Annotated in this window: 54 protein-coding genes and 8 tRNA genes (2 of these 62 cut by a window edge); 44 read left to right on the top strand and 18 right to left on the bottom strand. The window is 62.7% G+C overall.

Features of this window, described 5'->3' with window-relative positions; genetic code table 11:
• Positions 1-332: the 5' portion of a hypothetical protein gene (locus Hrr1229_RS01365; protein ID WP_217920701.1), read on the bottom strand. It extends 70 nt beyond the left edge of the window; the window shows 332 of its 402 coding nt (coding positions 1-332); it begins with the start codon at positions 330-332; the stop codon falls past the left edge of the window.
• 180 nt (positions 333-512) lie between these two features.
• On the bottom strand, positions 513-704 hold the full coding sequence (locus tag Hrr1229_RS01370; protein WP_255212547.1) for a hypothetical protein: 192 nt from the start codon (positions 702-704) through the stop codon (positions 513-515).
• A 44-nt stretch (positions 705-748) separates the two neighbouring features.
• Between Hrr1229_RS01370 and Hrr1229_RS01375 the strand changes: the two genes are divergently transcribed.
• The 4 genes from Hrr1229_RS01375 (at position 749) to Hrr1229_RS01390 (ending at position 5,725) form a co-directional block, all read left to right on the top strand.
• Positions 749-997, top strand: coding sequence for a UPF0175 family protein (locus Hrr1229_RS01375; RefSeq protein WP_123114549.1), 249 nt, complete (start codon positions 749-751; stop codon positions 995-997).
• A 1,061-nt stretch (positions 998-2,058) separates the two neighbouring features.
• Entirely contained in the window at positions 2,059-3,357 is a 1,299-nt protein-coding gene (locus tag Hrr1229_RS01380; protein ID WP_123114548.1) for an RNA-guided endonuclease TnpB family protein, read from the top strand.
• 188 nt (positions 3,358-3,545) lie between these two features.
• Positions 3,546-4,871 (top strand): hypothetical protein, encoded by a 1,326-nt coding sequence (locus Hrr1229_RS01385; RefSeq protein WP_123114547.1) that lies wholly within the window; start codon positions 3,546-3,548, stop codon positions 4,869-4,871.
• A gap of 263 nt (positions 4,872-5,134) precedes the next feature.
• Entirely contained in the window at positions 5,135-5,725 is a 591-nt protein-coding gene (locus Hrr1229_RS01390; RefSeq protein ID WP_123114546.1) for an Rrf2 family transcriptional regulator, read from the top strand.
• 141 nt (positions 5,726-5,866) lie between these two features.
• Here Hrr1229_RS01390 and Hrr1229_RS01395 read toward each other — a convergent pair whose 3' ends face one another.
• The gene (locus Hrr1229_RS01395) at positions 5,867-6,166 is read right to left on the bottom strand and encodes a hypothetical protein (RefSeq protein ID WP_158606085.1); all 300 of its coding nucleotides are present in this window, start codon (positions 6,164-6,166) and stop codon (positions 5,867-5,869) included.
• A gap of 108 nt (positions 6,167-6,274) precedes the next feature.
• Positions 6,275-9,796, bottom strand: coding sequence for a hypothetical protein (locus Hrr1229_RS01400; RefSeq protein ID WP_123114544.1), 3,522 nt, complete (start codon positions 9,794-9,796; stop codon positions 6,275-6,277).
• A gap of 185 nt (positions 9,797-9,981) precedes the next feature.
• Here Hrr1229_RS01400 and Hrr1229_RS01405 point away from each other — a divergent pair, with 185 nt between their 5' ends.
• The 4 genes from Hrr1229_RS01405 (at position 9,982) to Hrr1229_RS01420 (ending at position 13,157) form a co-directional block, all read left to right on the top strand.
• A complete protein-coding gene (locus Hrr1229_RS01405; protein WP_123114543.1) occupies positions 9,982-10,923 on the top strand; it encodes a DUF955 domain-containing protein in 942 nt (313 codons plus the stop codon).
• Positions 10,924-10,980: 57 nt separating this feature from the next.
• Complete coding sequence (locus Hrr1229_RS01410; protein ID WP_123114542.1) at positions 10,981-11,268, top strand: DUF433 domain-containing protein; 288 nt, start codon at positions 10,981-10,983, stop codon at positions 11,266-11,268.
• The gene (locus Hrr1229_RS01415; protein WP_123114541.1) at positions 11,265-11,606 is read left to right on the top strand and encodes a DUF5615 family PIN-like protein; all 342 of its coding nucleotides are present in this window, start codon (positions 11,265-11,267) and stop codon (positions 11,604-11,606) included. The genes Hrr1229_RS01410 and Hrr1229_RS01415 overlap by 4 nt, the downstream gene beginning before the upstream one ends.
• A 294-nt stretch (positions 11,607-11,900) precedes the next feature.
• A complete protein-coding gene (locus Hrr1229_RS01420; RefSeq protein WP_123114540.1) occupies positions 11,901-13,157 on the top strand; it encodes an RNA-guided endonuclease TnpB family protein in 1,257 nt (418 codons plus the stop codon).
• A gap of 311 nt (positions 13,158-13,468) precedes the next feature.
• Here Hrr1229_RS01420 and Hrr1229_RS01425 read toward each other — a convergent pair whose 3' ends face one another.
• Both Hrr1229_RS01425 and Hrr1229_RS01430 read right to left on the bottom strand, forming a co-directional pair.
• Positions 13,469-13,966: a serine hydrolase domain-containing protein gene (locus tag Hrr1229_RS01425; RefSeq protein WP_255212548.1), complete on the bottom strand. Its 498-nt coding sequence runs from the start codon at positions 13,964-13,966 to the stop codon at positions 13,469-13,471.
• Positions 13,967-14,065: 99 nt separating this feature from the next.
• The gene (locus tag Hrr1229_RS01430; RefSeq protein ID WP_123114953.1) at positions 14,066-15,322 is read right to left on the bottom strand and encodes an RNA-guided endonuclease TnpB family protein; all 1,257 of its coding nucleotides are present in this window, start codon (positions 15,320-15,322) and stop codon (positions 14,066-14,068) included.
• A 252-nt stretch (positions 15,323-15,574) separates the two neighbouring features.
• On the opposite strand from Hrr1229_RS01430, the gene Hrr1229_RS01435 reads away from it, so the two are divergent.
• Both Hrr1229_RS01435 and Hrr1229_RS01440 read left to right on the top strand, forming a co-directional pair.
• The gene (locus Hrr1229_RS01435) at positions 15,575-15,913 is read left to right on the top strand and encodes a DUF6516 family protein (protein ID WP_176329317.1); all 339 of its coding nucleotides are present in this window, start codon (positions 15,575-15,577) and stop codon (positions 15,911-15,913) included.
• A gap of 24 nt (positions 15,914-15,937) precedes the next feature.
• The gene (locus Hrr1229_RS01440) at positions 15,938-16,387 is read left to right on the top strand and encodes a hypothetical protein (protein WP_176329318.1); all 450 of its coding nucleotides are present in this window, start codon (positions 15,938-15,940) and stop codon (positions 16,385-16,387) included.
• A gap of 66 nt (positions 16,388-16,453) precedes the next feature.
• Here the strand turns inward: Hrr1229_RS01440 and Hrr1229_RS01445 are convergent, their stop codons facing one another.
• Positions 16,454-16,702 carry a hypothetical protein gene (locus tag Hrr1229_RS01445; protein WP_123114536.1) on the bottom strand — a complete coding sequence of 83 codons (249 nt, stop codon included), beginning with the start codon at positions 16,700-16,702 and terminating at the stop codon, positions 16,454-16,456.
• A 246-nt stretch (positions 16,703-16,948) separates the two neighbouring features.
• On the opposite strand from Hrr1229_RS01445, the gene Hrr1229_RS01450 reads away from it, so the two are divergent.
• The 11 genes from Hrr1229_RS01450 (at position 16,949) to Hrr1229_RS01500 (ending at position 26,103) form a co-directional block, all read left to right on the top strand.
• Positions 16,949-18,553, top strand: a complete 1,605-nt coding sequence (locus Hrr1229_RS01450; protein ID WP_123114952.1) for an ATP-binding protein — start codon at positions 16,949-16,951, stop codon at positions 18,551-18,553.
• A 1,221-nt stretch (positions 18,554-19,774) separates the two neighbouring features.
• The gene (locus Hrr1229_RS01455; RefSeq protein ID WP_123114535.1) at positions 19,775-20,077 is read left to right on the top strand and encodes a hypothetical protein; all 303 of its coding nucleotides are present in this window, start codon (positions 19,775-19,777) and stop codon (positions 20,075-20,077) included.
• 83 nt (positions 20,078-20,160) lie between these two features.
• Positions 20,161-20,559, top strand: coding sequence for a type II toxin-antitoxin system death-on-curing family toxin (locus Hrr1229_RS01460; RefSeq protein WP_123114534.1), 399 nt, complete (start codon positions 20,161-20,163; stop codon positions 20,557-20,559).
• A gap of 33 nt (positions 20,560-20,592) precedes the next feature.
• Positions 20,593-20,763: a hypothetical protein gene (locus Hrr1229_RS01465; protein WP_176329320.1), complete on the top strand. Its 171-nt coding sequence runs from the start codon at positions 20,593-20,595 to the stop codon at positions 20,761-20,763.
• Between the two features lie 550 nt (positions 20,764-21,313).
• Positions 21,314-21,673, top strand: coding sequence for a helix-turn-helix domain-containing protein (locus Hrr1229_RS01470; protein WP_123114532.1), 360 nt, complete (start codon positions 21,314-21,316; stop codon positions 21,671-21,673).
• Positions 21,670-22,011: a PemK-like protein gene (locus tag Hrr1229_RS01475; RefSeq protein WP_123114531.1), complete on the top strand. Its 342-nt coding sequence runs from the start codon at positions 21,670-21,672 to the stop codon at positions 22,009-22,011. The genes Hrr1229_RS01470 and Hrr1229_RS01475 overlap by 4 nt, the downstream gene beginning before the upstream one ends.
• Before the next feature lie 94 nt (positions 22,012-22,105).
• Positions 22,106-22,678: a hypothetical protein gene (locus tag Hrr1229_RS01480; RefSeq protein ID WP_123114530.1), complete on the top strand. Its 573-nt coding sequence runs from the start codon at positions 22,106-22,108 to the stop codon at positions 22,676-22,678.
• Positions 22,679-22,838: 160 nt separating this feature from the next.
• Positions 22,839-23,417, top strand: a complete 579-nt coding sequence (locus Hrr1229_RS01485) for a helix-turn-helix domain-containing protein (RefSeq protein ID WP_123114529.1) — start codon at positions 22,839-22,841, stop codon at positions 23,415-23,417.
• A 69-nt stretch (positions 23,418-23,486) separates the two neighbouring features.
• Positions 23,487-24,098 carry a hypothetical protein gene (locus Hrr1229_RS01490; RefSeq protein ID WP_123114528.1) on the top strand — a complete coding sequence of 204 codons (612 nt, stop codon included), beginning with the start codon at positions 23,487-23,489 and terminating at the stop codon, positions 24,096-24,098.
• A gap of 204 nt (positions 24,099-24,302) precedes the next feature.
• Positions 24,303-24,530, top strand: a complete 228-nt coding sequence (locus Hrr1229_RS01495; RefSeq protein ID WP_123114527.1) for a hypothetical protein — start codon at positions 24,303-24,305, stop codon at positions 24,528-24,530.
• A gap of 721 nt (positions 24,531-25,251) precedes the next feature.
• The gene (locus tag Hrr1229_RS01500; RefSeq protein ID WP_123114526.1) at positions 25,252-26,103 is read left to right on the top strand and encodes a DNA-binding protein; all 852 of its coding nucleotides are present in this window, start codon (positions 25,252-25,254) and stop codon (positions 26,101-26,103) included.
• Positions 26,104-26,347: 244 nt separating this feature from the next.
• Here Hrr1229_RS01500 and Hrr1229_RS01505 read toward each other — a convergent pair whose 3' ends face one another.
• Positions 26,348-27,346, bottom strand: coding sequence for an ABC transporter substrate-binding protein (locus Hrr1229_RS01505; protein WP_123114525.1), 999 nt, complete (start codon positions 27,344-27,346; stop codon positions 26,348-26,350).
• Positions 27,347-27,572: 226 nt separating this feature from the next.
• Here Hrr1229_RS01505 and Hrr1229_RS01510 point away from each other — a divergent pair, with 226 nt between their 5' ends.
• Positions 27,573-28,724 (top strand): ABC transporter ATP-binding protein, encoded by a 1,152-nt coding sequence (locus Hrr1229_RS01510; protein WP_123114524.1) that lies wholly within the window; start codon positions 27,573-27,575, stop codon positions 28,722-28,724.
• 38 nt (positions 28,725-28,762) lie between these two features.
• Here the strand turns inward: Hrr1229_RS01510 and Hrr1229_RS01515 are convergent, their stop codons facing one another.
• Together Hrr1229_RS01515 and Hrr1229_RS01520 are read right to left on the bottom strand one after the other, a co-directional pair.
• Complete coding sequence (locus Hrr1229_RS01515) at positions 28,763-30,457, bottom strand: iron ABC transporter permease (RefSeq protein WP_123114523.1); 1,695 nt, start codon at positions 30,455-30,457, stop codon at positions 28,763-28,765.
• 30 nt (positions 30,458-30,487) lie between these two features.
• Positions 30,488-31,657, bottom strand: a complete 1,170-nt coding sequence (locus Hrr1229_RS01520; RefSeq protein ID WP_123114522.1) for an extracellular solute-binding protein — start codon at positions 31,655-31,657, stop codon at positions 30,488-30,490.
• 246 nt (positions 31,658-31,903) lie between these two features.
• On the opposite strand from Hrr1229_RS01520, the gene Hrr1229_RS01525 reads away from it, so the two are divergent.
• The 13 genes from Hrr1229_RS01525 to Hrr1229_RS01585 all read left to right on the top strand — a co-directional run bounded on the left by Hrr1229_RS01525 (position 31,904) and on the right by Hrr1229_RS01585 (position 37,076).
• Positions 31,904-32,092: a hypothetical protein gene (locus Hrr1229_RS01525; RefSeq protein WP_123114521.1), complete on the top strand. Its 189-nt coding sequence runs from the start codon at positions 31,904-31,906 to the stop codon at positions 32,090-32,092.
• A gap of 503 nt (positions 32,093-32,595) precedes the next feature.
• Positions 32,596-32,671 (top strand) — tRNA-Gln (locus tag Hrr1229_RS01530).
• A 3-nt stretch (positions 32,672-32,674) separates the two neighbouring features.
• Positions 32,675-32,748: transfer RNA gene (locus tag Hrr1229_RS01535), tRNA-Asp, on the top strand.
• 251 nt (positions 32,749-32,999) lie between these two features.
• Positions 33,000-33,067 (top strand) — tRNA-Pro (locus Hrr1229_RS01540).
• Positions 33,068-33,150: 83 nt separating this feature from the next.
• Positions 33,151-33,277 (top strand) — tRNA-Thr (locus Hrr1229_RS01545).
• A gap of 34 nt (positions 33,278-33,311) precedes the next feature.
• A tRNA-Glu gene (locus tag Hrr1229_RS01550) sits at positions 33,312-33,384 on the top strand.
• 102 nt (positions 33,385-33,486) lie between these two features.
• Positions 33,487-33,557: transfer RNA gene (locus Hrr1229_RS01555), tRNA-Met, on the top strand.
• A gap of 12 nt (positions 33,558-33,569) precedes the next feature.
• Positions 33,570-33,974, top strand: a complete 405-nt coding sequence (locus tag Hrr1229_RS01560; RefSeq protein ID WP_123114520.1) for a hypothetical protein — start codon at positions 33,570-33,572, stop codon at positions 33,972-33,974.
• A 44-nt stretch (positions 33,975-34,018) separates the two neighbouring features.
• Positions 34,019-34,094: transfer RNA gene (locus tag Hrr1229_RS01565), tRNA-Glu, on the top strand.
• A 420-nt stretch (positions 34,095-34,514) separates the two neighbouring features.
• Positions 34,515-34,590: transfer RNA gene (locus Hrr1229_RS01570), tRNA-Arg, on the top strand.
• A 113-nt stretch (positions 34,591-34,703) separates the two neighbouring features.
• Positions 34,704-36,233 (top strand): TROVE domain-containing protein, encoded by a 1,530-nt coding sequence (locus tag Hrr1229_RS01575; RefSeq protein WP_123114519.1) that lies wholly within the window; start codon positions 34,704-34,706, stop codon positions 36,231-36,233.
• Between the two features lie 120 nt (positions 36,234-36,353).
• On the top strand, positions 36,354-36,641 hold the full coding sequence (locus Hrr1229_RS01580; RefSeq protein ID WP_123114518.1) for a hypothetical protein: 288 nt from the start codon (positions 36,354-36,356) through the stop codon (positions 36,639-36,641).
• A complete protein-coding gene (locus tag Hrr1229_RS01585; RefSeq protein WP_148041769.1) occupies positions 36,642-37,076 on the top strand; it encodes a hypothetical protein in 435 nt (144 codons plus the stop codon).
• Positions 37,077-37,521: 445 nt separating this feature from the next.
• Here Hrr1229_RS01585 and Hrr1229_RS01590 read toward each other — a convergent pair whose 3' ends face one another.
• Positions 37,522-39,219 carry a sugar-transfer associated ATP-grasp domain-containing protein gene (locus Hrr1229_RS01590; protein WP_123114516.1) on the bottom strand — a complete coding sequence of 566 codons (1,698 nt, stop codon included), beginning with the start codon at positions 39,217-39,219 and terminating at the stop codon, positions 37,522-37,524.
• A 398-nt stretch (positions 39,220-39,617) separates the two neighbouring features.
• Between Hrr1229_RS01590 and Hrr1229_RS01595 the strand changes: the two genes are divergently transcribed.
• Positions 39,618-40,439: an SWIM zinc finger family protein gene (locus tag Hrr1229_RS01595; protein ID WP_123114515.1), complete on the top strand. Its 822-nt coding sequence runs from the start codon at positions 39,618-39,620 to the stop codon at positions 40,437-40,439.
• Between the two features lie 53 nt (positions 40,440-40,492).
• Here Hrr1229_RS01595 and glmS read toward each other — a convergent pair whose 3' ends face one another.
• The 3 genes from glmS to glmU all read right to left on the bottom strand — a co-directional run bounded on the left by glmS (position 40,493) and on the right by glmU (position 44,876).
• Positions 40,493-42,352 carry a glutamine--fructose-6-phosphate transaminase (isomerizing) gene (glmS, locus tag Hrr1229_RS01600; protein WP_123114514.1) on the bottom strand — a complete coding sequence of 620 codons (1,860 nt, stop codon included), beginning with the start codon at positions 42,350-42,352 and terminating at the stop codon, positions 40,493-40,495.
• Positions 42,353-42,354: 2 nt separating this feature from the next.
• Complete coding sequence (locus Hrr1229_RS01605; protein ID WP_123114513.1) at positions 42,355-43,533, bottom strand: sugar phosphate nucleotidyltransferase; 1,179 nt, start codon at positions 43,531-43,533, stop codon at positions 42,355-42,357.
• A 134-nt stretch (positions 43,534-43,667) separates the two neighbouring features.
• A complete protein-coding gene (gene glmU / locus Hrr1229_RS01610) occupies positions 43,668-44,876 on the bottom strand; it encodes a bifunctional sugar-1-phosphate nucleotidylyltransferase/acetyltransferase (protein ID WP_123114512.1) in 1,209 nt (402 codons plus the stop codon).
• A gap of 228 nt (positions 44,877-45,104) precedes the next feature.
• Here glmU and Hrr1229_RS01615 point away from each other — a divergent pair, with 228 nt between their 5' ends.
• Entirely contained in the window at positions 45,105-45,572 is a 468-nt protein-coding gene (locus Hrr1229_RS01615) for a hypothetical protein (protein ID WP_255212549.1), read from the top strand.
• Between the two features lie 464 nt (positions 45,573-46,036).
• Here the strand turns inward: Hrr1229_RS01615 and glmM are convergent, their stop codons facing one another.
• Positions 46,037-47,359, bottom strand: a complete 1,323-nt coding sequence (gene glmM, locus Hrr1229_RS01625) for a phosphoglucosamine mutase (RefSeq protein ID WP_123114509.1) — start codon at positions 47,357-47,359, stop codon at positions 46,037-46,039.
• Positions 47,360-47,559: 200 nt separating this feature from the next.
• Positions 47,560-48,015 (bottom strand): NUDIX domain-containing protein, encoded by a 456-nt coding sequence (locus tag Hrr1229_RS01630; RefSeq protein WP_123114508.1) that lies wholly within the window; start codon positions 48,013-48,015, stop codon positions 47,560-47,562.
• Positions 48,016-48,153: 138 nt separating this feature from the next.
• Here Hrr1229_RS01630 and Hrr1229_RS01635 point away from each other — a divergent pair, with 138 nt between their 5' ends.
• From Hrr1229_RS01635 to Hrr1229_RS01645, 3 genes are all read left to right on the top strand, one after another.
• Positions 48,154-48,429: a hypothetical protein gene (locus tag Hrr1229_RS01635; RefSeq protein WP_123114507.1), complete on the top strand. Its 276-nt coding sequence runs from the start codon at positions 48,154-48,156 to the stop codon at positions 48,427-48,429.
• 192 nt (positions 48,430-48,621) lie between these two features.
• On the top strand, positions 48,622-49,533 hold the full coding sequence (locus Hrr1229_RS01640) for an NAD-dependent epimerase/dehydratase family protein (protein WP_123114506.1): 912 nt from the start codon (positions 48,622-48,624) through the stop codon (positions 49,531-49,533).
• 61 nt (positions 49,534-49,594) lie between these two features.
• Positions 49,595-49,942 (top strand): hypothetical protein, encoded by a 348-nt coding sequence (locus Hrr1229_RS01645; protein ID WP_123114951.1) that lies wholly within the window; start codon positions 49,595-49,597, stop codon positions 49,940-49,942.
• A 34-nt stretch (positions 49,943-49,976) separates the two neighbouring features.
• Here Hrr1229_RS01645 and Hrr1229_RS01650 read toward each other — a convergent pair whose 3' ends face one another.
• Positions 49,977-52,070: a hypothetical protein gene (locus tag Hrr1229_RS01650; RefSeq protein ID WP_123114505.1), complete on the bottom strand. Its 2,094-nt coding sequence runs from the start codon at positions 52,068-52,070 to the stop codon at positions 49,977-49,979.
• A gap of 612 nt (positions 52,071-52,682) precedes the next feature.
• Between Hrr1229_RS01650 and Hrr1229_RS01655 the strand changes: the two genes are divergently transcribed.
• Genes Hrr1229_RS01655 through Hrr1229_RS01665 form a run of 3 tightly spaced genes read left to right on the top strand, consistent with a single transcriptional unit; the run spans position 52,683 to position 54,416 of the window.
• A complete protein-coding gene (locus tag Hrr1229_RS01655) occupies positions 52,683-53,237 on the top strand; it encodes a hypothetical protein (RefSeq protein ID WP_158606084.1) in 555 nt (184 codons plus the stop codon).
• A 42-nt stretch (positions 53,238-53,279) separates the two neighbouring features.
• Positions 53,280-53,858, top strand: coding sequence for a DUF4382 domain-containing protein (locus Hrr1229_RS01660; RefSeq protein WP_123114504.1), 579 nt, complete (start codon positions 53,280-53,282; stop codon positions 53,856-53,858).
• 21 nt (positions 53,859-53,879) lie between these two features.
• Positions 53,880-54,416, top strand: a complete 537-nt coding sequence (locus Hrr1229_RS01665; protein ID WP_123114503.1) for a hypothetical protein — start codon at positions 53,880-53,882, stop codon at positions 54,414-54,416.
• A 100-nt stretch (positions 54,417-54,516) separates the two neighbouring features.
• On the opposite strand, the gene Hrr1229_RS01670 is transcribed toward Hrr1229_RS01665, so the two are convergent.
• The gene (locus Hrr1229_RS01670; protein ID WP_123114502.1) at positions 54,517-55,488 is read right to left on the bottom strand and encodes a phosphoadenosine phosphosulfate reductase family protein; all 972 of its coding nucleotides are present in this window, start codon (positions 55,486-55,488) and stop codon (positions 54,517-54,519) included.
• Between the two features lie 157 nt (positions 55,489-55,645).
• Between Hrr1229_RS01670 and Hrr1229_RS01675 the strand changes: the two genes are divergently transcribed.
• Positions 55,646-56,921, top strand: partial view of an alkaline phosphatase family protein gene (locus Hrr1229_RS01675; protein ID WP_123114501.1) — the 5' portion only. It continues 71 nt past the right edge of the window; only the first 1,276 of its 1,347 coding nucleotides appear in the window; it begins with the start codon at positions 55,646-55,648; the stop codon falls past the right edge of the window.

Consider the following 56,921-nt stretch of genomic DNA (forward strand, 5'->3'; position numbering starts at 1 on the left):
GGCCCGAGCACGACCAAAATCACCGTCGACCGCAGCGCGGTCCGCTTGTGGCGTTTGAGCCCCTCCCGCTGTTCGGGCCGAAACGTGAACAGCTCGATCAACGAGTCGGCCTGCCACACAATCACCAAGCCGAGCAGCCCGACCGCGGTGGTCAGCTGGAAGAACCCAGAGATCATGCCTGGCAGGCGATCGACCTCACAGACGGCGCTGTCTTGGGCGGCCGCTGGCTCGACGGCAACCAGCAGGAGGACCAGACCGCCGACTGCGACGCGGCGACAGGCCGCGCGGACCGAGACACGGACGGGACGTGACGGCGGGGCACGGGTGTCCATGAGTGGAGGGGGCGAACGTTGATTGTGGTGTGGTATCGTGGGACATGACTTCTATTGTGACTCTCAATAATAAAATTTGTCCAGCGCTGACAAAATGGTTACCAGACTGACTTGTGAAACGGCGGTGTTAACCAACAACGCGGGCGACTGGCGGCCGGTGTTGGTTAAGACTGAGCACTCTTACGCGGATTCACCGTCTCGATAGGCTGTTTCTGCTTGCTCGGCAATTGCGTCCCAGTCGTATTGCCGGGCGTTGGCGACGGGCGATGTCGGTGGGCGGGCACCACCCAGCGCGGCGTCGATCCGCTCCGTGAGCGCGTCGACCGTGGACTCGACGAGGAAGCCGGCGTCAGCGAAACTGGACGGATACATACCCAAACGGCGCTACTAAGTAGCATGATGCCGAATCAGTTTGTATGAGTAGTATCGATCTCCCATCCGACGTGCTAGATGCGATTGCGGCACCGCCGGAGGATCGAGAACCGATCGTCCGGCAGGAGCTCGCAGTGTCACTGTACCGGGAAGGATATCTCTCGTTCGGGAAGGCACGAGAGCTAGCCGGTCTCTCGAAGGCGGCGTTCCACCGGCTGCTCGATGACCGCAAGATCCAGCGCCACTACACGGAGGCGGACTTCGCACTCGACGTTGAGTACGCGCAGGAATGACCCCGAGCGTGGCGTTGTGGTCGGCGGCGACCGCGTCGAACGCCTCCAAGAGCACGTCGACGTTCTTGTGCTCTATCAGCCGGCCCGCGAAGAGCACGTCGTAACCCCCATCGCCGTCGTCGCCGGGCAGCGGGCGCGCTGCAAGCCTCGTGGGTGGCGACAGCTCAGTGAGAACCGTCTCGCCCCCAGCGAAGGCTTTGAACAAGCGCCGTCGAGCTGCGAGCGGGGGTCGGTTGCAGGGAGCTCCCCGCCGCAATCCCCAATCGGTGAACTAGCTGAAAGCGAGACGCGCGGCCGTCGCTTCCCACACAGCACAACGCCACACACAGGTACGGGAGCCACCGAGAGCGGTCGCACCACAGCCTGACGCCGCACCAGCGCGGCGGCCGTCACTGAGCGCGATAGCGAGCCACTGCGCACACGACCACGAATACCGCTGTCCGAGAGCTGATAGGCGATCGCCGTACTCCCGGATCACCCCCGCGACCATGGGGGTGGTGACGGCGATCTCGCCTTTCGGCGATCTGAGATATCGTGAGGGGGTCACGCACGCAACGCGCTGGCCCGACCGGCGCCTGCAGGCGCGCCACCCGGCCGCTGTCCGGCAGTTTGTGAGTCGCTGGCGCCGCGTGTGCGTGGGGCCACCCTGCGATCGGGTGCGAGGGGATGACAACGACCATCTCGCGCGAACAGTTGCACCCGTTGCACCCAGGGTGATTGCGGAGGACCCAGCCCCTGGGGAGCCGCGATGTTCGCGGGCGAGCGCCCATGCTGCGGGACCATTCACTGCGGAGCGGTGACACGTAGCGAGCGGAAGCCCACCCCTTCAGGGGTGGGTCCGAGCGACAGCACACCGTAGCAAACCACGCGCTACGACTCGTTTGGATGTTCCACCGCTTCGAGACCTGTTTTAATAATCTCTCGGTAGGCTTCATCAAGAGCCATATCCTGCTGTTTGGCGTAGTCTTTCACTCGACCATTAAGGGTGTGTGAGATGTCGATGTTCGGGCGCATCTGTGTCCAAAAGACATTTTGACAGATAGCCACAAACATCTGTTGTCGTGAGGCGAACCAACACGTTCGCAGTACGCCCGCTGTCAGATGATGATAAGCAGCTTCTGTTGGACCTGTTGGACGCCTCTGCGAGTCTGTGGAACGAGTTGAACTACGAGCGCCGCCAGCAATTTTTTGACGGCGAATCAGTGTGGGATACCGACGACTACCGGAAACAGTACGTCGATGTTCTCGGCTCTGCCACCGCACAGCAAATCATTCGGAAGAACAAGTCAGCGTGGCAGTCGTTTTTCGCCGTCCACCAGAACGGCGAGGATACTGCCCCGCCGGGCTACTGGGGCAACGAGGATGATGGCCGCGAGCTACGCACGTACATCCGTAACGACCAATACACGCTGGAAACTGGCGAACGGTCACGAGTTGAGATACCAGTCGGCCACGCCCTGAAAGACGAGTATGGTTTGGGCTATCACGACCGCCTGCGCCTCGAAGTGTGTGGCGCTCCCAAATGGGACGGCGAACAGGGCCGCTTGGAGATACAGTACGATGAGACAGACGACACGTTCAGGGCTTTCCAGCCTGTCACTATACCCAATTCTCGACAGGATTCACTATTGGCTTCGGAAGAAGCCGCGCTGGACGTAGGCGCGAACAATCTCGTCGCCTGTACCACCACGACCGGCCAGCAGTACCTCTACGAAGGGCGCGACCTGTTCGACCGCTTCCGCGAGACGACCGCGGAAATCGCCCGTCTCCAGTCCAAACTCCGCGAGGGGCGGAACAGCAGTCAGCGGATTCGGCGGCTGTATCGCACACGGACGCGACGGCGCGACCATGCACAGGACGCGCTGGTTCGAGACCTGATGGAACGGCTCTACGCCGAAGGAGTCGCCACGGTGTATGTGGGCGACCTCACGGACGTTCTTTCGACGCATTGGTGTGCCGATGTGAACGCAAAGACTCACCAATTCTGGGCGTTCCGGGCGTTCATCAAGCGGCTGTCGCACACCGCCGAGGAATACGGTATCACCGTCGAGGTACGGTCAGAAGCCGACACAACCCGAACCTGCCCGGCGTGTGGCGAGCAGGACGATACCGACCGCGACGGCGACGTGTTCCGGTGTCCGTGCGGTCACGAAGGTCACGCCGATCTGTGCGCGTCTCGCACGTTCCTCGAACGACAGGCTGGCGAACCCGTTGGGTCGATGGCTCGGCCCGTGCGTCTCAAGTGGGACGACCACAACTGGTCGGAGATACCACACTCTCCCGAGAGGGCAAGTCCCAACGAGAAGCGCACAAACCAGAGTACCGGCGACGGGAAACTTGCCTCCGTGGGTGCGGAATAGCCAACATCCCCACCGGAGGAATCCCACGGCTTCAGCCGTGGGAGGAAGTCAAACCAGATCGGTGGCCTGCCGCCCAAGGCGCGCTCGATGGCATCCCACCAGCCGACGTCCGTCCGTGTGAGCCTCCGTGCGCTGCTGGCAGCGATACTTATTTGCGTGTGCTGTGTGATCAGGCCACACGATCAGCGATGGGCGAGGTACCCACGGCTGACGCCCTCCCGGCGGCGCTCACCGACCGTGACCAGTGGGTGTGTTGGCGCACCCACGAACGGAACGGAACCCCCACCAAGGTCCCGATTGTCCCCGAGACAACCCAGTTTGCGTCGACGACCGACCCGGACACGTGGCGACGCTTTCAGACGGCGCGCGAGGCGGTGTCCGCAACAGGGATGGCTGGAGTCGGCTTTGTGTTCACCGCCGACGATCCGCTGATCGGGATCGATCTGGATGACTGTCGGGATCCCGAGACGGGCAAGCCCACCGACTGGGCCGAGACCATCATCGATCAGCTCGACTCGTATACGGAGGTGAGCCCCTCGGGGACGGGATATCATATTCTGATTGCCGGGACGCTTCCAGATGGCCGAAACCGGGCCGGCAACCTCGAGTTGTACGACCGCTCGCGCTTTTTTACGGTGACCGGCGACCACGTCGCTGACACGCCGCCTGACGTCCACGAGCGAACTGACGCTATTGAGACGGTCCACGACACCGAACTGCTGGACGCACATTCGGGGTCGAAACCAAACGCAGAGACGACACCGGCTGATTCAGAGGGCGCGACGAGCGACCAGCCCTCAGCACCCCCAGACGCCACCGCTCCCGATGCCGCGGCCGTGTCGGACGAGGAGCTTCTCGAGCGGGCCCAAACCGCCGCGAACGGCGAGAAGTTCACGCGGCTGTGGAACGGCACCACGAGCGGCTACGAGAGCCACTCAGAAGCGGATCTGGCGCTGTGTCGCCTGCTCGCCTTTTGGACGGATGGTGACCCCCAGCGTGTGGATCGGCTGTTTCGCCGCTCGGGACTCATGCGTGACAAGTGGGATGACGTCCACTACGCCGACGGAAGCACCTACGGCGCAAAGACCGTCGAGCGCGCGATCGCCCACACCGACGAGGGGTACACCCCGCCCGAGGCGACCACGGCATCGACTGGGGATGGCTCCCCGGCGGAGTCGGCCCCCGCAGACACCAACGCCGCTGCTGGGGAGGCGACAGCCACAGCCGACGCCGCCACACACGACGCGATGTCAGCACCAGCCACCGCATCTCTCGATTCGGACGGTGACGGCACAGCGAGCACAGCCCTGGCTGGGGATCCCGATCTGCCAGCCGCCCACCCGCAGCGTGTCCAGGCACGGCGTGCTCGTATTGAGGAGCTCACGGAGCAGGTGGAGTCACTGTTAGCAGAGAACGAACGCCTGCGAGAGGAACTGCATGACGAGCGTGAACGGCGACAAGCGCTCGAGGCGGCACGTGAGGAGTCAGCAGCGAGCTGGTGGCCACTGTGGTGACAGTCCGTCCGTAGCGCGGTTCCGGTCGGTTCCGTCCGAGTGGGCGGGTAAGAACTTCGACAACCCTGATCTTGTCTGTTTTTTCGACGTCACCGAACAGCGCGCGAGCCGCGTCTTCACTCGAAGAGTCGGTTAGCTGGCCGCGGACGAACCCCTCACAATTCTGCTTCTATCACGACTGGCAGCGCCTCCCGTCTACACCCTTTTGAAGTCAAATGGGACTGATCCGAAGGACTATATTACTCTACATCGTGTGTTCGGATATGAGCGCTGACGACCCGCCCGAGACGTTTGCCGACGTTAATGAGGCCGTCGGCGAGGAGTGGGAAGCGGACACAACCCCCTACGAGCGCATTCGACACGTGATTGCGCATACGTACACGCCCGTCTCAGTTGCTGCCGTCGCCGACGATGCACGCACGGCTCCGAAGACGGCTCGCAAACACTTGAACACACTCGCTGATGAGGGATTCGTCGAGACGACACCTGGCGAGCACGGAGCGACGCTGTATCAGCGGTCATCGAAATCGCTTGTTGTCGAGCAGGCCGCTGATATCCTCGCACAGGTCTCGACCGATGAACTGGTGACACGAATTGGGGAGTTACGCGAGCAACTGGCTGCGTATCAGTCCACGTACGGCGTTGACTCCCCCGAAGAACTGACCGTCTCAGAGACGAATCAGACGCTCTCGGAGTCCAGGGCCCCACAACAGGAGATCGACCCAGAGACGCTCCGTGACTGGCAAACCCTCCGCCGGAACCTTGCGTTCGCCAACGCGGCCCTCGCAGTCGGTCACGCCGAGCAGTTCGTCGACGACGACCGTCGCACCACGGATGAGAGCCTTCCTGCGTGAGCGATGTCGGAGCCATCGACACACACAGAAGCACATCTCCTTCGTGGCGCGACAGATCGCCCTGCGCTGCTCACCATCCGAGATGTGATTGAGCGGATGGAGCCGCTTGCGACACCCAGTCTTGACGACTATCTCAACCCCTCAGTACTCGAGGTGACGCTCGCAGATGGCCTCTGTGAGGCCGACGAGGCCCGGATCGACGTTCAGTGGACGACACACAACGACTACAAATTCCACTATACGGATACCGCAGACGTAGATTTTCGCTGGGGGAACCATCCACATGACGGAGATTATATCCACGTTGCTGGCACAGCGCACTACCACCCGCCCCCTGATGCGAGTTCGGCGCCTGCCGATGTTGTAGAGTCGTGTATCGAGCAGTCTCCTGTCGCGTTGGTTACGCGTGCCGTCCTCAAACTGTGGCGAGTCGCCTATCATACAAACTCATACGCACGACTAAACGCTGGCAGCAACCCACCCTAAGGGAGCGTCCATCTCGAGAGGGACGGCGATACCCACAACGACCTGAATCCAGATGGACAACCGTCAGGCATCGTCCAGATACGTATCCCGCACAGACTGGAACGTGTGGACATCGGTGAGGCCGGGTTGGTTGATGGTGAACGCGGCGGGGCGCGTCTGTTCGCCGTAGGATTTCTGCACGCGTGGCTCGCCGTCTGGGGGTGTGTTAAGCGCCTCAACAACCTCGTGGGCGGCGGCCCGATTTTTGACGATCCAGATGGCTGCTGCTGGCGCTTGGGCGGCCAGCTTGTCGTAATCCTCGGGGACGGCCCGGGTGACGTCGTGGTTGATGCGTTCGGCCTCAAGCGCGGCCACAACGTCGCCCGTCTCGTCGACGGCCGCCGCATCGAGCCGGCCCTCGGCCACCGCATAGTACTGTTCGACCCGAACCGCCGCGGAGTCCGGATCGGCGACGTACTCAGCCTCGAGCAGCGCTGTGCCCACCTCCACCATCGCCACGTGTAGACTCGACTCGCTCAGATCGCCTTTTCCAGCGCCGTGGGCAACCCCCTCCCGGTGGCGCACGCCGATCGCATCCCGGCCGTCTGGGGTGACCGTGTACAGCGTGTGTGGGTAGCGACAATCACGGGTGAGGAGGCCCGCCTCCCGCAGTTCCTCGATTTCGTCGACGTCGATCCCCACGTACTCGGCGAGCCGACGCATGCTGTCGCGGGTGATGTCGTACTCAAGGTCCGGGTCGTACTGGCCTTGGTGGGCGGAGTAGACGGCCTGCAGAAAGCGGAGGCCAGCGTCGCTCACGGGGCTTTCCTGGCGTTCGGCGTATGACAGCTTCAGCGGCAACGCACAGATCGGACAGTCGTCGCGGTCAACCGCATCGGCATCGTGACAACAGGTGATGGCCGCCCGCAATCCGTCTGGCGTGGGATCATACCACGTCTCACACCCCGTACAGCCGAGTGCGTGGCGCTGGTCGTCGTACACCACGGGGTCGGGGAGCCGCTGGGTGTACGGCAGCGCCGAATCGATGCGTGCCGGGGCGGCCGTGTCGGCGTCGGATGAGTCGCCGTCCGACTCAGCGTCGCTCGGGCCGGTCGTCGCTTGGGTGGAGCGGACATCAAGCCCGTACTGCTCCCGGGTGCGGTCGCGACACGCATCGATCCGAGCGGCAGCCGCGGTCTCGCGGGCCGGCCGGAACCCCTCGCTGTCTGGATGCCCCCGTGGGAGCGGCGCGCTCGCGAGCAGAAACGGGGCCGGTGGCGTCTCACTGAACGGCGCCGGGAGCCGCACCAGCCACTCGCCGCGGCCGAGCGCGCGCAGCCGATTCCCGATCGCCGCGGGATCCTGATCGGCGGTTGCGAGCCGTTTGGTCAGCGGCGCATCCACCGGGACGCTCCCGGTGACGACGGTGGCGACGTTGTTGAGGAGCTCCACGTACGCCGCCTCATCCCGCACCCGCAGCTGGCCGGGGAACTGCGTGGCCAGGGTGACACTACAGCCAAATGAGCGGCCCTGCGCGAGCAGCTCGTCGATGACCCCCGAGGTGACAAGCTGGGCCGCCTCCTCGAGATACAGATTGACGAGGCGGCGGTCGTCCGACCCGGTGGTCTGGGCGCGCCGCTGGAGGGCGGTCCACAGCTTCGAGAGCATCGTCCGGGTGAGCGCCTGCTGGCTCGCCGTGCGTAGCGCCCCCGTATCGATGATGACGACCGCATCCTCGTCGATCACCGCGCGCAGATCGAAGTGGGGATCGCCCGCCTGGGGGACGTGATCAAAGAGCTGGCCGACGCGTTCGTCGAGTGGGATCTTCTCGATGCGGTTGTGGACGCCCTGCAGGAGCTCGTCAAACGACTGTTGGCTGTTGGCGGCGACGTTGTACAGCATCGATTGGAGCTCATCATCCACGACAGCTGGGGGTTCACCCGTTTCATGAAAGCGGGCGGCCGCCTGTTGGAGCTCGCGATGCGCGAACGCGTCGCTGCCGTGGACGGGATCGAACAGCGCTTTCACCAGCTGGCGGATGATGTCGGGCGAGCGCACGGCTTGGTAGAACCGCTCGTCGCCCATGATCCCGGCCAGAATCTCGATATAATGGTCGGTGATATCTTCGACGGCGGTTGCCCGGTCAATCCCGGCCGCGAGCTGCGGGCGAATATCAAAGAAAGAGAGCGCTGGGAGTGTCTCGGCACAGTCGAAGTAGTAGACGTCGTCGAGCGAGCCGTACTCGGCATAATGGGCCCGCACGTAGGCCTCGGCCATCGCGTCGCCTTTCGGCGTGATAAGAATCTCGGCGCCGTCCGTGGCCGCGTGATTCGCGAGCAGCCCCGTGATCAGACTCGTTGATTTGCCCGAGCCCGTTTTGCCGAACCACGCCACGTGCAGCGACTGGAGGTCCGGAGGGACCGCAATCGGGTCGGCGACGGGCTCACCATCCTGATCGAGCGGCTGTCCGAGTGTGAGCCCGGGCGTCTGATACCGGGCGAGCTGGTCATCGGGTGGTGGTGGAAGGGCAGTCCGGTCGGCTGTGGGCGGCGCCACAGCACGACTCCCGCTTGCGGTGAGCGCCGTCCCATCAACGAGGCCAAATGCGGGCGCACTCGCCGCATCAGCGATAATCCCGCGGCTGCGATTCTGTGTCCACGGGAGTTTGGTGGTGAGCGTGTCATAGGCGGGCTCGTGGACCGTTCGCTCGCGGATCGCCGTTGCTACCGGCTCCGGATCCTCTGTCTCAACGTGGGCCGCAATTGTGTAGTAGCGGCCAGAGAGGTCGGTAAGCGTGCCGGCAAGCCGCTCGGCGATCGCGGGCGCGTCGTCACCCCACAGGAGACACCGGGCGTTCACAACGAAGGCGTGTTGCGGGTCGGTGTCGGCCAGCGCGTCGATGCGCCCAGCGGCCGGATCGGCGGTCGCGCTCGTGGTCGTCGTCTCCCCTTCGATGTCGCCAACAACATCATCGAGCACGCGGCTCGCTGGCGTATCCCGGCCGTCCTCCAGCTGTTGGCGGCGGTGGCGAACATCCCCTCGGTAGTCGCGAAACGGCCGACACACTGCTTGATAGGTGGCTGCCGTAGGGGTCTCGGCGAGCGTTTCTGCGATCGCGGCCAGCGGGAGGCGGGCGTCATCGCTGTCCGTAAACGCGTCGAGCGGCGTCAGGCGGGTCTGCCAGTCGTCGCGACGCTCCGCGTCACCCACCCACTCGACGGCGGCGACGGCCGCATCCGTGGGCTCACCCTCGCCATCGAGTTCGGGGACTGCAGGCGGTGTCGCTGGCGTGAGTTCGTACTCGTTCGGACAGGCCGTCCGCACTGCCTCACGAAGCGTCTCAGTCGGCGCCTGCGTGACGTCGACGTACAGCTCGAGCGTCCCAGTGGTCTCGCTCGGACTGTGGAGTCGCCACTCGATCGTTGGCTGTGTCGCGGATCCAAGGAGGCGATCCCGCCAGTTGGCTGTGGTGTGAGTGGTGAGCCCGTGGAGGCGTCGAAACCCCTGCTCGACGGTCGCGGCTGTCAGGGGGGTGTCTGTCGGCCGAATCCGAAGGTGGGTGTGATCTGTGGACTCAGCAGGTGGGGATTCAGCAGTGCGCCCCATAGTGTGTTTTGTGTTCACATGTGTCAGTAAGAAAGTTACGGCGCACACAACCTGAATCAAAGCTGTGTGGTGGCCAGTGTGCGGGGTGATGGCGGTTCCAGGCTGGCTTCCACAAGTCTGTGCGGACGGGGGTCCGGGTGTGTGCGTCTGCCAGTTTGTGGCGCTCCCGAGGGGTGGGAGCGCACATGGCCGAATCCCACTCTCCGAGCGGGCGCGTCACGTTTGGTGACGCTGACGCCCGCGCCGACCAGATGGATCAGGCGATTGATCAGTGGCTCAGCGAGCTCGTCGACGCCGTCGACGAGGCGCGTGCCAGCGAGCAGTTCCAGCGGTGGCTCGACGTCCAGAGCCGATTCCATGACTACTCGCACCGAAACACGCTGCTCATCACCTTGCAGTGCCCTGAGGCGACGAAGGTAGCGGGGTACCGGACGTGGCAAGACGAGTTCGATCGGCAGGTGCAGGACGGCGAATCGGCGATCTGGATCTGGGCACCGCTCATCTCACCGCAGTGTCCCGACTGTGGAAACAGTCCCTCGTACCACGACGACAGCGACTGCGCGTACGATGAGACGCCACCCGACGAGTGGCGTGAGGGCGTGGTCGGGTTCAAACCGGTTCCCGTCTTCGACATCTCGCAAACGGAGGGCGAGCCGCTGCCCGAACTGGAGACGGACGCGACGGGTGAGGCTGATGAGCTGTTAGCTGGACTGCTCGCGGCGGCCGACGAGCTCGGTGTGACCGTCGACGTGGTGCGTACTAATGCGTGGTCGCACGGCGACGCCGACGGCGTCTGTCGCCACGTCGACGACACGCCCCACATTCAGGTGCAGGAGGCAGATCCTGCAGCCGTCGCGGGCACACTCCTCCATGAGTACGCCCACGCGCTGTTGCATGACCCAGCGGATACCGCCGATCGCGAGGCGCGCGAACTGGAAGCGGAAGCAGTCGCGTACGTCGTCGGCCACCATTTCGGGGTGGAGATGGATGGATCGGCGCTGTATCTTGCCGCGTGGAGCGAAGACGACGCAGATCGGCTTCTCAGGCGGTGTGAGCGGATTCGAACGACAAGTACGACATTGATCGACGGGATCGCTGCACAGCGCGACCCGATTGATCATGAGTAGACGGTGTTTGGGGAGTTCAGGCCCGCCTTTTTATTGTCGGCACACCTACGATCTCGCATGGCAGTGACGACGTACCGGATCGTCTCCGCAGACGAGTCGAGCATCCACGACGAGCCCCATCTCGAAAGGAGTCGGGTGACGGTTCGACAGCTCCACGCTGTCGTTGAGAAGGCGGGTCAGCGTCCCGATCGGGTCGCAGATCGCCATGGACTCGACGTTGGTGAGGTGTACGAAGCGCTTGCGTACTACCATCGGAACCCCGAAGAGATGCAGCGAGTTGAGGCCCGTCACACCCGCGCCGCTACAGAAGCAGCACGACAGTCTTCCGTGACGCCTGAGGAATGAGCTATCGACTCCTTCTCGATGAGAACATTGAATATCGGATTGTCCACAAACTTCGAAATTATGGACATGATGCCGAACATGTTTCTGATCTGAGCACCTTTGGAAAAGGTTCAACCGACAAAGAACTCGGCCAGTATTCGAACTCAGACGACCGGCTGATCCTCACTTACGACGACGATTTTGTTCTGGAATTAGATAGCTCAGCATATCGAGCAGTGCTGTACGTAAACGACGTGACGATACCATCCAGAAAGATTGCTGATGCGGTTCATCGGATGTCGAAACAGTATCCTCACGATGAAGTCACTGGTGTAGTCTATGTTGATGAGTGGATCTGAGAACGCAGTCCATCCTACACCCTCTTTGAGGTAACGCTTAGTGTGTCGCGGCACGTGACGTGGGTACATCGACTCGATGTCGACGCCGAATATGAACGACTCAGAGATGCCTGATCAGCTCGATGCGAAACACGAGCGCAATTGTGAGCACCGCATCGCGGCGATCAACTAAATCGGTAGCGCGGAGTCCCCTTCCTCAAGGAGCGACCGGAGGGAGCAAGTAGGGAGGGGAGGAGCGCGTTCGTGTCAGTTACAAACATTATTTATAAGTAGCCTTCTAGTCACACTGAACGTGTGGCGGACGACTACGTGCGTCGGACGGCAATTACTCGTCTCGAAGTCACAGACGAGCAACGCGACCTGCTCGAAGAGACTATCTCTGAGTGGAAGCGTGGATGCCAACTCGCCACGGACATGGCGTGGGGCAAATGCAACGCGAAAAGCGACGTACAGCCCCTCGCTTACGACGACGTGCGAGAACATACCGACCTCGGGAGTCAACACGCGGTTCTCGCCACCCACCAAGCAGCCCAAGCCATCACCGGCTGTCTCGAACGCCGCTCGAAAGGGAAGAACGTCAGCAAGCCCACCTTCACCGCTCCGACGGTGACGTACGACACGCGGACGCTGACGCTGTTCGATGACGAGACGGTGTCGCTCTCCACCACGGAGAGTCGGGTCCGATGTGAACTTGCTCTGCCTGATGCCGACGATGGCTATCAACGGCAGTATCTTGACTCGGACACATGGAGCGTCACGGAAAGTACACTCACCGCCCGTAACGGTGACTACTTTTTACATCTCGGCTTCCGCCGACCAAAGACCGATATGGAGCGGAACACCGCCGAGGACGGAACGGTCCTCGGGGTTGACCTCGGTATCGAAAACCTTGCTGTCACCAGCACTGCCTCCTTTGTCAGCGGGCGAGAGCTTACTCACAACCTCCGAGAGTTCGAGAAGGTGCGCGCCGGACTCCAACAGACCGGGACGCGAAGCGCCCACCGAACGCTCGAACAGTCGAGTAGGCGAGAACTTCGCTACATCCGCGACGTGCTACACAAAGCGTCGAACGCCATAGTCGCGGAAGCGCTCCGGTACGAGTGCGACGTGATCGCGTTCGAGGACTTAACTGACATCCGCGACCGCACGGGAGCGTCGTGGGGGCACAAGTGGGCGTTCCGAACGCTCTATGAACAAGTGGAATACAAAGCCGAAGCTGAAGGTATCACGGTGAAGCAAGTGGGGTCGGCGTACACGTCGCAACGATGCGCCGAGTGTGGATTCACAGCAGACGAGAACCGTCCGGCCCGCACCGAGTTCTCTTGTCAGAAGTGTGAGTCGGAAGCGAATGCGGATTACAATGCGGCGAAGAATATCGGGATGCGGTATGTCCGTCGAGGCCAACAGTCGTCTCGGCGGACGGGCAACAGTCAGCTCGCCCTGAAGTCTGGAACGGTGACGCCGAGTGGCGGATTCACCGCCCACCCGGACGGGTTCGAGGCCGAGCTCACGGACAAGCCCCTCCCTCAACGAGCGAAGTCGGTAGACTGAGCGAAGTAGGGTGGGGTAGTTGACACGCTGGGTATCGTACATTCAGTCAGAGCCACCCGAGGTGTGGGGGCCACAACAGAACGCGGTAGTCAACGGTCAACTCACTGCCGCCCAACACGAGGCAACCTCGGCGGCACATCAGCAACATGTGGCCGATGTTGCTCAAGAGATACTTGATATCCAAGACGATGCCAGCGACGCGGCGGGGTCGCGAGACCGTCGCTAGTCTCCCTGTTTCAGCGTTGCCGGCGACTACAGCTGGGTTTCATCTCCGGCCGCTCCGAGTGTCCCGACTGGAACAGCTGGCCTAGTCACTCACACAGTGCCAACCGCACCGCGTCCGACAGCCCACTCACGCGGGCAGCATGCTCCCAGGATTCTTCGCGAATGCCGTTGGTGACGTACGCAAAGCCGACATTTCGCTCTGGATCACCCCACCCGAAAATGCTCCCCAGTCCTGCATGGCCGAACATCCGCTCGCGACTCATCGAGCCAAACATATCGTTCGCGAGCCCACCGGTCCAAAAGCCAAGGCCGTATCGGGCCGGTCGCGAGAGCGTTCCGTCCGACTCGGTCTCTGCATGGGTCTGGGTTGTGTGGGCGACGGTCTCTGCGTCAAGCAGTCGTGTCCCGTTGAAGGCGCCACCGTTCGCCATACAGGCGTAAAATCGTGCCATCTCACGTGCCGTGCTAATCCCGTTTGCGGCCGGGATCACCGCGCGGCGGACGGCTTCGTCGTTGAACGCCGCTGCTGACTCGGCGGCTGGGATTCCGAGGCCTTCACCGGGATCGCGACACCGGTCGTACATTTCGAAGCCGGATAGAGTGGCGACTTGACCTCCTCCTCCGCGTGAACGCGGAGGAATCCCACCACGGGATTTCAGGCCGAACGAAGCGGCCTGTTGGTTTCAAGACGCATGCGTTCCACGCCTCCTTTGCTGGGTGTCAGCATCGGCGTGGCTGTCTTGTGGCCCGGTCAACGAGGCCCCATCCGTAGTCGAGTCATCGGCACCAGCCTTCTGCCGGGAGTTCCGATCGCTTTGGCGGTGACTCTCTCCACTACGGTAGCGGTCTGCAATATTTATCGCCCCGTTCACGTCGGCTTGATACTCACCGACCCAACAGTCGTCGGTCGAGCAGCGAAACATCGCCTGTCGTGGCCGGGAGCCGTGTTCACCGCACGCGTGACACGCCTTCGACGTGTTTCGAGGATTCACCGTCTCGACGGGAATCCCCTGCTCGGCGGCTTTGTAGCGAATCTGTGCGTGGAGTTTGGCAAACCCCCACCCGTGTAACCGCCGGTTCATGTATTCGCCGTAGTCCATGTTCTCGCGGATGTCCGTCAAGTCTTCCAGCACCAGTACTGGGTTCTCGACGGACTCAGCGTACTCAACGACCTCGCGGGTCACGCGGTGAAACACATCGTCAATCTGGTTCCATACTGTATCACCGTAGGATGCTGCGATGCGCTCACTGCCTCGTTTCTGCAGCCGCTGCTTGGCAGTGAAGTAGGTTTTGCGGAGCCGACGAACGGCCTTGCCGTCGTCAGCCCACAGTTCGGGGCGAACAGGAGAACCACGCTTGTCGCGGTGACACACCGTGACAAGACTCGCTTCTCCAATATCCACACCAATCGGCGTCCGCTCGTCGGCGGACACTGCGGAGTGTTTTTCTACCTCTCGAGTGGCGGTGACGTGAAGATACCACGTTCCGTCCCGCTCGAACAGCCGACTCTCACCCATCGTCGCATCGTCTGCGTGCAACGCTTCGAGCCACTCCCGCTGGTCGGGATTGGCGCGTACCGGAATCCAGAGGCTGTAATCCTCGTGGTGCGGGATTTTGACGTACCACTCGATGGCGTTCTGTGGCTTGTGATCGAGGCGGATACCTTCGTTGGTGAACTTCACCGAGTGGTCCTCGGAGATCTCGTCGGCGTCGTAGCTGGTGTGGAGTTGCGGGACGAACTGTTTGAGCGCGTTTTTCGCATAGCCGCTTAAATCGTACTCGACGACAACGTCGTTGGCAGCTGACTGGGTCGGACAGTGTGCGTCGAACGCGGCCTGAAGTGCCTGCTGATAGGCCACTCGCGTCTCTCGAAGTTTCCGCCGCTTATTGGTGGTTGGATCGACAAGCTGGAGTTCCAGCGTTTTTGTCACAGCAGGCATCAGACTGTACCGGATATAATAACTGATGGCACAATAAGGGTCAGCCATCCGGAGTGAAAGTACTCCTCCAACTATCGGAAATCCGCTCTCGCCATCGCCCGTGGCTTTTCAGGAGCTCGTCCACTTGACCTCCGCCTGAAGACGGAGGTATGCGCTCGTAACCCTATCATCTGAATATTGGGAGTGCGACGACTGCTATTGTTCTTCAAACCAATAGACTTATGCTATTGGTCTGCATACCAATAGATGAGGATGGCCTCACTGACCGACGACGATCTCGATGGCGTGAGTGAGGGGCGAAAGTACCCTGACGGGACCGTCGTCCGCGTGTTTTGCATGCGGACGGACCGTGACGCGTACCCGTCTGGGTGGGCCTACAAGCTCCACTACGGCGCGACGGAGCCGGACCCGCCCCGCACGCTTGACGATGGGACGATTCGTCGGTACGACAACTCGCACGAGGACACAAAAGGGCACGAACTGCACGTTGCACCGGATCCCGACCCAGACAGCATCACGTTCCCCGGGATGGTCGAACTCTGGGAACGGTTCTGGAGCGAGATTCCGAAATCCGAGTTCGAGGTCACGTGAGGCCATCACACCACGGTGATACCCATGAACGATACCACGCCGCCGCTGCATCCGATGGAGCGCGAACAGCTTCGGGCCGAATCAACCCTCGTCGTGACCGTGAAGTCGTCCAGTGAGTTCCACGACGGTGTCGCCGACGGGATCGAGGCGCTTGAACGAGGCGACGCGGTGGATTCCACGCCGACGCTCTCATTCACCAGCTACGACGATCTGATGGAGACGCTGACGCCGCGCGTCCTCGATCTCATCGAAGCCATCCGCCGGGAAGCGCCAGCCAGCATCAACGAGACCGCACGGGTCGTTGACCGGGACGTGAAGAACGTCCACGAGGAACTCACCCGCCTCGCCCAGCTGGGCATCATCTTCTTCGAGGAAGACGGCCAGAGTAAGCGCCCGGTCGTCTGGTTCGACGAACTCCTCATCGACCTCCCCTTCGATCCAGAGGCTGGCGACACGGCAGCCGGTGCACCTTGACATCCTCCCTGCGCTGAAGCGCGAGGATTCCAACAGCACCGTACCGCTGGGTTGAGATATTGTGGTTTACTTGGTGTTGTTGTTGGCGTCAAAAGCAGCTTGGGCAGCGTTCAAACGGTCGCGGTCACGTCCGCGCAGATCTGCCACCGCCTCTTTGGCTGCGTCGGCCTCCTCTTCAGTCAGGAGTCCAGCGACATCATCCGGGTGCGGACCACGCGTCATGCGACGCAGCGTTTCTTCCATCGTTTCGTCATCCTCCTTGTGTGCAGTCAGCCACTCGTGGAATTCCTCCGATACTCGAATAGTTTTGACCATGTGATATATTGAGATATCTGCGTTTAAGAAGGTTTGACACAGATTGCACCTATTACAATTTGAAATATATTTGAGTCTCCAACAACACCACCGTTTTATCACCAGATTGGTGCCGCCGAGTCTGCTGGCTTGCTTGGTCGCAAGTGTCGGTTTGTGGGGTGCCCTGAAGGGGTGGACACCATGTCCAAGCAGTCATCGTCCCCGGATCAGTCCGGGATCGAGACGCGGCGTACCGAGACGGTCGAAATGACCACGGCCGATCAGGTCGCACAGTATCTAATCGAAGATCAGATGGCGGATCTCACGGATGCAATTCGTGAGGCCGTCCAGAATGGGGTTGACAGTCCCGGCTCCACACGCGTCTTGGTGAGCGTCACGCCCGAACAGACCGTCGTCTGTGATGACGGGGCGGGCGTTGATTTGGGGAGTGACGAGGGAACGCGGGATCTCTCCGTGCTTGGCGCCGGGACGAAAGCCCGGGCGGACGACACCACGCTCGGCGAGTGGGGGATTGGGACGGGTGCGATCATCGCGAAGGGCGCGGTGCGCATCTGGAGCGGCGGGCACGCGCTGTGTTTCGACTATCAGGATCAGCGGACGACTGGGCCGTTCGCAGACGTGGCTGGCCGTGAGGGGGTCGTCATCGAGACCGAGCACGCGTTCGACGGCGTCTGCGTGAGCATCGACCATTACGCGGGTGAGGTGCCCGATCCCGAGAGCTACCGGTGGCGCCGGATCGTCGAGCGGCTCCGCGAGCGGTTCGCGTATCTCACCTTTCGGACGGATGTTGCGGTGGTCGTCAACGGCGCGCCCGTGGATCGCGGGCATCCGTTCGAAGCGGTCGCCGACAGCCGGGCGCACGTAACGCGTGAGACCGAGGACGCGTATCTAGCCCTTGAGCAGGCGCCCGAGGACGGACTGGCTGTGTACAGCAACGGCCTGTTCGTCACCACGGATCACGACGTCGGCGTGGGGGGCGTCGTTGTCTCAAAGGGGAATCTGACGCTCAATTTTGGCCGGACGGCGATTCAATCGGGATGTGACCGCTGGGGCCGAATTCAGGAGACGATCGCTGCCGCCCGTCGCGACCTATACGACCAGGTGAACGATGACCAGCTCGACAGCCAGACACGCGCCAAGATGGCCGAACTCCTGGTCAGCGACGAGACGCTGCGGGAGCGCTGGCGGGATCGTGATCTCTTCCAGTTGGTGACAGCGACGCCAGTGAGTCTCGCACGAATTCAGGCGGCGCCACAGATCGCGTGTCAAGAGGGCGCCAGTCACGGCGGCGATGCGCTCGTCGAGCGCGGGGCCATCATCCTCGATACGACCGATCCAGCCACCAAGCGACTGGCGGCGGCAGCACGCGATAGTGAGACCGACGTCGCGCTGCCATCGCGGTTCGACGTCGCAGCGCGGGCGGAAGAAGCCGGCGTCTGGCAGGGGTATCGTCGGCTGGCAGACACCGACCTCTCGACGCGGCAGGCGCGGTACCTCTTGTTCGCGCGAGCGCTCGCTGAGGCGATCGAAATCGACCGCACAATTTACTGGGGCGAAGCGACGGCCGACGCATGGACGGATGGGCGGACGCGGATCGTGTTGACGGATTCGGCAGTGACGAGCTCGAAACGCGCGGTGTGGACTCACGACCTCTTCCTCACCCTGTGTCACGAGGCGGCCCATGATCGGTCGGACAAGCGCCGCCCCGCGCATGGACGGCGCTTCGAGAGTCGGTTTCGTGACCTCGTTGAGGATCCGGAGGTGCGGGCGGCGTACGCCGAGTTGGTGACCGCCGTTCACGAGCGGGGGTTCCAGCCGGTGTTCAACGAACGGGGAGTGACGCTCAGCTAGCGTGGGATTGTGTGGCTCCCAACGGGTGGGAGCTATGTTCAAACGGCTAGTGATGTTCGTATTCGATCCTACTGCACTGCGTGAGCAACCGACGTGGGGGTCGTGTTCGCATCCACGAACAGCGCGAGCACAGTATGCCACACCACGGGGGCGGCTCGTCGCCTGCGAACGCTGTGGACGAGTGGACCCACAGAGTCAGTAATGGGACCTACGAGGAGTGTCCACGGTGTGAGGGCGGCGGTCGCGCTCGTCGCGGCGTGTTGCCTGCAGACCGCGATCTATCGCGTACCTGTTAATTGTATGGTTCGACGATTGCAAGCACATCAGCCGCCTCATACCAGCGGTTTCGCTGCTGACCGGTCGTTTCACGCAGGATATCGTCATCCCATAGCTGCCGGATAGCTTGGTTGACAGCCGGTTGTGACCGATCGAGGGCTTCCACTGTCTGCGGCTCCGTGAGATACGGATGCTCGTTGACATCCTCCTCCGCGTGAACGCGGAGGAATCCCGAGCGGTGGGAGTTTCAGGTTTACAGTCCAACCACCGGACTACCACACCTTTCGGGCACGGATAGTCCCACAGCGTCGATGTGGTGGACTGCTGCCGGTGCCAAGCCGGCGTTACCCCTATCCTCGACCGTGTACGGCGTCCCAGTGTTATTTTTGCCACGGGGACGCTGGCAGGCATCAGCGGAGTTGGGGGTATCGTGTTACGAGCTTTGAGCAGTCGGCAGAGACACACCCTTCAAGAATGTGGCGTTCACCGACTGCCCTTTCGGATACTGCCTCGTTGCGCGGGCGGACAGGCCGCCTCCGAAGGACGGTTCGGAATCCGCTCCGTTCCGACCGATTCCTACCTTCGCATAGAGTGGCCTGTCAATTAAACCTCGGTATGTGAAACTCGGTACAGACGTTCGGCTAGTGGATTGCTTCCCACCATGTCGGCTTCATCAGCCGCCTAAAGGCGGGTGTATTCGCCTTCTAGTCTGTATAATAAAATCGATGAGTTCGTGGATGACCACGCCCTGACCTTGATACTGCTCCCCGGTAGCTGTCACGCAGCGCCAATATAGATAACGATATTACTGTTTGCCTATCCAAAATCATCCATTCTGCGTTCTAAGATAGATATAAGCGAGGGTGGCTATCCTAGTAGCAGCGATCGAGACTCACAATAGACACACGCCAAGAACTACCAATATTGGCTCACAATATACACATAATGGGTAGCGACAAGAAGCGCGTCCAGTTTCGGGCGCCCCACCGTCTGATTGATCGCACCGACGCGCTCGCGGCTGTTCTTGGCGAGGATCGGACGGATATCCTGGTGACCGCGCTCCGCGAGTATCTCCAAGAGACCACCCATGATGACGCACTCACCCAAGAAATCGCGGCCGTCTACTACAACGAGGAGCTCTCGTTTGCGCAACTCAAAGCGCTCGTTGGCGCCGAAGAGGCGGCCAACCTCCGCGTATTGAAACAGCAGCTGGATGAGGACTTCATCGACGAGGTCGCAGACGCATAGCTGGCCGACCCACATGGTCGGCGACGAGGCCTGGTATCAACAGTTGAGAAACGGTTAATGGGTGGCGTGAGAAAGTCAAGTACGTGACTGACGGGTTCGTGTATCCCTCTGTCGAACTTATTCTGGATCTCCACGACCAGATCGTGGCAGAAGGCGACACCACGGAACCAGGAGTTCGGTCAGAACCTGCAATTGCCTCCGCGATTCAGTATAGCTCCGAGGGGTTCTTCGGGGAGGTGCCCGAGACGATCCATGACAAAGCGATCCATCTGATGCGACTGCTCGTTGCGGATCATCCATTTGTCGACGGAAACAAGCGAACAGCGCTCCGGACGGTGGCCGTTTTCCATATGCTGAACGGATACACGTTCGACTACGGTGATGAAATTCGGGCTCTCTTGCACCGCTTCGCAACCGACGAAGCCGCGGTCGATACAGACACTGCAGTCATCTACTTCCGGGCCTGTGCTCGCCACAACTGATAAACGGATACACAGAGTACCATTACCAGAACGATGGCGTCCAGTACCGATTCCTCGACGGCGGTCGACGACGAGGTCCGCCAGCTCTATGAGCGGTATCAGGCGGCCGAGAGCGACGCCGAACGCCGCGAGATCGCCCTTGAGATGGGGAAGCTTGACGGGCGCCGCCACGCGGAGATTTATGCAGCGCTCGAAGACGAATGAGCACTCTACAGACAGGCATCCAGCGCTGCTGATCACGACGCCGACAGTGCGTCAGTTCTCGTTTGCCCCGAGCAGGTGGCAGTGACCGATGCACTGAGGCTTCTCGACGAGATGAGCGGCGCTCGCAGTTGGGACACGAACAGCTACGTACAACGGGCCCGCTCGTTGCTCGAGGAGTCGTAATCTCGCATCGTCTCCGATCATGCGGCAGCCGGAGCGGACCGACTGTGGGTTTGTGACTCGCCGCGATGGGCGCCGGCGAGCCACTCGCCGGCGTGATCCGATGTCGACACGGTGTCAACTCCGGTTCGTCCGTGACCTCGAGGCGGGCCGGACGACCGATCCGACCGACCCAGTCGCACAGGTGTACACCCACGCTAACGGGGACCCAGCAGGCGTATGTAGGGTCTTCGAACAGTTCACACCGCGGTTCCAGAGACATCTGGCATACGGTGGACCGAGTACCTAGCTGTGCAGTGGATACAGAAACCAAGTTCAAACAATACCAATATTCCAAATAGCTATGTCCCAACAGTACCAACAGTAGCCCATGTCAAGCGATGCCATCGATATCGAGACGTTTGAGAACGCCGACGACGATGCGTTTGCAGCACAGAACGACACAGAGCGGATCGTGGTGTTTCTTGACGAACACGATGATCGGGCGTGGAAGGCAGCGACGATTGCCGAGCGACTTGAGTTGGAGACTGATACCGTGAGCGCGATTTTGTCCCGGCTGAAAGAGCGCGGGCTTGTCCGGCACAAGCGTCCTTACTGGGCGATCACAACTGACACGGATCGACTTCGAGCCGCCTACCAACTGCACCAGCGGCATGCGGCCGCAGACGACCAGTACGGCGATGAGGAACTCGAAGAACTGCGGACGGACGAGATGGAGAAGGTGCAGTGACCGAGTTTGCTGAACTCGAGCGTGGCGACATCGTCTGGGGAACAGATCCACTCTCCAAGAAGGGGCGCCCGCTGCTCATCTTAGGGGCACCGAACCTGCCTGCACACGGCGTACAGCTTATCACCGTTCTCATTTCGACAAAAACATATCATGAGGATTCACTCATGCTGCGCGATGAGGACTACGACGGTGAGCCACTCGGAAAACGGAGCCATGTCCTGCCGTGGTCAATTGTCACGCTCAACAATACGCCAGAAGTCGAGTACTATATGACAGCAATCAGCAATAAGCGCGTCGAAGACGTCGCTGAACGATCGATCAGTTATATTGCTGGGTGAGCTTCTGCCTTCTCAGTAATCTTAATCAAAACCGACTCGGTGGTTTATGCCTCGCCGCGATGGGCGCCGGCGAGCCACTCGCCGGCGTGATTTGATGTCGACACGGTGTCAACTCCGGTTCGTTCGGACCCTCGAGGCGGGCCGGACGACCGATCCGACCGACCCAGTCGCACAGGTATACACGCACGCTGACGGGTATCCAGCGGGTGTGCTTGAACGTCTCCACCAGCTCAAACAGCTGTTGGAGGCGACGACCAGTGTGCGCGGGCCAGCGTATACGGCCGCACAGTACGTGTTCCTCGAGAAGCTCACCGCGATTCCGTTGTATCTGGATCCGTCACGCGAGGCTGAGCGGCGTGTTGACGCGAGCTCACCCGCGGATGTCTGTGATCCGACTCGGATGCAGCATCTTGCCCAGCCGCTGTTTCTGCTCGGCCACGGGATCGAAGATCCGCGGGCAGGCATTCACGGTGACGAGGAGTATCTGTACATCGTCGAAGTCCCACCCTACGAGGTGGCGCACGTTGAGCCGCCGGCGTGGCAGGTGGCCGTGAGCGAGCCGTGTGGATTCCCGCGGTGGGACGCTCAGACCGATGGGGCCTTCAGCGACGCAACATGGCAGTTTGAGGGGTCGCTTGCCGAAGCGATCGACCGATTCGGTGATTAACCAACACTGAAGCCGATCTGCAGAAGTTGTTGGTTAACAGAGTATCGGTGTGCCGTTGAACCACCAACTGTACCGTCGTATGGAACAGCTCATCGCGGCGCCCGGGGAGTGACCAAACACTCTTTACCGGTTCACTGTAAAGTGTAATCAAGAACAACCTGTGTCACGCACCTCACACCACGCCGACGGCGATATCGTCCAGGACTTCCTCTCGGTCGCTGACCTCCTCGAGGAGCCACAGCTGGCACAGCTGTACGCGTACCTCGCCCGGGAGGGGGAAGCAACCGTTCAGAACGTGATAGACGACCTCGAGCTCGCACAGGGGACTGCTTACAGCTATGTCAATCGGCTCGTCGACGCCGGCATCGTCGACGTCACCGACAACGAGCAGCCCCGGCGATACGCCGCCCGGGAGATCGGCCTCACTGTAACGACGGCCGCCGGCGACCGCGAGTACACGATCACGCCGGCGCTCATCGACGCCGTCGGCCGCCGCGAGACGAACGCCGACATCGATACCTACATCGACCGCCACGGCGTGGCTGGCCTCGCGACGGCGCTCACCTACGCGACCGCCCGCGAACGCGGCGAGGTGACCCACCGGCTGATGGCGGAGGATCTGGACATCTCGCCGCTGGCTACGGAGATGATCCTCCAAGCGCTCCGGCCCGTCGTCCACGAACACTGTGAGATCGATGCAGACGTACGTCATGATACAGAAGAGGGTACGAACAGATGAACATCGAACCGATTGGTCGGACCCACGTGACGCAGCGCTTTGTTTATCGGCGTTCCATGGAGGAAACGGATGGAACTCAGTGACGATACGCTCACGGTGTCACGGGAGCTCTCAGCACTCGACAAAGACGTCCTTGAGTTCACACGAATTCTCGACGCCTGCGACGTTAACTACGTTATCGTCAGTGGGTACGTCGCAATCCTCACTGGGCGCTCCCGATCGACAGAAGACATCGACGTCATTCTGGAGTCGTTGTCTAAAACGGAGACTGAGCAGTTAGTTACCGAGCTCAAAAATCGGGGATACTGGGGAATGGCGATGCCGCTTGATGAGATGTATTCGATGCTGAGCGAGGGCAGTCGGATCCGGATCGCCGAGGATGGGGAGATGTACCCGAACTTTGAGACGTGGTTTGTCTCAAACGATGTGGAACGCGAGGCCCTCTCGAACCCTCTCACGGTTACCTTCGACGAGGGAGATATCGAGATCAGTCCGCTTGAACTTCAAATTGCATACAAACTCCGGCTCGCGCAAGCTTCTGACAGTCTTAATGGGAAGGATTTCGAAGATGCACTCCACCTATACTTGACCTTCGAGGAACGATTTAACACGGAGCAGCTCGAAGCGTATGTCAACGAACTTGGAGTAGAGGACTACTATGCTGAACTCACAGGAGTTTGAAGCTGATCAACGCCGGAACGCAGAGCAACGGCGTGTAATGATCAAGCGCTGGGCTGAATACGTTCGGACGCACGACGACGAGGAGTGGTCACGCCAGCAGAATCGAATTATTGACTCGCAGCTCCAGTCTGCAAACGACATGGCTGCCGCTGGCGACACGGATCCTATTCGGTTCGCAGCTGCTCGTGATCGACTGCGCGACCGATGAGCGACGGTAACGCGGATACGCAGGCGATCGCGACGGCTTATTGCGATGACGGGGTATCCGTCGACCAGCTCACAGCCCTTGTCGGTGCCAAGACCGCCCAGCGACTCCGTCTTCTCAAAGCGGATCTCGAGGACGAGCCACTCGATCTCGCTGCCCCCGAGGACATCGACGTCTACGATGGCGACGCGACAGCGGTCGAGACTGCATCCGATAACGATCGATGAGCGGCCGTCGACACCGACGCCCCGGACCTGTTTCAGTATCTGTCCCTGTCGTGTGTGGTGATCGTTCCACCAGAAGTGGTTGCGGAGTTCCGCGACATCACGCAGTATCAGGACATCCACGGGGCAACCACGAGGAACCAGACACCAAGTAGCTACCATCCACGAGCGGTACACCGAACACTCAGTAGCTGGTTCGTCGAGCGACGGGGTCGGCTAGCCAGCTGATATGTCACGGCTCGCCCCGCTCGCCGCTGCCGCCCTCCGCTTGCTCACGGCTCACTCCGTTCGCCGTTCGCATCGCGGCGCTTCCTGCGGTCGCGCCGCGCTTTGCTCGCGACCGACCAGTCCGGGCTGACGCGGCCTCACTGCTCGCGGTACTCCCCGCTCGCGTCCCGTGGCCTCTCGTCGGTCGGCCACGCGCCGCTCGGCCGCGTTCCGGGCTCAAGTGGATGTGCCCTCGACGCCAGCGGGAAAGCGCGCAGGGTTGCGCGACGTGGCTGCTCACCCCGCACGCTTTCTCCGCTGGCCGCTCGCGCCGGGCGGTCTCGCCGCGCGGGGCTGGCTGGCCCGTCGCGCAACGAGCGCGCGCCGCTCGCGCCCAGGGGGCGCTCGCGAAGGCGCGAGCGGCGCGCGCAGATGCCTCGTGTCGGTGTGTGTGAGCCCTCCCGCGTTGAGCGCGGGTGGTAGCGCGTCGTGGGCGCCTTCAGGTGCTAGAACTCTCATGCGTCGGAACCACGCTCGAACAGAACCGGTTTCGGTCGATGCACAGGCGCTCAACGAGGCGACAGCGGACCCCGTCGAGGAGGAACCGATGCGCCCCACGGTCGAGATGGCGACGCAGGCGACGGTGGATGCGAACCATCCGGATGCGGGCCGGCACGGATTGTCACTCGCAGCCGAAGAGAAGGCGATAGCGCGTGAGGCTGAAAAGGCGCGCACTCGAGAGCGGTGGGATCGCCGACAGACGGCCGATCGGGAAGCCCGGACACGACAGGTCGCAGCAGCGGGCAGTCGGAAGCGGCGTGATGCGTTCGCCAAGCGGCGCGCAGCCGTGGACCCGTGGGCGGATCCGAACCGTGCAGATCCCCGCGAGGCACTCGCTCAGGACGCACTCGCGCGGGTGAATGCGGCGGCGCGGCGAATCGCCACGACCCGGGAGGGGTGGACGGCCGCGGCGGTGAGCAGACAGATCGCCATGCAGGTCGCTGACGGACGCGAGATGACAGCAGCGGTGGTGCGGACCGCCGAGCAGGTGCAAACGGCGCCCGGAACCGTCATTCCAATCGACGCAGTCGCCGACGTCGATCGCGGCACGGTGAGCATCGCCGGCGAGTGGGTCGATGACTGGGAGCCCACAAGCTCGGCCATCAGCCAAGTCGGATTGCTCGCCGATGAGACGGGGCAGATCAAAGTGACCATCTGGCGGAAATCGGACCAGCCACGCATCGATGAAGGTGAGCGTGTCCGCATCTCCAACGCGAAGACGAGCTGGTACGAGGGCCGCGTGTCGGTGGCGCTGACGCGGCGCTCTCGGGTCGGATTCCCCGAGCGCGACCGGTGGTGGGACAGGTAGGCCAACATCGCCTTTTTTTGCCGTGCGATCGCCGTGGTGGATGGCCGATCGTCGCAGCGGGGACCCACTGATCGGTGTGTCCGCACCGTCCAGCCACGCCCCACCACCCCACCCACCGCTCCGTGCTCGCTCCCGCGGTCGCTGCGCGCGCAGCCACGACCTCAAGAACTGATCTTATTTCCAGGCTGACTCTCGCTACCACGGAAAAATCACCTGCAAATCTAAACCTCGAACGTACTACTAATTAGAGGTCAAGCGTCGCGTCGACGAACAGGTCATCCAGATCGTATTCGTGAGGAATCACTCCTTGATTGTGTGCGTAGTCCACGAACGTGTTCAGTTCTGTTCTCGTCTTTTCCGTGAGGCCGTACTCCCACACAGACTCCGGAGGGCCCATGATGCGCTGCTGTTCAAGATCGTGGAGGTGAGACCATGTCGATGACAGGTCCGCACTCGGACTGCGCTTGCGGTCAAGACACTGATCGCGCGCGTCACACAGTGCTTCGTAGACGCTGAGTGCGACCCACGGATGTTTGTCCAGAATCTCGTCTCGAATGACAATCACGTGCATGATCGGATGGATGCCAGTTTCTTGGAAATATCGCTGTTCTTCTCCTAACGGATCATCGAAGAGGAAATCAAGATTGTCAGATTGCGCTACCTCACTGAAGAGGGATCCGGAGGGGTCCATCGCGGCATCTAACTCTCCCTCAAGTAGGGCTTGCCGCACGGGCGCGCGCCGGGCAGCATCACCCTCCTTTTCACCCGGAAGGACGTTGACATCAAAGCGATCCGGCACACCCAGACCCACGTCGTCTTCTTTTCGCCGGTACCACGTGACATCCTCTAGATCAAGGCCGTACTGCTCTCGGGCAATCCCACGAATCCAGACGGTCGCAGTCGTCTGCCATGACTGAGTGGCGACATTCTTGCCGGCCAGATCACCGAGATCGGTCATGTCGGAGTCGGCCCGCTTGTACACGAACGAGTGGCGAAACTTCCGATACGGGAAGACGGGAAGCGCGGTGAATTCGTAGTCGTTGCTGACCGTCCGCGAAGAGAGATACGACGCCAGCGATATCTCACAGATATCGTACACCGGGTGCTCGAAGAACCGGCGGTGACGCTTCGATGGGCGATTCGCAATAGTGGTCAACTCCACGCCATCGGGTTCGACAGCATCGTTCAGCAACGGTCGCATAATGTCACTATCCGTACATCCGAGCGAGAGGTGAACAGCCATGGTCTGAGTTCCCACAGTTATGTAATATATTTATCGAAAAGCTCGAAAATGATCTAGGGCAGATGGGCGAGTTCTGTCAAGTAGTGGCACGACGTCGCCTGGAAATGGATGCACTACCGTTTACCGTAGCTGACAACGATCAAACCCACGTAAAGACATCACACAAGATGGGAATGTGATACGGCCAACACAAGACTTTTTCAGCGTCTCGCGAAACAATCGCGGGATGACCGACCCGAAGCTCCGCATCGAGGGGCTGACAAAACGGTTCGGCAACGAGACTGCAGTCACCGATCTGTCGACGTCGGTCGCGAGCGGCGATTTCCACTCTATCCTCGGCCCGTCTGGCTGTGGGAAGACGACGACGCTCCGGTGTGTGGCGGGACTGGAACAACCAGACAGCGGGCGGATCTACATCGACGACGAACTGGTGTCAGCGCCCGACCAGGGCGTCCACGTAAAACCGAAACACAGGGGGATCGGGATGGTGTTTCAAGAGTATGCTGTCTGGCCCCACCTTACGGTCGCGGAGAACGTCGCCTTCCCGCTGGAGGTCAGAGATATCGGCGACAGCGACCACAGACGCGAGCGGGTCCGCGAGATGCTTGCACTCGTGGGTCTCGAGGACCGGCTCGACGACCTCGCGACGAACCTCAGCGGCGGCCAGCAACAGCGGGTCGCCATCTCCAGAGCGCTCGTGACCGAACCGGCGATACTGCTGTTCGACGAGCCCCTCTCGCACCTCGACGCCAAATTACGCCGCGAGATGCGCGTCGAGATTGAGCAGATCTGTACGGAACTGGACATTACGACGCTGTACGTCACCCACGATCAGGACGAGGCGATGTACCTCTCCGACAGGATTTCGCTCATGCGTGGCGGCTCCCTCGTCGAAGAGAACGACCCCGTATCGCTGCACACCGCGCCCAAGACGCTCTTCGGGATGAACTTCATGGGCCAGTGTAACGTCCTGACGGGTGAGGTCGCGTCGGTCGAGGCCGACAGCGTGACCGTCGCCACCTCTACCGCCGGCGTCAGGGCCCCCCGTGAGAGCTTTGTGGGCCAGCCCCGCGAGGGGCAGACGGTCCAGGTCTGTTTCCGACCCAAGTACTGTACGTTCGACGGCGACAGCGCCGTGACGTTCTCCGGTGAGGTGGACAGCGTGTCGCAGACGGGGGATTTCGTTGAGTACGAGGTCACACTCGAGGAGGACACGGTGCGGGTACGCCTGCTTGAATACGATTCCGTCGACCCCGGCGATTGCGTCGATATCGCCGTCGACAGCGGACAGGTCCGGATGTACGCGACCCCGGAGAGCGAGGAAGCGCCAGAGCCGGGGTGCGAAAGCCTCAGTGCCGGCCGGCCGGGGTCGTCATAACCGCCACAGTGCGTCGACCAGGAAATCGACAGTGCCCGCTATATGTCTGTGACGGCGACGTCCGTGAGGAGGTACGTCCCCACGTAGACGACGAGGATCAGCGCGACGATGATCGTGGCGATCGCTGCCGACTGCTCGGCGTTCCCGTTGGCGATGCGACGCCACATGAGCACCTGGATTACCTCGGCGTTCCCGGCACCGAGTAACAACGGGATAGAGAGACTCTTCATGTAGTCGATAAAGAGCAACAGATATCCCGAGACCAAGCCGGGCTTGAGGAGCGGAATGAACACCCGCTTGAATGTTCCAAACAGGCCCGCGCCGGCGATGTTCGCGGCGTCTTCGAGTTCCTGCCCGATCGACCGAAACGAGGAGTTCGACGCCCGGACGCCGTAAACGATGAACTTCGCGGTAAAGGCGATCATCACGAGCCAGATCGTCCCGTACAGGCCGAAGACGTTGAAATTCAGGAAAAACCACAGGTACGCTGTTGAGAGGACGAGCCCCGGGATGACGATCGGAACGAACGTGAGGAAGTCGAGTACGTCACCGACGACCGACTCCGTTTTGATGACGATATACGAGACCAGCGCCGCCAGCACCATCCCGACGACCCCACCGACCCCGCTGAGGAGCAGCGTATTTTTCAAAGCGAGTCGGAACGTCTCGGCGGAGCTGCCGACAAAAAAGTGCAGGTAGTTTTCGAGCGTCCACTCGACGTGTTCGAGGTCGAACCCAAGGAACGTCTGCTGGAACGAAGAGGCGACGAGAGTCACCACCGGGAGCAAGTAGAGAAAGACGATCAGGGCGAGAAACACGGCCGACAGCACGTGGCCGTAGCGGCCGAGGTCATACTCGGCAGTGGTGACGTTGCCCTGGCCGGCAATCGTCTCGTATTTTTCGCGGGCGCCCGAGAGGCGGCGTTGAGCGGCGACGCCGAACACAGCGATAAGGAGGAGGATCATCCCGAGGGCGGCGGCGAACGTAAAGTCGTAGGGGTAGCCCCGCAGGGCCAGATACATCTGCGTCGCGAGGACGAAGACGCCGCCGCGGATACCGAGGATGAGCGGTGTCCCGAACGACTGGAGGAGGCGGGTAAACACGATCACAGTCGCGATGAGCAGTGACGGACTCGCCAGCGGGAGCGTGATCTTCCGTAGCGTCATCAGAAGCCCTGCACCGGAGATCTCTGCCGCCTCCTCTAATGACGCGGGCACTGACTCGATAGCCCCTTTCGTGAGCAGATAGACGATACCGGCGTAGTGTGACCCCGACACCAGTGCAATACCCCACACACTGAAGATGTCGACTGGCGGGGCGTCGAACATCGGCAGCGCCAGGAGAACCTGATTGACCGGGCCCTTCGGACCGGCGTAGAACTGCCAGGAGAGCGCCAGGATGTACGACGGCAGGAAGTACTGCACGAGGAAGGCAGGCGCGATGAGGCGTCTCCCAACAATATCGGTTTTCGTCGTCACGACAACGCCTCCGACGCCGAGCACGAGCGCGATCGCTGTGCCCGAGACGGCGACCGCGACCGTGTTCCCGAGCGTGCTGTACACCTGGGGCGAAAACAGTTCCTGGTATCCGCGCAGCGTAGCTGTGCCACCGAGGCCGGGGGCGGTCGTCCAGAACGATCCCCAGATGAAAAAGGCGATCGGACAGCCGATGATCACCAGCAACACCGACAGCACGCCCCACCGGAACAGCACGTTCGGTAGCTGGCGGGTCACGGCTCTGGAGCTGTATGGCTGACCGCGTGTTCAGTTCGTCGGGGCACCGATGGCGTTCTGGTAGGTCGTCTCGTAGCTCTCGATGGAGTTCTCAAACTGGAAAAACGCCGGTATCGTCTTCCCTTCGACCAACTCGAGTAGCTTGGAAGGTTTTGCCGCCGACCGGTCGGCCGCGACGGCACCCTCAACCAGCACTTGCATATCCGTCCACTGGAAGTACTTGTCGAGGAAGAGGTACGACGCCCATGGATGCTGGGGTTTGGCGGCCATTCCCATGGGAGCAACCGTCGGCGTCGACGCCTCGCGGCTCCAGACCGGTTCGGTTGGGAGCCCTTCGCGCTTGAACTTGAGGGGGTGTTTGTAGTTGGCCAGGTAGCCCACGCCGTAGTTGCCCTGTGCGACCTGCTTGGGGACGCCGTACGTCGATTTGATGAGCGTCGGATTCTGGTCGGCGAGATCCTGTAACCAGCTCTCGCCTTTGATGTCAAGCATGACCGGCATCATGATCGTCTTCGGCGTCCAGTCGAGGACGATGGTGCCGTCGTCGAATCGGTCGGCCATGAGTTCGTCCCACGACTGGGGCGGGGCCGACACCATTTCGGTGTTGTACGAGAGCCCGTAGACGACCTGGTTTTTGATCCCGAACTGCGGGTGGATCTTGACGTCCTCGGGCAGGTCTTGGTAGGCCGGGATGTGGGTCAAGTCCCCGAAGGGGACGCCGGCTTTGATCAGCGCGTCGATGTTGCTGAGGTCGGTGACGTCGATATTGCGCTTGTCGGCTTGGACCTCGCGCTGGTAGCGCTGAGTCAGCGTGTCACCCGACTGTTTGACCACATTAATGCTGTTGGTCAGCGGTTCGTAGACGCCCTCGTAGTCGTGGTCGCGAATCCCCTCGATGAATTTCGGATTCTTGCTTACCGCGTAGAACTGTAGGTTCTCCTCTTTCAGTTCCTTCTCGGCCTGTCGTGAGACCGTCTTGCGCCACTCTTCGGCCGACAGCTCTTTCAGTTGCTCAACCTCGCCTGCTTGGATCCCGCCGCTGGTGGTCGCCGAAGCATCGCCACCCCCGGAACAGCCGGCCACGCCGACCCCGACACCGACGCTTGCGACCGTCTTCAGCATCCTGCGGCGTCCCTGGCTGGTCACTTTGCCCGCCGCGCTCTCTGCGTGCGCACCGTCCCGTTCACGTTTGGAAACCATTGTCCGAACCCATTGCTGAGATGTAGTGTAACGGTTTATATTCTTTAGGGAGATATTTATACAGTGAGAGCGAAAAATTGCGAATAACAACGTGATACAAGGGGACGTAAGATAGAATAGTAACGTGATTTTAGGATAATAATGATAACGTGATTTTTAGACAGATTAGCCCGAACGCAGAGGTGTAGGGGTTACCGTAGAATGATGACGTGAATACTATTCACCGGCCTGTTCGAACGTGCGGGTATGCGCGGTCCGGCAGCGAAGCTGTTCTATCCTGTCGTGTCACCGCTGTTCCTCAACGCGATCCACGAAGAACTCAGTGACGGACTCGGCGACGCCGAGAGCGCTCCGCTCGATATCCAGTGGAGCGAACTGGGGATGTATTCGCCATTCAAAAACCGTATTGAGAAAGTTAATCGACCACTACTATGAGTGTGGGTATCACAGACTGACTAATTTTAATATAATTGCCACGATATGCGAGAGTGACGCCCGAAACAGCTCTCAAACTGGGAGGATTCAACACGATGATCACCACTTGCCTCACCACGCGGCGTACTCGTTTTCCCATAGCCGTGGGTCTCGTGTTCGGCGAGTGCCTCCAACACCAGTGTGCAAAGAGACCGGGCGCACCCCGCCGGATTCACGTCAACCTCGAATACAAGAGTTCGACGCACTCCGGCGACGGCCGGACACGCTCTCCCGCATAACTCGACCCCCATACGGACTACCCGTCAGGGGTCGGGGAACACGGGATTGCCGCCTGCCTTTGCCCAGTACTCGCTCAGTACACAGCGTGATGCGAGTGCGGGGTGCCCGGCTCGCGGCAGATTGGTCTCCGTTCGTTTCGAGAGTGAGACGAACGGACTCCGTCCGCGCTGAGCGCACGGAGGTCGCAAGCCAATAACCCCGCAGCGAGAGCTGCGGATACGTCGAGCCCCGGAGTCTCCGCTGGCGAGGGACGCCGGACTTTGAATCCGGAGGTCGCCGGTTCGATTCCGGCCGGGGCGACATGCCGACGTGGTGTAATCCGGCGAGCATACGGTCCTGTCACGGCCGTGATCCGGGTTCAAACCCCGGCGTCGGCGTAGATGCGTGGCCCGGCCACGTGGGGATACTCATCGAGGTAGGCAGCCCGTTGGTGCGATCAGCTGGATCGTTCCGACGATGCTGGGCCCAGCAGGGTCTGCAACCTACATGAGCCGGTGTGGTATTCCCGGGAACACCCGAAGTACGCCCCCGCGATGAGACGCGCAACCACGACTACTCGGTCGGGGTTGCGCAGTTGGAAAGTCGTACAGATAGATAATCAACTGCCAAACGCTCGGCAGTCCAGTGAGCCGATGGTCCAGCGGACGACGATCTGTGCCTTGGGCGCACAGGACCGAGGTTCGAATCCTCGCGGCGACATTTTCTCCCTGTGGTCTAACGGCTACGATGCCTCCCTGTAGAGGAGGAGACGCACGTTCGAGTCGTGCCGGGGAGACTGCGGGACGGTGGAAGAGCCTGGCATTCACACACTCTCGCCGAATTTTCACCGGAGATCCGGTGCGACGGTGAGAGTTCCTTCATCTCACTTGTAACGAGAACACGCAGGTTCGAATCCTGCCCGTCCCACTGACCGATGACCCGTTCCAGACGAGGCCACCCCGCTCCAGTAGAGTAGCGGCCAAACTCACGGCCCTCTCACGGCCGAGCCCCCGGTTCGAATCCGGGCTGGAGCATTCTCCAACAGTCCGAGACCGCTACTTCCAGCCGACGAGACTGAGGGACGGACAGCTGTGGAGAACTGAGAGATGCCCATGAGTGAGTTCCGAATTGTGTGCTGCGGGATAGGATAATGGCAGTCCACGGGGCTCATATCCCCGAGGTCCAGGTTCGACTCCTGGTCCCGTAATGGAGGACAACAGTGGGACTATTCGATACAGTCGAACTCTACGACGACGTCCACCTACCGGAGTACCCCGAAGGGATTACTCCTGCCGAGGACGTCGACTGGCAGACGAAAGGCATCGATCGACCGACTATGACCACATTTCGGATTACGGCGGACGGTCGGCTCCTTGAAGAGGAGTGGCACACCGAAGCGGTCCCGCCGGAAGATCGACCATACGCGAGCCGAGACGACGTCGACGAGGAAGATCTCCTCTACATGGCCGGCAGTCTGAATCGAGTCCACGACGGGTGGATCGAACGAGACGACTACCACGGCCGTTTCGAGCTCACACACTCCGTCGAGGATCTCGATACACTCGTCACGTATCAAGTGACGTTCACGCACGGGCAACTCGAGGGCTTCGAACGGCTGCGTTGACCCGTGCGTGCCTACAACTCGACACTTGATTTACCCCTTCCAAGGCTCCCGGAGTCTCCGTTGGCGAGAGACGCCACCTCTTCAAGGTGGAGGCCAGGGGTTCGATTCCCCTCGGGAGCACTCGGGGAGCTGGCTCTGACAGCGTTTTCCCGTGTCTGATATAGCGGGCAGCCACGGGTCCGTGGCGCTGTCACAGTCGGCTCCCCTGCGTGGGGTCGTCAAGGTGGTGCGTTCCTTCGCCCGCAAAGCACACCAACGGGAGTCATAGCCCGTCGCACCACCGGTTTCCCGACCGCACGTGGCGACCGTCGAGTCGGAGCGTTGCTTCGCCAGGAACTCGCAGGTTCAAATCCTGTCGGTGGCGCAGTCCATCGAGAACATCCCGGACAAAGAGCGTACGAGAGGACGCTCGACACCGGTCCCGCTCCGACGGTTTTCCGGTCGCCGTGTCGCCAGTGGCCGTCGATCTGGAGCGCTACGTCGATAGCACGCTACGGGGTCGAATCCCGTCTGTCGCTCCAGGAATTGTCCGGCCACTTGTGTTCCCGTAGCTCAGTCAGGACAGAGCACCGGCCTTCGAAGCTGGGTGTCGCACGTTCGAATCGTGCCGGGACCCTCCAGCCAAGCGACGCGAGGCTGGGATCGGGGAGTTTCCCCGTGATACTCGCTGCTCACAGAGCGTGTGGGCATCTGCGGTCGGAGTCGCCTGTTGCGGCTCCGGGTGATAGGATGGAATTCAACACGCCAAAGCAAACGGTCGCGGAGGCAACGCGGACCACCAACTACGAAGGTGGGGAAGCGTTCGAGCCTGCCGACCCTCGACTGGCATTGTACAAGCGCACGATTAATCAGCTGCTGGAAGGGTCGTTCTATGAGTCCGATGACGAGCAGTTGGCTGCTGTCGTTCACCGGTTCGACGCCGCCGCAGACGACGACCCGGTGTTCGTCCTGAAGCTCGCGGCCTACGCGCGGCAAGAGCTCTACTTACGGGACATCCCACAAGTACTGCTCGTGCTGGCAGCCAACGACGACCGGTTCAAAGATGAGTCCGATGAGTCGGTCATCCGCGAGTGGGCACCGGCGATCATCCAGCGGATGGACGAAACAGCGACCGCGCTGGCTGTCCACGATCAGCTGTTCGGCGGAACTGCGCCGTGGCCGCTTCGACGCGGGGTCGAGGACGCGCTCGTTGAGATGGCTGACGCCTACACGCTGAGCAAGTACGACCTATCGCGGCGTGAGGTGACGCTGTACGACGTCTTCAACCGCGTTCATCCCACGCCCGTCGACGACGAACAGGAAACGCTCTTCGAGCGGTTCATGTACGGCGACCTCGACGACTATCCCGACGTCGACTCGTTGCCAGCGCCGAACACGTGGGAGACGGTCATTTCTGAACGTGGCAACACCCGAGACGCCTGGGAACTGCTCATCGAGGACGACGAGTACACGCTACCCATCTTCGCGTCGATCCGGAACCTCCGGAATATGCTCGAAGCCGGCGTTCCGGAGGACACCGTCGTGGATCACCTCGACCTGGAGGCCGTCCGACACGCGCCGCTGTACCCGTTCCGGTACTACCAGGCCTACACCGCGCTGCAAGACGCGGATGTCCAGGCACCGACGGTCGAGCAGTGGCTCGAAGAGGCAATTGATGTCGCAGTCGAGACGGTGCCCAACGGATTCGGCGATACCTTCGTCGCGGTCGACCTGTCGGGATCGATGGATCATCCACTGTCCGCGAACAGCACGCTCCGATTGAAGGAGGTCGGTGCGTTGTTCGGTGCGATCCTAGCCGACCAAGGTGCCGAGGTCGGCGGGTTCGGTGACGACTTCCAGACCGTTCCGATGCACGTTGACGAACCAGTACTACAGCGTCAAGCGGCGGTGTTGGCCATCGACGATGACGTCGGGAACTCGACAAACGGTTGGAAGGCGATCAAGCACCTCCACGACAGCGGTGATACTGTTGAACGGATCGTCGTGTTTACCGATATGCAGATCTGGGACAGCACGCCGTTCACAGCGCGCGATACCCAAACAATCAAGGACGCATTCGATGCGTATCGAGACGAGGTGGCTGCGGATACCGCGCTGTATCTCGTCGATCTCGCGGCCTATGGCGACCTCGTGACGCCAGAAGGCTACGAGAACGTCTACAACATCTCGGGGTGGTCTGAGAACGTCCTCTCGTTCATCGAACACGCCGAGAATCCGACACAGGTCATCGATGAGATCGAGACGTTCGAGCCCTCGTAACTGTCCAGTGGCCCACGACGAGTAGCGGGGGAGAGATCAGAGACAGACTCGCTGGTGTCTCGGATCTTGAGTCGATCAGACGAATCAACTAAGCCGTTCAGAATTGTACTCGCCTCGGATATGCCCTACAGCGACGAGGAGTTGCTTGAGGATATCCGTGCCGTCGCAGCGATCGTCGAGCGAGCGCCCTCCCTGCAGGATTACCGTGACCACGGCGAGTACGCCGCAACGACGATCACGCGCCGGTTCGACTCGTGGCAGGACGCCGTCGCCCGCGCCGGCTTCGAGCCGCATGCCGCTGAGAGTGAACTCCCAACGGAAGAGTTGCTCGCCGAACTGCGGCGGCTCGCCGATGACCATGACCAACGCCCGACAGCCGAGCTCATGAACGATGAGGGCCAGTACTGAGTGTCGACATATCGTCGGCGGTTTGGATCGTGGGCAAACGCGCTTGCCGAAGCCGGCTTTGAGCCCGCAGACGCCCGGACGGCTGCACAGATTTCCGAAGCCGACCTCTTGGCAGAACTGGACCGGATGGCCACCGCCAAAGGTGAGACCCCAACGTTCCAGGAGATGGAGACTGACGGCGCGTACAGTCCACGGACGTATGTCGACCGATTTGGCTCGTGGACCGACGCGCTTGACGCTGCCGGCCTCGAACCCCGCGAGTCCGGCAGAGTGAGCGACGCGGACCTGCTCACGGAGCTTCGTCGGTTGCGCGATGCGCTCGGTACAGAACCAGTCGCCGATGATGTGCGTGAGCGGGGCGAGTATAGCCTCGCAACGTATCAACGCAGATTCGGATCCTGGTCAGACGCCAAAGACGCCGCGTTCGACGAGTGATCCCAACGCGACAACGCACGAGGTGGCTGGCCGGAAACGCTGAAATCGCCTTCGAAAACGGTCTAGCTAGTGTGTCGACAGTAGCTAAATGCGTCTTGCTGGAGAGAGTCGACAAATGACTTCATAGCTTTCTCGCTACGGGACCGCGAGTTCAATACTGATCGCCCACTGCCAGGCGTTTGTTACCTCTACTTAGCCCGAGAATCTCCAAGAATCCCATAAAATTGCCCAACACGATACGCGGCAAAGGCACTAAATACAATCGGAGTCGCGATAAAGAAAATCAGGAGAACCTCTTCACGCGTCAACAATCCGGTGATCGCATTTTTGCTGACACTAGGTAATCCCGCGAGGATAATGGGGACGAACAAGAGGATACTGAACATTAACGCAGCCGTCAAGCGCGTGTATGGCCAGATTCTGTCACCACTATCTGTAGATGACATTAGGCCTTCACCTCGGAACGGATTTCGCTTTCTGCCGAGGTTTGTGTGAACGTCTCCCAATCCTGTTTCGCCCATTCTTGAGCGCGCCGGACGCGATCGGGTGCAGATTGGAATTGGCCGTGATCGCCGTGTTCTTCGACATAGCGAAGACGACGAAGCAAGCCGTCCATATTCGCGTTTTGGATGCCCAGGCCAGGACGCCGGTTCACTTCGAGCACCATCGGCCCGTTGGCCTCATCAAAGACAATATCAACACCAGCGAATCCAAGCCCGCTGGAGATCGCAGCGCGAGAGGCCATCGCAAGCACCGCTTCCCACTCCGGAATGGCGAACTCGAGGTCGGCCCCCGTATCAGGATGAGACTGGATGAACGCATCGCGAGTCTGCTGGTAGCCACCGGACGCTTCGCCAGTGAGAATATCGATAGCGACGGCGACAGCACCGGTATGGATGTTGGCGGTCCCGTTTGATTCGTTGGTAGGAAGTCGGACCATCGACATCACAGGGAACCCCTGGAGGGTGATGACTCGAAGGTCGGGCACTCCACCCGTCGTTCGGTCTGCAAGCAGGCCATCGGGTGTGATGAAACCCTCGACAAGCGCCACCCTCCGAGCACCGTAGTCACCGACACCACCAACGCAGATCTTCCGAGTGTGAGCCACAATCTCCTCAGCCGTCAGCCGCCCACGATTCGTGAGGAACTCGTTGGTCGCTTCGTCTCGACCACGAACGACGAGTATGTCGCGGCCACCATACCCGTCGATCGGCTTGATAGCGAAGGTCGGTTGCGTCTCGATAAGGGTCCGTAACTCATCAAAATCGGATTCGTCTTCAGCGATAAGATACGTAGCCGTTGTGGGGATCGAGAGCCCGTGAAGGGTCTTTTTCATCTCGCCTTTATTGAACTGCGCCATAATCGGCGCGGGATTGTATTTGTTGATGAACTCCCGATTCCTGACTCGCATCGTGAGGACATCACCAGTGTTGTCTTTTCCGAGAGAGCGTCGTAACTCTCTGAATCGGAGATATTCGCCAAGCCGGACGTCAGTGAGCGTCCCGAGAGCAATATTGATGGCGACGAGCGCGACCCAAAGCTCCGGCGAGTGGATGACGAGTGTGACGAGGGGTTCGAAGGTGATAATCACGAACGCCGCAGCGATTCCAATAAGGGTAGCAGCGAGGCGCCGCGTCGCGGGCACCCACCCAGTTTCGGTGAGGCTCCCGACAAAGCGCTCGGCGTACCACGTCGTCAACACGACTGGGAAGAGAATAACCGCTTGAAGCGACGGGATATCTTGGAGTTGCCCAGCGGCTTCGATAACAAATAAGCCAATAGCTGCGACGACAAGGAGTGACGCCACCCGGTGAGGTGTTCCGAGGTTCAAATCACTAATCGCAACACGGGCGAGTGCCGTGAGAACGAAGATGTACGCGATAACGAGAAAGCCCCAGAATGGCCCAACAACGACCCACGAAAAGGCCAGAATAACGGGACCGAATACACCAAAGGTGCTCATTCCAATTTCGTTCCGGAAGACGGCGATAACTGTCCCAGCGATCATCAACCGGAAGGCAAAGTCGAGATCTTCGGCTACCGGAACGAACAGCGCAGAGTTGCTCCGTAGGAACACAGCAACAACCATTAAGCCGAACAGAAGCACCACACTGGGGAGGTGCTGTTTAACATTCAGATCCATGAGTTCCCTCGTGAATTCCAGAGTATGAGATGGTTAATTGCCCCACCGCCCGAGGAGAGAACGCTCAGACATCGATCTGTTTGATAGCACTGAATAGACATTATCTACTGTCGTAATGCGATTTGAGTACTTAAATTAGCCTTTTGTATACAGAGGTCAGAGAAGCATAATCTCTCTCGAGTAACCGGAACTGCAACCTTCACAATTGTCAGCCGGCGGACGGTGTACCGAGCCGAATCGTGGCCCGTGGACTGCCGTGAGATGACTAATTAGCGGTCCGTCATAAGCCCATAATATTATCTTGTCGAGGTAATTCTCTGGGTCGTGTCGAAGTCGTCAGCAAACGAATTGACTAAGCGCAAGTTTTTCGCTGTAGTGAGGGAACACTGTCCGCACACATGGACGTGACCGAAGACGCGGTCCAAGACATCTGCACGGACGCGGTCTTCGAGCGCGGCGAGACCTACCTCGCAGAGAACCGCATCCGCGAGATCCACCGCGTCGACGCCACCGTAACCGCCGTCGTGAGTGGAAGCCACCAGTACAATATTCGCGTCGATCTCGCGGCCGATAGGTTCGATCCGTGGTGTGAGTGCCCCTACGACGGACCGGGAGCGTGCAAGCACGTCGTTGCCGTGCTGCTTCGGTGTGTCGACGAGGTTCCGACCGACGAGGGCGACCGACTCGACGCCGCGCTTGACGCTGCCGACGCGGACGATTTGCGAGCGTTCCTCCGTGAGACGCTAGCGACCGACGCCGCCCTCCGCGAGCAGTTCTTTGCCCGGTTCGGCGAATCCTCGACACGCTCGGTCGACGAGCTACGCGCCGCCATCGACCGGCGGTTTGAGGAGACCAACCCGGAGTATTACGTCGTCTTCGAGCCGATCGACTTCTCGGAGTGGTTCAATCTCGCGACCGAGTACCGCGAGCAGGGCCGAGACGCGCCGGCAGCCGCAGTCTATCGGGCGCTCGTCGAGGCACTCGACGGCAACATGGAGCGCGTCGACGGCGCGTACGATCACTTCTCACAAGCGTTCACACGAGCGCTCGACGGCTACGTCGACTGTGCCACAACTGTAGACCGAGAGACCGACGGAGCCACAGACGCCGTCGCCTTCCTCGAGGAACGAGTGGAGTCGGGAACGCCGTTTCTCGCTGATCAGTTCGAGCGTGCGGCGACCGAACTTCGAGAGAAACTGGCGGAGAGATCTGACGGCTGAGTGGGCTCGACAGGGCAACACAGTCGGTGCCAGTCCGCATCCGGCCGCATTTCCTACTCAACCGTCACACTCTTCGCCAGATTTCGCGGCTTGTCGATCGGCCGGCCCTTCTCGTTGGCGACGTGGTACGCGAACAACTGAAGATACACGTTCGCCACCAGCGGCTCGACGATTCCCACGTCAGGCACGTCAAAGGACACATCGAGCGTGTCGTACTCGTCGCCTTCCGAGACACAGCCCAGCGCGGGCGCCCCACGCGTCTGCGCTTCGGTGACGTTGTTCATCGTCTCGGCGGCGCGTGCACCCTCTGTCAACACCGCCAACACGGGCGTGTCGGGTGTCACCAGCGCCAGCGGCCCGTGCTTGAGCTCGCCGGCGGCGAACCCCTCAGCGTGGTCATACGAGATCTCTTTGAGCTTCAACGCGCCCTCCAGTGCCACGGGCACACCGAGCGCCCGCCCGACGAAGAAGAACGCCTCGCTGTCCTGGTACTCGCGAGCAGCCTCCCGCACCTGCGTCTCCTCGTCGAGCACCTGCTGGACCGCGCCGGGTAACCCCTGCAGATCCTCTAACACGGAGCGCGCGTCCGCGGCCCCGAGCGCCCCCCGATCGCGGCCGACGGCCACCGCGAGCATCGCGAGCGTCGCCACCTGCGAGGCGAACGTCTTCGTCGCGGCCACACCGATCTCCGGGCCGGCCCGGATGAACGCGGTGCCATCCACTTCGCGTGTCACCGTACTCCCCAAGGTGTTCGTCACGGCGAAGGTCCGCGCGCCGGCAGCGTTCGCCCGCCGGACCGCGCCGAGTGTATCGGCCGTCTCCCCGCTTTGGGTGACCGCGACGACGAGCGTGCGGTCGGGCGTCCGGCCCGCGCCGAACTCGTACTCGCTGGCGATCTCGACGGTCGCACGCACCCCCGCGAGCTCCTCGAACAGCTGGGCAGCGTACCGGCCCGCATAGTATGAGGTCCCACAGGCGACGACCCGAATCTCCTCGAGATCGGCGAGGAAGCCCGGCGGGAACGAGACGTCGAGATCCACGTCGCCAGCGTCGACATCCAAGCGTCCGGTAAGCGTCTGGCGAAGCGCGGAGGGCTGCTCGTGGATCTCCTTGCGCATGTAGTGGTCGTAGCCGCCCTTCTCGGCGGCGTCGGCCTCCCACGTCACGGTCTCGATCTCACGGTCGACCGGCTCCCCACTGGCGTAGATGTCGACGCCGTCGGCTGAGAGCGCCGCCACGTCGCCGTCTTCGAGATACGTCACGTCGCGGGTGTGATCGAGGAACGCCGTCACGTCGCTGGCGACGAACGCCGCGTCCTCGCCCCGGCCCAACACCAGGGGGCTCCCGCGACGCGCGACGACGATCCGGTCGTCGTCTTCCCGCACGGCACAGATCGCGTAGCTTCCCTCCAACCGGTCCTCGACGCGCTGGACCGCGGCCAACAGATCGGCGTCGGGGTCAGCGGCCAGCGCCTCCTCGATGAGGTGCGGGATGACCTCGGTGTCAGTGTCACTTGTGAACCCGTGATCCGCCAGCTCCGCTTTGAGCGTCTCGTGGTTCTCGACAATCCCGTTGTGGACGACAGCGACGTCGCCTACACAGTCGGTGTGGGGGTGCGCGTTCGCGTCTGTCGGCGGCCCGTGCGTGCTCCAGCGCGTGTGGCCGACGCCGTGGGTCGCGTCGGGCACCTCGGGCACTGTTAGCCCGTCGACCTCGCCGGAGCGTTTCGCGACGGTGAGCCCGCTGGAGTCGCCCACGAGCGCGACGCCCGCAGAATCGTACCCACGGTACTCGAGATTCTTGAGCCCGCGGTGCACGATATCGCCGACACTGTCAGCGCGACCACCGTCGCCGGCCGTCTCGTCCTCACCCGCAGCGACGCCAGCACCGACGTATCCGATAATGCCACACATAGTTACCCCCTCCTGACGACCGCATCCGCTGTAATCCGGCCGTCGATCACGACCCCCGCGTCGGCCTGCACACCGTCACCGACGACCGCGCCCTCGGTGAGCGTCGCCCCCCCACCGATCGACGCGTTGTCACCGACCACGCCGCTGAGTTCGATATCGCGGTGCACCGCGTCGCCGACAACCATCTCCGCGGCGCCGCCGGCGATCGTCGTGTTTGGCCCGATGCGGGCGTTGCCGGCGACGACGGCGTCGCGCACGACCGCCCCCGCACCGATGACGGCATCGGGGAAGATCACCGCGTTCTCGATGACCGCGTTCGCCTCGATCGTCGCGTTGCTCCCGATTGCCGTACTCCCGCCGATCGTGACGTTCGCGCCCACCCGGATGTTGCCCGCGAGTGCCACATCAGCAGCAGTACTCACCGAGTCGCCGAGCGCCGGGTCGCCGCGTTGCGATTCGTCACCCTCGTCGATCAGGCCTGCATTAACCGTCAGCAGATCCCAGAGGTTCGAGACGTCGAGCCACCGGCCGTCGTACGGCACCGCTGTCACGCCGCGGTCGGTGGCAATTTCGTTCAGCGTCGCCGTCAGCGTCAGCTCACCAGTCACGTGGGTCTCGCGGATTGCGTCGAAGATTCCCGGCGAGAAGCCGTAGACGCCGGCGTTGATCCGGTTGGTGTCAACTGGGCCCTCAGGTTTCTCTTCGATCCGTGTCACTCGGCCGTCGCCGTCGCTGGTCACGACGCCGTACTCGCGCGGATGTTCGACGGTCGTGACCGCCATCGCCGGCGCCGCGCCGTCACGGACGCGGTCACAGACCCGCGAGACGAGCGACGGGTCGACGATCCGATCGCCGTTGAGCACGAGAAAATCGTCATCAATCGCCGATTCAGCGTGTAACACGGCGTGACCGGTGCCGAGCTGCGTCGACTGCTCGACGTACTCGATCGTCACGCCCCAATCGTCGCCGTCGCCGAAGTGATTCCGGATGCGTTCTTGACGGTAGCCGACGACGAGGACGATCCGCTCGATGCCGGCCGCGGCGACCGCCTCGACGACGTGTTCGAGCAACGGCCGGTTCGCGACGGGGATCATCGGCTTGGGCCGCCGGTTCGTCAGCGGCTGGAGCCGGCGCCCCTCACCGGCTGCGAGGATCACCGCAGTCACGGGGTCTTCGCTCATACCCTGCCATCAGCCGCCTGACTGTTAAAACGCTCGTGCCCGGCGAGAAGTCAGATCGCGGTATGTGATGGCGATTCGCATGCAATTTGCGGAGAATCGAAGAGACGCCCTCGCGCTTCAGCGCGGGGTAGATGTCATTCCGAGAGCCGGTCGCGCGTCAGCGCCTCGCCGGGAGCGGTCGTCTCACCTGCGCCCAGTTTGACGCCGGCGTTCAGCGACGTGTTGATCCCGGTCTTCGCGTCGTCGCCGACGATCGCACCGAGCTTTCGCCGGCCGGTATCCACACGGTCGCCTTTCACCGTCAGCCGGACATTTGCGTCATCGTGCCGCAGGTTCGCCACGTTCGTGCCCGCGCCGACGTTCACGCCACGTCCGAGCACGGAGTCACCAACATACGAGAGATGGCCCACCGACGCGTCGGCCATGAGCACGCTGTTTTTGATCTCAACACTGTGACCGACGTGTGCGTTCGGCCCGACAACCGTGGCGCCCCGAATGTACGCGTTTGGCCCCACCTCGGCGCCCGATCGGATCAGCGCCGGCCCCTCGACGTACGCGCCGGATTGTAGTTTTGCGCCCGCTTCGATGACAACCGGACCGTGCAGCTGGACGCCGTCTTCGACGGTGCCGTCGGTCTCGACACCGTCGTCCAGCTCCCCGAGCGCCAGTTCGTTCGCTTCCAACAGCTCCCACGGCCGCCCGACGTCGAGCCACGTCCCCTCGTAGGGCGCCACGTCGATCTGGTGGCCGTCGTCGAGCAATAGCTCGATCGTCGTCGTGATCTCGTACTCGCCGCGTTCGCTCTCGGGCGTCCGATCGATGTACTCGAACACGTCGGGCTCGAAGGCGTAGCAGCCGACGTTCGCGAGGGTGGTCGGCGGATCGTCGGGCTTCTCGACGATCTCCGCAAGCGAGCCATCGTCACTCGTCGAGAGCACGCCGTACGCCCGCGGATCCGCGACGTCGGTGGCCGCGACAGCCGTCCCCTCCGCGTCGGCGAGCGCCCGCGGGAGCGAGGCGTCGACGACCACGTCGCCGTTGAGCACGAGGAAGTCGTCGTCGACGACGGGTTCGACCTGCGCGACGGCGTGAGCCGTCCCCAGCGCCTCCGCCTGCTCGACGTAGTGGACCGGATAGCCTCGGTACGACTCACCGATCGTCTCGCGGATCGCGTCGCCGCGGTAGCCGGTGACGACGACGAACTCGTCGACGACGTCGATCGCGGTATCGAACACGCGTTCGAGCAGCGAGCGATCTCCGACCGGGAGGAGCGGTTTCGGGCGGCGGTCCGTCAGCGGTCGCATCCGGGTCCCGCGGCCGGCCGCGAGCACGACTCCGTACATATCCAGAGTCGACGAGGGGGTGTGGTTTAGCCGCTGTGATCGGTGTTCGAGCGCCAGTCCCGAATACGAGAACGAATGCGTGTGTAGATATATTTCGTGTACCAAAGATATATATCTCTCACACCGCTATCAGATCACATGTCTGACGACAATACTAGGAGCTCGTCGTCGGGCAGTCCCTCGGAGGCGCGGCGTCGGTGGAAGAGCGAACGAACCACGTTTCAGCGAGTGTACGACGTGATCACCGGCATCACCGATTACGCGTCGGCCAGCGCCATCGCCGAGCGTGCGGACTGCTCTCCCGACGGCGCACGAAACGCGCTCACCCAACTGTCCGAGATGGGAATCGTCGATCAGCGCGGGAGTCGTCCCGCAGAGTACCGACGCAACGAGTCGTACTTCCGATGGAAGCGCGTCGAAACGCTGGCTGGCGAACATACGCCGGCTGAACTCCGTGAGCGCTTGGATGACCTGCTCGAGGAGGATACGGATCTCCAGCAATCATTCGGTGTGCCCGCCCCCAACGGCGTCTCAGTCGCTCGGATCGAAGATGGCGACCACGCGGCGGTCCATGATCGGCTTGCGTCGCTGTCGCGGTGGCGCACGGTCCGACGCGACATCGAGCTGCTGCAACGGGCGCTCTCGCGAGCCGACGCGCAACGGCGCGACAGTGGCGACCTCGGGGCGTCGGCCTGACGCGGACAGAGACCCATGTCGGACGACGATCCTACTGATGTGGCAGAGGGTGGCCGGCTCGATCGGACGACGATACAGACGCTCGGACGGCGAGCGGAGACACACCCGCTGGTCGACTCGTGGCGGTTCGCGCCGGATCGCCTCTCTCCGCGTTCGCTCGTGATCTCGCTGGAGTCAACCCCATATCCCGACGCGGTCGACACCGCACGGATCGACGTCCACTGGTTCGTGACCGGCGACTGCTATATTCACTACGTCGAGAAACGCGGAGGGTCACCCTTCCAGTGTCGATGGGATCGGCATCCGAAGACAGACACCCCGCGGAGCCATTTCCATCCGCCACCGGACGCAAGTGGTGTGGAACCGTCACCGCTCGACGACCATCACCTCGAGATGCTGTTCGCCGTTCTCGACTGGGTCACCGAGCGCGTCGAACGCCTCCATGACGAGTCGAGTCGTTCTGGTTAGACGGTCTCGCTCGCACGCTCGATAAGCTCCCGCGCCGTCTCGAACAGCTCCTCGGCGTCGCGTTCGTCGCGCGCCTCAGCAGTGATCCGCACCAGCGACTCGGTCCCGCTCGCGCGCACGAGGAACCAGCCGGCGTCCGTCTCCACCCGGATCCCGTCGAGCGTCGACACGTCGTCGTACTCGGCCGTCGCGAGGTCGGCGACACGCTCGATGATCGCCGATTTCGCGTCCGTCTGCACGGACTCCCGGCGGATCGGGTACTCGGGGAGGTCGTCGACCATGGCGGCCAGCGAGCCCTCGGCGCCGACCAGCGCGGCCAGCGTGCAGGCCGCGAGCGGGCCATCTGGACAGCGGATCTGCGTGGGCCAGATCCATGCACCGCTCGGCTCGCCGCCGAACACCACATCCGGCGTCGTCGTTTCGGCGGCGACGTACGCGTCGCCGACGGGCGTGTACGTCACGTCGGCGCCGACCTCGGCGAGCGCATCCGCGACGAGGAGGCTGGTGTCGACCGGGACCGCAACGCGGTCGCCCGTCTCGGCCTCACGTCGGGCGAACAGCGCCAGCAGCGCGTCGCCGGCGACGAACCGCCCGCGCTCGTCGATCGCCATCAGCCGGTCGGCGTCACCGTCGTGGACGACCCCGAGATCTGCACCGGTCGCGTCGACGACCTCGCAGGCGGTTTCGCAGTTCGCGGCGGTCGGCTCACTCGGCCGCCCCGGGAACCGGCCGTCCCGCTGGGCGTTGAGCGTCTCCACGTCGCAGCCGGCCGCGTGAAGCGCGTCCGCGGTAACGCGCGCGACGCCGTTCCCGAGGTCGACGACGACGGAGAGATCGGCCGGGATCGCGACCGACTCGCGGAGCGCTTGTTCGTGATGGCTGCGGGCGCCCTCCAGCTGGCGGTGCTCGCCGAGTGCGTCCCACGCCGCAAGCTCGAACGTCTCCTCGCGAACGATCTCGGCGATCCGTGCGTTCGCCTCGTCACCGAACGCCCGCCCGTCGGCCGCCCAGAGCTTGATCCCGTTGTCGGGCGCCGGATTATGCGAGGCGGTGACGACGACGCCGGCGTCAGCACCTTCGCGGACGACGCTTCTGGCGACGGTCGGCGTCGGCTGGACGCCCACGTCGATCACGTCTGCGCCGCATTCCGTGACGCCGGCCGAGAGAGCGCGGCTCAGCGTCCGGCCGCTGTCCCGCGCGTCACGGCCGAGAACGACCGTCTCGGCGCCGTCCGTCGCGAGGGCACGGCCGATATCAAGCGCCAGATCGGCCGTGACCTCCTCGCCGACGCGGCCGCGTACGCCGCTGGTTCCGAACATACCGCCGCTTCTCTGTCGGTCGAAAAGACGTTTCGGGTCGCAGCCGAGACAGTAGACGCGAGATGGTGTCCCCGCCCCTAACCGTCCTCCCGTACCATCCCGTCCAACCCACGGTCAACGGCGAGTGCGAACTTCCGTGGATTCGATCTGGTTCTCGCGTGAAGCGCGCGTGCAGTCGGCGTGTGGCAGCCGACTCAACGCTACCAATTCACCGTCGAGGCGGCGTCGACGTACGCGCGGACGTACTCATGACACGGCTCCGGCGCCGATCGGAACACCCGGAACTCGTCGTGTTGGTCGTCCGGATCAAGTTGTCCATCGACCACGTCGACCACGTACCCGTTCGCGAGATAGTGCTTCGAGTCGACGCCCGCGACATCGGAACTCTCGTACCGATGCTCGAACGCGCCGAGCGATTCGACGATCTCGACGGCGATGTCCAACTCGTCGTCGGCGACCCGATGGACCGCTTCGCGACGCGTTTCCCCTTTCAGGACGCGCCCACCTGGCACGAACCAGTACCCCTTCGCGGGCTCGTTCGTCCGTCGACCGAGCAGGACGCCGCCGTCACGCCTGATCACCAAGTCGACGGAGACGATCGGAACGTTGGCGACGATCGTTCGCCACTCGTCGTCCGGAATCCAGTGGTCGTCCATGGTCGATCGAGAGCGAACAACGGGATAGTGTTGTGGCAAGCGGGATCGAGTGAGGAACAACGACTCGCAGTAGCCTCAATACGATCGCTACACTTCTCAGTGTAAACATTAACTACGTTGTCGACACTACTAACTCGTATGTCAACGGCGGTAAAAATAGACGAAGCGGCGAAATCCAAACTTGAGGAGCTTCAGGCAGAGATCAGGCTGAAGACCGGGAAGAAGGTCACACAACAGGATATCCTCACGCAGCTGATCGAATCAGCCGTCGAGTCCCGAACGAAATTCGTCGACTCGTTTCGCGACGGGAAGACGAGTCTGAGGGAGACGGAGATTCGAACGTTCAACGAGGGGACGATCGCGTCCGGCGTGGAGACGGACGAAGAGGATATCGACGACGTACTATACGGATGACCGTGGCCCACATCGAACACCACGATATCGACTCCGTGTTGAGTTTCGACGACGATTTTGACGGTATCGTTTCGCGACTCGTGCCGAGCACGCTCTCTTCCGGAGAGTGATCGCTGGTGACCGCCGGATGAGAGGACCTATCGGCGACAGCGAACCGAAGCCATAATCCTCCCGCCCTGACGACACAAACCTATGCAAGACAAACGCGTCCTCGTCACGGGCGGCGCGGGCTTCATCGGCTCGAACCTCGCCAACCGCCTCGCGGCCGACAACGACGTGATCGCCGTCGACGACTGCTACCTCGGCACGCCCGAGAACCTCAACGACAACGTCGAGTTCGTCGAAAGCTCGGTGCTGGACGACGACTACCCCGCCGACGTCGACGTGCTCTTCCATCTGGCCGCGCTCTCCTCGCGGAACATGCACGAGACCGACCCCCAGCGCGGCTGCCGCGTCAACGTCGAGGGGTTCGTCAACGCCGTCGAGCGTGCCCGGCAGGAGGGGTGTGAGACCGTCGTCTACGCCTCCACTTCGTCGATCTACGGCAGCCGGACCGAACCCTCCCCCGTCGACATGGACGTGGAGGCCCACACCGCCTACGAGGCCTCCAAGCTCGCCCGCGAGCGCTACGCCGAGTACTACGCCAACCACCACGAGATGAACGTGGCCGGCCTCCGCTTCTTCTCGGTGTACCAGGGCTTCGGCGGCAACGAGGAGCATAAAGGCGAGTACGCGAACACGGTCGCGCAGTTCGCGGACAAAATCGCGAACGGCGAGGCGCCCGAGCTGTTCGGCGACGGCAGCCAGACGCGCGACTTCACGCACGTCTCCGACGTCGCCCGCGCCTGCGAGCTCGCCGCCGACCACGCGATCACCGGCGTCTACAACGTCGGCACCGAGGAGGCGTACACGTTCAACGAGATGGTCGCGATGATCAACGACGCGCTCGGCACCGACATCGATCCGGAGTACATCGAGTGCCCCTTCGACGGCTACGTCCACGACACGATGGCCGACTACTCGACATTCCACGAGGCCACTGGCTGGGAGCCCCAGATCAGCTTCGAGGAGGGCGTGAAGCTGGTGTGCGAGCCGTACCAATAAGAACGAACGATTCGGAAGTCAGTACCTATACACCGCTGGCACGGAACGGGCAGACGTGCCAATACCACTCATCGGATCGCTCGTCGCGTTCGTCGTCGCGCTGCTCGTCGGCGGCCTCGCCATCTACGTCAGCGCGCGGTTCGTCGCGGACGTCGACGACTACAGTCACGCCGTCGTCACCGCGCTGCTCGGCGCCCTCGGGTGGGCGCTCACCTCGTGGATCCCGCTCGTCGGCCCGCTTATCGCGTTGGTCGTCTGGGTCGGCGTCATCAACTGGCGGTACCCCGGCGGGTGGATCAAGGCCCTCATCATCGGCGCGGGAGCGTGGGTGTCCGCGCTCGTCATCCTCTTCGTCGTCAACACCGTCTTCGGGCTCGGAATCGGCGCGTTCGGCGTGCCGGGAGCTTAAGCGCCCGCGCCGAGCCTCCGGACGGCAGAGTCGGTCACAGCGTCGACGCCGCCAGCGCCTGCTCGGACCGCCGCCGCAGCTGGTCGAGCCGCCGGTCGATGGCGGTCGCGAGCTCGGTCGGCAGATCGCCGCGCGCATCGGTGAGCCGCGTCTCGACGCGGCCGAGCCGGTCGCTGACGGTCCCCAGGCTCTCGTCGGCCCGCGACCGGGATCCGGCGTCGGCCCGGTCGGCCGCGCGGCGGGCGGCGTCGGCGACCGCGGTCAACACCCGAGCGAGCTCCTGCACTGGGCTCGCGGCGCCGTCGTCGGTCCCGCCGTCCGAGCCGTCGTCGTCGCTCCCGTCGGAAACGGCGTCGACCGCCGCGCTCGTCTCCGCGGCCACGTCTGCCAGATACGCCGCGAGGGGGGCCTTGCCGGTCCGCGGGTCGTCGATTCGGACGCCGTCCTCGTCGTCGGGATTGACCCGGTACGCGCCGATCTCGTCGTCGCTGTCCCGGAGCTCGGTCGTGTACGCGCCGCCCCGGTGGAGGTAGACCGCGTCGGACCCGTCGAGCGGCGCGTCGTAGATCCGCCCGGCGAAATCGTCTTCGACCGCGAGGTCGGTGAGGTCGGCGTCGGCGCCCTCGCCGTCGATTTCGAGCTTCAGCGAGCTCTCGCGGGCGACCACGGGGATCTCGCCCTCGACGCCGGCCGGGGTCACGCCACCGTCGGCCGCGCTCACTGAGACCGACTCGCTGTGAGGTTCCACACCGGCGCCGTTCACCGTCAGTCGATGGTCCCCGTCCGGAACGCCGCGGAGGACGGCGACGCCGCCGAACGTCGGGACGGCCTCGGGCTCGCTCTGCAAGAGCGCGACCGTCTCGACCGAGAGCGCCCGCGTGGTCAGTCCCTCGTCCTCGGGCGCGTCGTCCGACGTGATCGCCTCCGTGACGGCGGCGACAACGGAGTTGATCGACGAGGGGGAAGCGATGGCGTCATACCGGTCCGCCAGCGCGGCGCGGTGGTTCGGCTCGGAGACGTCGGCGGCCGGATCCCCGTATCGCGGCTGGTCCCACGGGACGCCCGTGGTCGTGATGTGACCGGCGATGGCGTCCTCCGCGACCGCCGGGACCGAGAACTCGAAGCTGAGCTGCGGCCCGGTGAACGCCGTGATGTACTCAAGTTCCTCGGTCGAAACGAGGTCGTACGCGACGTCGGCGTCCGTCTCGCGGCTGGCGTACCCGAATCGTAGGCCCGTGGCTCGTTCGGGCAGGTCGGTCGGCGGTGACGTGAGCTCGGCGAACGACCGGACCGTCAGCTCGTCGGCGACGAGGTCCGCCCGTTCGACCGAGGGGAGTCGGTCGTGGTCGTACAGCGGGGCGCCGTCTAACTCGGGGATCACGTAGGGGAGCCGCGACCCCTCGTCCCGGGGGAGGCCGTACGCGATCGGGATGTCGGCGACGTCCTCGAACCCCTCGATCGCGCTGTTGGTAATGTCCGCGACCGTCCCGTCACCGGGCAGTCGCTGGAACCGGTCCGCGACGTCGTTGACAGAGAGCGCGCTCGAGTGCGACCCCAACTCGGAGAGGATCCGCGGGGGCCGCTCCGCGTCCGGGTCGAGGAACTCGTTGTTGGGGACGCGCCCGGAGTGAGAGCTGGCGACGTACAGCTGCGGGTCGCCCGACTCGGTGTCGACAAAGACGTGGAGGACCTCCCAGTCGTGCCAGTGGAAGTTCGTCGTGAACTGGTCGAACGCGAAGTAGTACCAGAACTGGACGACCGCCAGCGGGGAGTCCGCGTACTCGACGCCGTGGTAGAACACGGTCGGGTCGGGCGGGCCGTCGGCTTCTCGAGCCCGCTCGGTGTACCCGTCGAACGCGGCGAACCCGTCGACGATCGGCTCCCCGTCCCGCTCGACCTCGTAGGGGCGCGGGTCGGTCGGGAACCACGTCTCCTGTTCATCGAAGTACAGGGTCGGCGCGAACCGCTCGGCGAGGTCGCGGGCGCGTTCATCGCTCAACGCCGTCGTTGTTCCGTCGTCGTCGCGGTCGAGCGCCGAACAGCCCGCGAGCGACGCCCCGCCCGCGACCGCGCCGAGCGTCGCCAAGACGTCGCGGCGCCGCAGGCCGACCGCGTCCTTATCGGTCATTTCACCGCCTCTCGTGAACGCCGGCTCCGCGGGCGCGAGCGGTCGGCGAGACGGTGAGCGAGCGGGTCACGGACGGACGAGCCGCCGGGACGCGTCGTGCGGGACGCCCGGCCGAGTGATCGGAGTCGGAGTAGGGGGTCATCGGTAGCGAGCCGTTCGGTCCCCACCGGGATATACCGGTGAGACGTTCAGTCCGGTTTGTCACGAGTCAAGCCGCTTTCGCGCCCAGACCGTCGTCGACCGCCGATTCGACCCGCCCGATGGCGGCGCGCGCGGTCGCCGGCTCGGCTCGCGTCGGACGACGCGTCGGTCCTCTCTGATCTCGGTCGAGCGCGCTCCCGGCTCGCGGGGCGTCCCCGGCGAGGCGCGACTCGCGACAAGTGGGTCGCAGGTGCATCCGGTCGACCGCTCGATGATGTCGTCCGCAGTGCCACTCTCGTCGCGCGCGACGGTCCGCCCGCTCTGTCTACCGTCGGCGACGGGGTCGGCGGCCGCGACTGCGGTGCGATCCGGATTATTCGGCTTAATTTGGCCTAAAAGGCGCTCAAACGGGTGAATCCGAATTCACGGTTTTACCCTCTTATGTGGCCTGCTGTCCGAGCGATGAGTGTAATGAACGCGAAACGACTCATCACGATCGCTATCGCAGTGACGTTCCTGATCGGCGGCCTGGCGGCGGTCGGTGCCGCCAGTCCGGCCGACACGGCGGCACAGAACGCGACGAACGTATCGGACGACCCCGCGCCGGACGAGGCGACGGCCGACGACGATACACCGGACGAGGCGGGTGCGGACGACGGTGAGAACGCGAGCGAGGAGCGCGCCGGAAACGCCGATGACCGCGCTGGCGACGCAGACGGTGTCGGGCCGAGCGACGGCCTCCCCGAACAGGTGCCCGATCGAGTGAGCGAGATTCACGAGACCATCGATTCGTTCCTCAGCGGTTCGGAAGATGGGCTCGGAAGTTCGTTGAGCGACCTGCTGTCGGGCGATAACGCGGCCGACGGAAACGCTGACGACGCCGACGGAAACGCTGACGACGCCGACGGAAACGCTGACGACGCCGACGGAAACGCTGACGACGCCGACGGAAACGCTGACGACGCCGACGGAAACGCTGACGACGCCGACGAGACCAACGACGCTGACGACGAGATGATGTCGTAGTCCCTTATAATCCTAGTTAATACAATAACACAGATAATACCCATGAGTGATTTAATAGTAGATAGACGGACGTATCTGGCAGGCACAGCAATAGCAGGGACGGTCGGGTTCGCGGGCTGTCTCGGCGGCGGCGAGACCGGGACGCTCGCGACGCAGGTGACCGACCAGCCGGGCGATATCGCCGACTTCGAGTCGTGTGTCGTCACGATCGTCGGCATGTGGCTCGGTCCCGAGGGCGCCGAGGCCGGCGACGAGGAGGGCGAGGAGCCCGCCGACCGCGAGTACCACGAGTACGACGAGCCGCAGGAGGCTGACCTCGTCGACCTCCAAGGCGACAACACGCAGCTGGTCGACGAGCGCGAGCTCGACGTCGCGACGTACCAGTTCCTGCAGCTGGACGTCGACGGCATCGACGCGACGCTCGAGGGCGGCGACTCGGCAACTGTCGGGGTTCCGGGGGACGCGCCGCTCACGTTCAACCAGGAGTTCGAGGTCCGCGCGGACGCTCGCACGACGTTCACCGCCGACTTCACTCCCGTCCTCCGCGGACAGACCGACGAGTACCTCCTCCAGCCCGTTCCCGACGGAATCACCGTCGAGTACGAGGGCGACGAGGAGTAGCGCCCGGAGCGTGAGTCCCATATGAACCGAAAATACGTTGCCGGCGGCGTGCTCGTCGTGATCGTTCTCGCCGCCGCGGTCGGCGCGATGGCGTACACCGGCGTGGGTCCCGCCCCCGGCGGCGACTCGGGCGGTTCGGACATCAAGGAGTTCCCCACTGAGAACGCAACGGACGACGACGGGTCGGGGACAGCGTCGTCCACTGACTCGGAGCCGTTCACGTTCACGGTCGACGAGACCACGGAGTGCGGGACGACCTGCCGGGACGTCACCGCGACGCTGAACAACGAGCAGAACGAGACCGCGACCGGCGTCACCACGTACATCCGGATCTACGCCGGCGAGAACAACACCGACACGGACGACATCGTCTGGGAGGGGACGGTGGACGTCGGCACGCTCGAGGCCGGCGCGTCCCACACGACGACCGAGCGCGTCGAGCTCTCGCTGCGAGAGGCGCGGACGGTCGACCAGAACGGCGGCTGGATCACCATCCAGACCACCGTGGAGTCTGACGACACGACCGTCACGTTCCGAGAGAGCGAACAGGTCGCGTGACCTGACGAGGGGACGCGGCTCAGGGTATTGTTCCGTTCGATTGCGATAGGGGGAGCGTCGCCGACGTCGATGAAACGAAACGGAGCCGTTTCGCCGACCGCTACATGTAGCCGAGGTCGCGCAGCCGCTCCATCAGGTCCTCTTTGTCCTGGGCGCGGCCGGCGCGCTCGGTCGTCCCCTCGAGGTCCTGCAGCCACGCGGGCTCTTCGGTCGTCTTGTCCGTCGAGACCTCGCTGCCGAGCGAGCGGAAGCCGGCGAAGTACTTCGGCGAGATGGGGATGTCTTCTTGGCTCACGCCCTCGGGCAGATCGTCGTCGGCCTGCGGGACGTACCCCTCGTCGGGGAACGCCTCGACCGTGTCCGGGACGACGTAGTTCCAGAACGCCTCCCACACGTCGGCCTCGGCGAACTGCAGGATGGGCTGGATGCGGTCGTGCGGCGGGAACAGGTCGGGGTCGTGGCGCGGCGAGAAGAACGTCTCGTCGGCGCGGGCCTCCTGCTCGTCCCAGCGGACGCCCGAGATGACGCCGTCGATGTCGTGGGCCTCGAGGGCGTTGTTGAGCGCGACCGTCTTCAGCAGGTGGTTCCCGACGTACGTGTCCAAGAGGAACGGGAACGTGTCTTCCTCGTACTCGAGGATGTCACGGATGTGGTGCTGATTCTGCTCGTTCAGCTCGGCGACCGGGATGTCGTCGCCCGGCTCTAACCCGTTCGCGTCGACGTACGCGCCAACGTCGTCGTTGCGGGCGTAGACGAGGTCGATCTCCCACTCGTCGGCCCAGTGCTCGACGAAGTCGGTGATGTTGTCGAAGTGCTGGAAGTGGTCGATGAAGACGGCGGTCGGCTTCTCGTAGCCGTACTCCTCGGCCACCTGGTTGATGAAGTACAGCGTCAGCGTGGAGTCCTTCCCGCCCGTCCACATCACCGCGGGGGTGTCGTACTGCTCTAACCCCTGCCGGGTGACCTCGATCGCCTTCTCGATCTTGTGTTGCAGCGACGGGTAGTCCGCCGGATCCTCGCCCTCGCCGTCGGCGTAGTCGACGTCGACGCCCGCCGGGAAGTCGTCGGTCATACGCCGGATCTGTCCCCGCGGAACGGAATAGGCCTTCTGAATCTTCCCCGCGCTCGCAGTCGGCGCGAACCCGCGCCAACCCGCACGCTCCGCGGCGCGAACGCGCTCCGCTCGCCGGAACGCAAGGGATATGTCGGCGGCACCGGACGTTCCGCCCATGGGACTGTTCGACCGGCTGCGCGGCGACGACGACGAGCGCGTGGTCTTCCTCGGCATCGACGGCGTACCGTACGACCTCGTCCAAGACCACCCCGAGGTCTTCGAGACCCTCACCGACATCGCCGAAAGCGGGTCGGCCGGGCGCTTGGAGAGTATCGTCCCGCCCGAGTCGAGCGCGTGCTGGCCGAGTCTCACCACCGGCGTCAACCCCGGCGAGACGGGCGTGTACGGCTTTCAGGACCGCGAGGTCGACTCCTACGAGACGTACGTCCCGATGGGCCGCCACGTGAAGGCGACGCGGCTGTGGGACCGCGTCACCGACGCGGGCCGGGACGCGACCGTGCTCAACGTCCCCGTCACGTTCCCGCCGTCGACGCGGATCCAGCGACAGGTCTCCGGCTTCCTCTCGCCCGGGCTCGACGCCGCCGCGAGCGACGACGCGGTCGAGCAAGTGCTCCAGGAGCACGACTACCGCATCGACGTGAACGCGAAGCTCGGCCACGACGACGACAAAAGCGAGTTCATCGAGAACGCCCACGCCACCCTCGACGCCCGCCATGACGTGTTCACGCACTACCTCGCCGAGGACGACTGGGACCTCTTCTTCGGCGTGTTCATGACCACGGACCGCGTCAATCACTTCCTGTTCCGCGACTACGCGACCGACGGGGAGTACGCCGAGGAGTTCCTCGACTTTTACGCGAAGCTCGACGAGTACATCGGCGAGATCCGCGACTCGCTCGACGACGACACGACCCTCGTCGTCGCCTCCGACCACGGGTTCACCGAGCTGGAGTGGGAGGTGAACTGCAACGAGTTCCTCGCCGACGAGGGGTGGCTCTCCTACGCGGACGACGACCACGACTCGCTCGAGGACATCGACGACGAGACCAGAGCCTACTCGCTCATCCCCGGGCGTTTCTACCTCAACCTGGAGGGCCGCGAACCCGAGGGGGTCGTCCCCGAGTCGGAGTACGAGGCGGTCCGCGAGGAGCTCATCGCCGACCTCGAGGGGCTCACCGGCCCCGACGGCCGGCAGGTGTGCAAGCGGATTGTAAAAGGCGAGGACGCCTTCGACGGCGCCCACGACGAGATCGCGCCGGACCTCGTGGTCATCCCGGCGGACGGCTTCGACCTGAAGTCCGGCTTCGGCGGGAAGGAGGCCGTCTTCACCGAGGGGCCGCGCAACGGAATGCACAAGTTCGAGAACTCGCTGTTATACGCCACCGACCCCGCTCTCAACGTCGACGGATCGAACCTCTTCGACGTGACGC

Origin of the sequence: Halorubrum sp. CBA1229 (assembly GCF_003721435.2) — an archaeon.
Lineage (GTDB): Archaea > Halobacteriota > Halobacteria > Halobacteriales > Haloferacaceae > Halorubrum.

Coding starts and splice junctions, on each gene's coding strand:
- Hrr1229_RS01370 (WP_255212547.1), bottom strand. CDS start 704: ATGTATCCGTCCAGTTTCGCTGACGCCGGCTTCCTCGTCGAGTCCACG.
- Hrr1229_RS01375 (WP_123114549.1), top strand. CDS start 749: ATGAGTAGTATCGATCTCCCATCCGACGTGCTAGATGCGATTGCGGCA.
- Hrr1229_RS01385 (WP_123114547.1), top strand. CDS start 3,546: ATGGGCGAGGTACCCACGGCTGACGCCCTCCCGGCGGCGCTCACCGAC.
- Hrr1229_RS01390 (WP_123114546.1), top strand. CDS start 5,135: ATGAGCGCTGACGACCCGCCCGAGACGTTTGCCGACGTTAATGAGGCC.
- Hrr1229_RS01395 (WP_158606085.1), bottom strand. CDS start 6,166: ATGATAGGCGACTCGCCACAGTTTGAGGACGGCACGCGTAACCAACGC.
- Hrr1229_RS01400 (WP_123114544.1), bottom strand. CDS start 9,796: ATGGGGCGCACTGCTGAATCCCCACCTGCTGAGTCCACAGATCACACC.
- Hrr1229_RS01405 (WP_123114543.1), top strand. CDS start 9,982: ATGGCCGAATCCCACTCTCCGAGCGGGCGCGTCACGTTTGGTGACGCT.
- Hrr1229_RS01410 (WP_123114542.1), top strand. CDS start 10,981: ATGGCAGTGACGACGTACCGGATCGTCTCCGCAGACGAGTCGAGCATC.
- Hrr1229_RS01415 (WP_123114541.1), top strand. CDS start 11,265: ATGAGCTATCGACTCCTTCTCGATGAGAACATTGAATATCGGATTGTC.
- Hrr1229_RS01425 (WP_255212548.1), bottom strand. CDS start 13,966: ATGTACGACCGGTGTCGCGATCCCGGTGAAGGCCTCGGAATCCCAGCC.
- Hrr1229_RS01430 (WP_123114953.1), bottom strand. CDS start 15,322: ATGCCTGCTGTGACAAAAACGCTGGAACTCCAGCTTGTCGATCCAACC.
- Hrr1229_RS01435 (WP_176329317.1), top strand. CDS start 15,575: ATGGCCTCACTGACCGACGACGATCTCGATGGCGTGAGTGAGGGGCGA.
- Hrr1229_RS01440 (WP_176329318.1), top strand. CDS start 15,938: ATGAACGATACCACGCCGCCGCTGCATCCGATGGAGCGCGAACAGCTT.
- Hrr1229_RS01445 (WP_123114536.1), bottom strand. CDS start 16,702: ATGGTCAAAACTATTCGAGTATCGGAGGAATTCCACGAGTGGCTGACT.
- Hrr1229_RS01450 (WP_123114952.1), top strand. CDS start 16,949: ATGACCACGGCCGATCAGGTCGCACAGTATCTAATCGAAGATCAGATG.
- Hrr1229_RS01455 (WP_123114535.1), top strand. CDS start 19,775: ATGGGTAGCGACAAGAAGCGCGTCCAGTTTCGGGCGCCCCACCGTCTG.
- Hrr1229_RS01465 (WP_176329320.1), top strand. CDS start 20,593: ATGGCGTCCAGTACCGATTCCTCGACGGCGGTCGACGACGAGGTCCGC.
- Hrr1229_RS01470 (WP_123114532.1), top strand. CDS start 21,314: ATGTCAAGCGATGCCATCGATATCGAGACGTTTGAGAACGCCGACGAC.
- Hrr1229_RS01480 (WP_123114530.1), top strand. CDS start 22,106: ATGTCGACACGGTGTCAACTCCGGTTCGTTCGGACCCTCGAGGCGGGC.
- Hrr1229_RS01490 (WP_123114528.1), top strand. CDS start 23,487: ATGGAACTCAGTGACGATACGCTCACGGTGTCACGGGAGCTCTCAGCA.
- Hrr1229_RS01495 (WP_123114527.1), top strand. CDS start 24,303: ATGAGCGACGGTAACGCGGATACGCAGGCGATCGCGACGGCTTATTGC.
- Hrr1229_RS01500 (WP_123114526.1), top strand. CDS start 25,252: ATGCGTCGGAACCACGCTCGAACAGAACCGGTTTCGGTCGATGCACAG.
- Hrr1229_RS01505 (WP_123114525.1), bottom strand. CDS start 27,346: ATGGCTGTTCACCTCTCGCTCGGATGTACGGATAGTGACATTATGCGA.
- Hrr1229_RS01510 (WP_123114524.1), top strand. CDS start 27,573: ATGACCGACCCGAAGCTCCGCATCGAGGGGCTGACAAAACGGTTCGGC.
- Hrr1229_RS01520 (WP_123114522.1), bottom strand. CDS start 31,657: ATGGTTTCCAAACGTGAACGGGACGGTGCGCACGCAGAGAGCGCGGCG.
- Hrr1229_RS01525 (WP_123114521.1), top strand. CDS start 31,904: ATGCGCGGTCCGGCAGCGAAGCTGTTCTATCCTGTCGTGTCACCGCTG.
- Hrr1229_RS01575 (WP_123114519.1), top strand. CDS start 34,704: ATGGAATTCAACACGCCAAAGCAAACGGTCGCGGAGGCAACGCGGACC.
- Hrr1229_RS01580 (WP_123114518.1), top strand. CDS start 36,354: ATGCCCTACAGCGACGAGGAGTTGCTTGAGGATATCCGTGCCGTCGCA.
- Hrr1229_RS01590 (WP_123114516.1), bottom strand. CDS start 39,219: ATGGATCTGAATGTTAAACAGCACCTCCCCAGTGTGGTGCTTCTGTTC.
- Hrr1229_RS01595 (WP_123114515.1), top strand. CDS start 39,618: ATGGACGTGACCGAAGACGCGGTCCAAGACATCTGCACGGACGCGGTC.
- glmS (WP_123114514.1), bottom strand. CDS start 42,352: ATGTGTGGCATTATCGGATACGTCGGTGCTGGCGTCGCTGCGGGTGAG.
- Hrr1229_RS01605 (WP_123114513.1), bottom strand. CDS start 43,533: ATGAGCGAAGACCCCGTGACTGCGGTGATCCTCGCAGCCGGTGAGGGG.
- glmU (WP_123114512.1), bottom strand. CDS start 44,876: ATGTACGGAGTCGTGCTCGCGGCCGGCCGCGGGACCCGGATGCGACCG.
- glmM (WP_123114509.1), bottom strand. CDS start 47,359: ATGTTCGGAACCAGCGGCGTACGCGGCCGCGTCGGCGAGGAGGTCACG.
- Hrr1229_RS01630 (WP_123114508.1), bottom strand. CDS start 48,015: ATGGACGACCACTGGATTCCGGACGACGAGTGGCGAACGATCGTCGCC.
- Hrr1229_RS01635 (WP_123114507.1), top strand. CDS start 48,154: ATGTCAACGGCGGTAAAAATAGACGAAGCGGCGAAATCCAAACTTGAG.
- Hrr1229_RS01640 (WP_123114506.1), top strand. CDS start 48,622: ATGCAAGACAAACGCGTCCTCGTCACGGGCGGCGCGGGCTTCATCGGC.
- Hrr1229_RS01650 (WP_123114505.1), bottom strand. CDS start 52,070: ATGACCGATAAGGACGCGGTCGGCCTGCGGCGCCGCGACGTCTTGGCG.
- Hrr1229_RS01655 (WP_158606084.1), top strand. CDS start 52,683: ATGAACGCGAAACGACTCATCACGATCGCTATCGCAGTGACGTTCCTG.
- Hrr1229_RS01660 (WP_123114504.1), top strand. CDS start 53,280: ATGAGTGATTTAATAGTAGATAGACGGACGTATCTGGCAGGCACAGCA.
- Hrr1229_RS01665 (WP_123114503.1), top strand. CDS start 53,880: ATGAACCGAAAATACGTTGCCGGCGGCGTGCTCGTCGTGATCGTTCTC.
- Hrr1229_RS01670 (WP_123114502.1), bottom strand. CDS start 55,488: ATGACCGACGACTTCCCGGCGGGCGTCGACGTCGACTACGCCGACGGC.